We start from the raw sequence: 57,268 nt of genomic DNA on the forward strand, positions 1-57,268 counted from the left end.
GGCGCGCAAGCAGTCGACCGCGCGGTGCACGTGCTGAACTGCTTCCAGGGCAGCGATCCCGAACTGTCGCTCAGCGAACTCGCGCAGCGGGCGGGACTGCCCGTCAGCACCACCTTCCGGCTGGCCCAGGCCCTCGTCCGGGGCAGGCTGCTCGAACAGGACCCGGCCACCGATCGCTACCGGATCGGGCACGGGCTGGCCTGCCTGGCGCGCCCCGCGCTCTCCCGGCTCGGTCTCGACGCCGCCGCGCCCCATTTGTACGCGCTCGCCGCCGGGATCAAGATCACCGTCAGTCTGAGCGTGCCCGACGCGGAGGAGGCGCTGACCGTCTTCCAGGCGCGGCCACCGGTGTACTTCTGCCACAACCAGATTCCGCGGGAGCGCAGCCCGCTGTCCAGCAGCGCGGTCGGCCACGCGCTGCTCGCGCACACCCCGGCCAGGGGCGACGCCACCACCGGCGAATTGTTCGACACGGTGCGCAGGCGCGGGTTCGCGGTCGAGGAGATCGACAGCGACGAGCCGATCCGCGCGATCGCCGTCCCGGTGCTCGGACCCGACCGCCAGGTCTGGGGCGCGCTGGGTGTGCAGGCGCGTTCGGTCCGCCTCGACCGGGATCTCGTGCGAGCCGTCGTGCCCGCGATGCACCAGATCGCCGTGCGCATCGGACCGTATTTCCACGCGGGCGCCGCTGGTACGGGATTCGGCGCACCGTGATTTCCACGATGCGAAAACGGCATTGCCGCCCGGATACCGCCGGGCGCACTATGGAATCCGTTGCGGCGCAGCCCTCGCCGCACTCGTCACCGAAAGTCCCGTCATGATCGAATCCCCCGCGCTCGTCCGCCGCCGTACGGTGGACCTGATGCGCCTGTCGCCCGGATTCTGTCGCCGCTGACGCCGCGGCGGCTCCAGGTCCGCCGATTCTCCCCTCTCCTTCCCGGTAATCCGTTCGCGCGGATCGTCGCGGCGTGCGCCCGTGTGGCCCGCCGCGCGGTCACGCGTGCCGTCGAAAGCACCCCGAAACATGTTCTCCACCCTCTTCCGACGACGTCCGCTGCGGGCGCTCGCCGCCGCACTCGTCGTTCCCGCCGCCCTCGCGGTGGTCACCGCGTGCGGCGCCACCGACGCGCCGACGACCGCCGACGGCAAGACCGTCCTGCGCTACCAGGGCCAGACCGGCCTGGTCACGGCCTTCGAACTCGCCGACAGCCTCGGCTACTTCAGCACGATCAGCTTGCAGTGGGAGGGCGACACCACCAGCGGCCCGGCCAATATCCAGGCCGCCGCCACCAAGCAGATCGAATTCGGCAGCGCGTTCAACGGCGCGGTGGTCAAGCTCGCCGCCGGTGGCGCACCGGTGCAGGCTGTGCTGAGTTCCTACGGCTCCGACGCCAAGTCGTTCACCGGCTACTTCGTCCGCGACGACTCCGGCATCACCAGCGCCCGTGACCTGATCGGCAAGAAGGTCGGCGTCAACACCCTCGGCGCGCACCACGAGTTCGTCACCCGGGAATGGCTGCACCAGCAGGGTCTCAGCGAGGCCGAGATCAAGCAGGTCCAGCTGATCGTGGTGCCGCCGGTCAACACCGAGGAAGCGCTGCGCAGCGGCCAGATCGATGTGGCCGCGCTCGGCGGCGTGTACCGCGAGACCGCGGTGCCGCGCGGCGGCCTGCACCCGCTGTTCACCGACAAGGACATCTTCGGCGAATTCGACTACGGCACCTATGTTTTCCGCAAGGACTACATCGCCCAGAACGGTGCCGCGGTCAAGGACTTCGTGCAGGGCACCGCGCGGGCGACCCGCTGGCTGCAGATCACCCCGCGCGACGAGGTGGTGGCCAAGTTCACCGAGATCATCACCAAGCGTGGCCGCAACGAGAACCTCAAGCTGCTCGACTACTGGCGCAGCTCCGGCATCCCGGTCGCGGGTGCGGTGATCGCCGACCGCGAGATCCAGATCTGGATCGACTGGCTCGAGCGCAACGGTGAACTACCCAAGGGCAAGATCGCCGCCAAGGACCTGTTCACCAACCAGGACAACCCCTACGCCAACGGCACCTACCAGCCCGCCAGCGGCCCGACCGGCGAGGCGGTGGCCGCGAAATGAGTACCACCACAGCCAAACTCGCCCTGCGGGGCGTCGGTAAGCAGTTCGCCGTGCGCGGCGCGGCCGAGAAGTTCACCGCCATCGACGACATCAGCATCGACGTCGGCGCCGGGGAGTTCCTGGTCCTGGTCGGCCCCAGCGGTTCCGGCAAGTCCACCCTGCTGGACCTGCTCGGCGGCCTGAGCACCCCCAGCGCGGGCCAGATCCTGCTCGACGGTGCCCCGATCACCGGCCCCGGGCTCGACCGCGGCGTGGTGTTCCAGCAGTACGCGCTGCTGCCGTGGCGCACCGCCCGCGCCAACATCCAGTTCGGCCTCGAGGCCAAGGGCGTGGCGCGCAAGGAGCGCAGGGCGATCGCCGAGCACTACCTGGAACTGGTCGGCCTGGCCGGCTTCGGCGACCGCTACCCGCACGAACTCTCCGGCGGCATGAAGCAGCGGGTCGCCATCGCCCGCAGCCTGGCCTTCGACCCGGAGGTGCTGCTGATGGACGAACCGTTCGCCGCCCTCGACGCGCAGACCAGGGAGTCGCTGCAGGACGAACTGCTGCGGATCTGGCGCACCACGGGCAAGACCATCCTGTTCATCACCCACGGAATCGACGAGGCCGTGTACCTGGGCCAGCGCGTCGCCGTGCTCACCTCCCGGCCCGGCCGGATCAAGGCCGTGATCGACATCGATATCGACCGCACCGGCGACATCGACGTCCGCTCCAGCGAACAGTTCCGCGACTACCGCCACCGCATCTGGACCGAACTGCAGAGCGAGGTGAGCCGCGCACAGCGGCTCGAGCTCGCCACCGACGACCGCGCCGCGGCGGCGGTCGCGTCCACCGACAGGAGCCCCGCCCATGTCTAGCGCCGTCCCCGTCCTCGTCCGCCCCGCCGAAGTCGCCGCGGAACCGGCGGTCCCCTTGGCGATTCCGGTCCCCCGGCCCGCCGTGCCCGCCGGGCTGACCCGCGCCGCCCGCACGACCGCCGCGACACTGATCCGGATCACCAAGCCCCTGCTCGCCTTCGCGCTGCTGCTCGGCGCCTGGGAACTCGCGCCCCGGTTCGGCCTGGTCGACGAGGTGTTCCTGCCGCCGTTCTCGGTGGTGGTGCAGGCCTTCGCCGAGCTCGCCGCCAACGGGCAACTGGGCGAACACGTCTCGGCCAGCCTCACCCGGTCGATCACCGGCTTCTCGATCGCCCTGGTGATCGCGGTGCCGGTCGGGATCGCGATCGCCTGGTACAAGCCGGTCTCGGACTTCCTCAATCCGGTGCTCGAGCTGTTCCGCAACACCGCCGCCCTGGCGCTGCTGCCGGTGTTCGTGCTGATCCTCGGCATCGGCGAGACGTCGAAGATCGCGCTGATCGGCTACGCGACCTTCTTCCCGATCCTGCTCAACACCATCACCGGGGTGCGCACCGTCGATCCGCTGCTGGTGAAATCGGCGGTGTCGCTCGGCTTCTCGCCGCTGCGGCTGTTCCAGAAGGTGATCCTGCCCGCGGCCATCCCGTCGATCTTCACCGGCATCAGGATGGCGGCGGCGGGCTCGATCCTGGTTCTCATCGCCGCCGAGATGGTCGGTGCCAGGGCCGGTCTCGGCTATCTGATCACCGCCGCGCAGCAGAACTTCCAGATCCCGCAGATGTACGCGGGCATCGTGGCCATCTCGCTGATCGGCCTCGGTTTCAACTTCGCCCTCGTCGCGCTGGAACGCCGCCTCTCCCGCTGGCGCACCTCGCCGACCGACGCCTGACCAGGAGATCTCTTCCATGTCCCGCAAGACCTTTCACCTCAACGCCTTCCTGATGGGCGTCGGCCACCACGAGGCGGCCTGGCGCCACCCGCGGACCGACGCGCACCGGGTGCTCGACGTGCGGCACTTCCAGGAGCTGGCCCGCATCGCCGAGCGCGGCAAGCTCGACTCGGTGTTCTTCGCCGACACCCTCGCCGTCGGCCCGCGCATCGAACGCAACACCCTCGCGGTGTTCGAACCGGTGACGCTGCTGTCGGCGATCGCGACCGCCACCGAGCGGATCGGCCTCATCGCCACCGCCTCGACCAGCTACAACGAGCCGTTCAACCTGGCCCGCAAGTTCGCCTCGCTCGACCACATCAGCGCGGGGCGGGCCGGGTGGAACATCGTCACCTCGGGCAGTGTCGACGAGGCCTACAACTTCGGCCTCGACGCGATCCCCGAGCACGCCCGCCGCTACGAACGCGCCGAGGAGTTCGTCGACGTGGCGCTCGCGCTGTGGGACAGCTGGGAGTCCGAGGCGATCGTGCTCGACACCGAGGCGGGCGTGTTCGCCGACCCGACCCGGGTACACACCCTCGACTACGCCGGCGAGCGGTTCCGGGTGCGCGGCCCGCTCAACTCGCCGCGTGGCCCGCAGGGCAGGCCGCTGCTGGTGCAGGCGGGTTCCTCGGAGTCGGGCAAGGAGTTCGCGGCGCACCGGGCCGAGGCGGTGTTCACCGCGCAGCGCACCGTCGAGGAGGGCGTGCGGTTCTACCGCGATCTCAAGAGCAGGCTGGCGAAATACGGTCGCGCCGAACACGAGCTGAAGGTGCTGCCCGGCCTGGTGCCGTTCATCGCCGACACCGTCGAGGAGGCGAAGGCGCTCGAGCAGGAGTTCACCGACCTGATCTCGCCGGACTACGCGCTGCGTCAGCTCTCGTCCATGCTCGGTGTCGACCTCACCGCGCACGCGCTGGACGCGCCGCTGCCCCCGCTGCCCGCCGAGAGCGAGATCGAGGGCGGCAAGAGCCGGTTCACGCTGGTCAAGGAGCTGGCCGAGACCGAGGAGCTCACCGTGCGCCAGCTCATCGGCAAGCTGGGCGGCGGCCGCGGGCACCGGACCTTCGCCGGCACGCCCGAGCAGGTGGCCGACGAGCTGCAGACCTGGTTCGAGGCGGGAGCCGCCGACGGCTTCAACATCATGCCGCCGTACCTGCCCGGCGGGCTGGCCGACTTCGTCGACCGGGTGGTGCCGATCCTGCAGGAGCGCGGCCTGTTCCGCGCCGACTACGAATCCACCACGCTGCGTGGCCACTACGGCCTGGACCCGGTGGAAAGCCGGTTCGCCGAGCGGGATTCGCGGGTCAGCGCCTGATGCGGACCCGACGTCTCGACATCGACCTGATGCGGGTGGTGAGCAGTTCCTGTCCGGGCCGCTGAGCACCCCACTGCCCCAGCCCGGCATCCCCGAAGGACCGAGAACATGACCACCATCGAAACACCCCGCACCGCCACCGCACTGGAGATCACCCCGGTCGCCGGGCACATCGGCGCCGAGGTCGGCGGCGTCGACCTGCGCACCGAGCTCACCGACGCCCAGGTCGCGGAGCTCACCGCCGCCCTGCACCGGCACAAGGTGCTGTTCTTCCGCGATCAGGAGATCGGCCACGCCGAGCAGATCGCCTTCTCCCGCCGGTTCGGCGCCGTCACCCCGTCGCACCCCTACGACGACGACGCGCCCACCGAGCACCCGGAGATCCTGGCCGTCGACAGCCGCCTCTACGAGAAGCGGTTCGGCCGCAAGAAGTTCAGCTACACCAACCAGTGGCACACCGATGTCTCACCGCTGATCAACCCGCCCGCGGCGTCGATCCTGCGCGCCGAGATCGCCCCCGAGCGCGGCGGCGACACCCAGTGGACCAATCTGGCCGCCGCCTACGCCGGGCTGCCGGAGTCGCTGCGCACCTTCCTCGACGGCCTGCGCGCCGAGCACCGCTTCGGTGGCCGGATCCCGCCGTGGGAGGCCGACAGCGACTACGCCCGCAAGATCGCGGCCGCGCCGCTGGTCACCGAGCACCCGGTGGTGCGGGTGCACCCGGTGACCGGTGAGCGGGTGCTGTTCGTGAACCCGGGCTTCACCACCCGGATCATCGGCCTGACCCCGCCGCAGAGCGACGCCCTGCTGCAGCTGCTCTTCGACGAGATCGCCCACCCCGCCTACACCGTCCGGTTCCGGTGGGCGAAGGGCAGCATCGCGTTCTGGGACAACCGGGCCACCGCCCACCTGGCCCCGAGCGATCTCGACCACCTCGACGTCACCCGGGTGCTCTACCGCACCACCCTCGAGGGCGAGGTCCCGGTCGGTGTCGACGGCACGGCGTCCAGCTCGGTGGCCGGCGAGAAGTTCACCGGCGCCTGATTTCCCCTCCGGTGCCCGGCCGTCCCCGGCCGGGCACCGGCTTCTTCTCGACAGGAGCACGATCCATGAGCGAAACCTGGCACACCAGCACCGACGTCCTGGTGATCGGCGGCGGCCCCGCCGCGTCCTGGGCGGCGATCCACGCCAGGGAGGCGGGCGCCGAGGTGATCCTGGTCGACAAGGGCTACTGCGGCACCAGCGGCGCCACCGCGCCGTCGGGCACCGGGGTCTGGTACGTCGCGCCCGAGGCCACCGCCCGCGCGAACGCGAAGGCGTCGCGCGAGGCACTGGGCGGCCACCTCGCCGACCACTACTGGATGGACCGCGTCCTGGACCAGACCTATACGAACATGAACCGGCTCGCCGCCGAGGGCCGCTACCCCTTCCCGGTCGACCCGGCCACCGGCGAACCGCTGCGCACCGGCGTGCAGGGTCCCGAGTACATGCGCCGGATGCGCGCCTGGCTCCAGCGGATCGGTGTGCGGATCCACGACCACTCACCCGCGCTGGAACTGCTCGTCGACGACACCGGCGCGGTGCGCGGCGCGGCGGGTCATCAGCGCCAGCTCGACCGGGACTACCGGATCACCGCGGGTGCGGTGGTGCTGGCCTCCGGCGGTTGCGCCTTCCTGTCCGGGGCGCTGGGCACCAATGTCGACACCGGTGACGGCGCGCTGATGGCGGCCGAGGTGGGTGCGCGGTTCTCCGGCATGGAGTTCTCCAACGCCTACGCCATCGTGCCCAAGGGCTCGACCATCACCAAGACCGCCTACTACGGCTACGCCACCTTCTTCGGCGAGGACGGCCGGGTGCTCGAGGACGCCGGGTCCACCAGGGGCCGCTCGGTGATCGCGCGCACCCTGTCGCGGGAGAAGGTCTTCGCTCAGCTCGACCGGGCCGACGCGACCGTGCAGGCGCAGATGCGGCTGGGGCAGCCGAACTTCTTCCTGCAGTTCGACCGCCGCGGGATCGACCCGTTCACCCAGCGCTTCGAGATCGACCTGCTCGCCGAGGGCACCGTGCGCGGCACCGGCGGCATCGATGTGGTCGACGACGACTGCGCCACCACGATCCCCGGGCTCTTCGCCGCGGGCGACGCCGCCACCAGGGAGCGGATCTGCGGCGGCTTCACCGGCGGAGGCAGCCACAACGCGGCCTGGGCGATGTCGTCGGGCAGCTGGGCAGGCGCGGGCGCCGCGCGCTACGCCCGCACGGCGCGCACCGGCGGCGAGGTCGAGGGCGCGGGCCGGGTCGGCCTGCGCCCCACCGGTTCCGGCACTCTCGCCGCCGCCGAGGTGGTCGCGGCCGCCCAGGCGGAACTGATCCCGTTCGAGAAGAACTACCTGCGCCACGGCGACCGGCTGCGGCCCGCGCTCGCCCGCCTCGACGAGCTGTGGAACGCCGCCGCCGACGGGCTGGCGGGCACGAGCGGCGACGACCGGATCAGGGCCAGGCAGGCCGCGGCGATCACCGCGGTCGGCAGGTTGATGTACCGATCGACGTTGTCGCGCACCGAGACCAGGGGCATGAGCAAACGGGCCGATCATCCCACCATCGATCCGGCCCAGCATCACCACGTCGTCTCCGGTGGCCTCGACGCGCCGTGGACCGGCACCGCCGATGCCCGCAACTCCGGACTGGCGGTGGCGTCGTGATCGAATTGCTGCGCGCGCAGGATTGCATCGGCTGCGACAAATGCGTGCTCGCCTGCCCCACCAACGTGTTCGACCGCACCGAGGACGGCATTCCGGTCATCGCCAGGCAATCGGACTGCCAGACGTGCTTCATGTGCGAGGCGTACTGCCCCACCGACGCGCTCTACGTGTCCCCGGAGTCCACCGCGCTCCCCCGCGAGGCCACGCTGCCGACCGAGCACATCGGCCGGTACCGGGAGAAGCTCGGCTGGGGCAACGGCCGGACCGCGGGCGCCCGGGTGGCGGTCGGCCCGCGCCTGCCGCACGGCACCCCGCCGCCGCGGCTCACCCCCTGAGCAAGTCCGCCGGTCGTCGCAACGCGCCGAAGAGCGGATCGTCGTAGACGGTGGGTTCGACGACCGGATCGGGCACCCGGAGCAGATCGGCGGTGCTCACCTCGGACCAGTCGTATCGCTGGTTCTCGCACTGCAATTCGACCAGCGACACCGACGACACCGTGTCGTCGAGGCCGAAATCGGCGAAGCCGTCCTCGGCGAGCACCGTCCGGACGTGCTCGACCGGGGTCGGCCGGGTGGCGTAGGCCAGGGCCAGGTACGGCCGCAGCGGCTCGCCGAACTCGGGGATCCGTTCGCGGATCCACACGTCGGTCAGCGCGCGGGTGAGGTCGTCGCGGACCTCGACCAGATCGGCGGGCAAGGCGATCGGCAGCCGGATCGAATCGGCGGCGACCACGGGCGCGCCGAAGCCGATCTGGAACGGGGCGCGCTCGGCGAGGACGGTGCGCGAGCCGGCGACCAGCGCCGCGAGATGCACTCCCTTGACGCCGTCGACGAAGCCGATGCCCTGGACCCCGATCCGCAGCCGGCCCGCGTCGACCGGTTCGAAGCCGGGCAGCCTGGTCAGCGTTGGGCCGAAGATCTCCACCAGCTTGTCGGCGACCGGCTGGGTCGGCGTGACCTGCCAGTCGTAGAAGGACCGTCCCGGTGTCCACCCCGGCCGCCACCACCAGCGGCTGGCAACCGTCATCTCGCTCGCGCTCATCGACCCACCTCCCGACTCGACCGCTCGCGTCCAGCGACCACCCGGTCGACCGGCGGATCTGCTCACGAACGACAGATTCGGCCGGTTCACCCCGACGTACCGGACACGATCGGCAACCCCTCTGCGACGCCAGTTACCTGTCAGCGACGGTATTACCCGGCGTGGCGGACCCGCAACACGGCGAGACCGTTCCGTTGTACCTTCGCTCCCGACTCATCGCTTTCGGCCCCGGCCCGGCGGCTCGCACTACACTGACCGGCATGCCTGTTCGTCGGCTGATCACGCTGTGCGCGTTCGCCCTCCTGCTGCCCTTCGCCGCCTCCGCCTGCACCATGACGGGCCCCGGCACCACCACCGAGTGCAACGTGAGCGGGTGCACGGTCACCTTCGAGCGCGGGGTGAGCGCCAAGGCATCGGTGCTCGGCATCGACGCCGAGCTGGTCGCGGTGAACGGCGACATGGTGACACTGAGCATCGGCGGCCAGCAGGTGACGGTGCCGGTCGGCCAGTCGCAGGCGGCCAACGGGATGGATGTCCGGGTCAGCGAGGTCACCCAGGACAAGGTCGTCGTCGTCCTGTCGACCGGCTTGAACCAGAACTGATCGATCGGCTCGAGCCGCTGCGCTACACCGGTTCCGCGCTGCGATAACTGCGCGCGACCAACGCCGACCGCAGGCGCCACAGGCCGTGGCTGCGGGTCGCGTCGCAGCCGGTCAGGCGGGCGATCCGCTTGAGCCGGAAGTCGACGGTGTTGGGGTGCACATGCAGGGCACGCGCGGTGCGCTGCCGGTTCACGTCGTGCGCGATGTGGCACTGCAGGGTGGCGAACAGTTCGGGGTGCTCGTCGAGCGGATCCAGCAGCGCCGCAAGGAAATCCCGCCCGGGGCCGGGTCGGGTGAGCTGGTATTCCAGCGCCAGGTCGGCGAAGTGGTGCAGCCTGCCGTCGACGCCGAGCCGCTGCACCATGTCGAGCAGGCTGTGGGTCCGGTCCGCCCAGGTCGGCAGCGCGTCGCCGGCGCAGTGCGCGACCGCCACGGTGATCGGCACGCCCGCGGCGTCGGTGAGCGCGGCGAAGAGCGGCTCGAGTTCGTCGGCGTCGACATCGCCGGGAAGCAGCGCGGTGCCGCCGTCGCCGGTCAGCAGGGACAGCGCCGTGCCGTCCGACCAGCGGAACAACTCGGCGCGCACCTGCTCGAGCCGACGACGGGCCTGTGCCCGATCGGGACGCACCCGGGCGCCGGACGCGGGCGGATCGGTGACGGCCACCGCGAGCACCCAGTAGTGCGACGCGATCTCGACCCCGCACCGCCGGGCCATCGTCGCGGTCGCGCTCCCGTCGAGCAGCGCCGCCGTGATCAGGTGCACCGCACTGTGGTGTTCGCGCAGCACCGCGTAGCGCAGCACCGTCTCCAACGAGACGCCCTGGCGCACCCACGCCGCGACGACGTCCTCGATCTCGGCGGCGCCCACCGCGTCCTCGGTCTCGGTGAACGCGGCGACCAGGTGCCGTACCCGGCCCGCGTCGTCTCCGTGCTCGGCGAGCGGCATCGTCGTGCGCCACGCGCCGTCGGAGCCCGACGCCCGGGCGAGGACGGAATGCGACCTCGTCATGTACAGGCCTCCTCGATGTGCTGGTCCCGACCTGAGCACCACGCTACGGAGCAGGCGTTCCCCGCGATGTCCAACATTCTGGACACCGCCACCGCTCAGCCGAGCACGTTCGGCTGGTCCAGAATCCAGCGCCAGCTACCGTCCGGCTGCCTGCGCGCGACCTCGACGGTCGCCCCCGTGCCGCCGGGCAGCCGCGACGACGTGAGCGCCAGATCGCCCGCCCGCAGCGCGGGCGCCTGCGCGCCGAGCTGGAACACCGGCCGGTCCGCGACCAGGCGCGCGTAGGCGGCTCTGATCTCCGCGATGCCGGTCGCCACCACGCCGTCCGGCAGGGCCAGGACCGCCTCGGATTCGTACAACTCGACCAGGCCGTCCACGTCACCGGCGTTCAGCCGTTCGACCACCAGCCGGCTCAGATCCTCCGGACGCCGCGCTCGTTCCCGCACACCGTCGACACTGTCGGTCATCGTCACCCTCCTCGACATGGGCTGTGCGCCAACGGTAACGCCGGGGTACGACAGAACCGGACGAGCGTCTCAGTGCCCGTCGTGCACGTCGACCGAGTACCGGTACCAGTTCCCGTCGAACGGGGTGTAGACGGGCTGATAGGCGGTGGGGACGTGCACCGGCGGCCGGGCACCGGCGGGGAAGTAGGCCAGCCCGCCGAGTGAGTCACCGATCCCGAACAGGCAGCCGCCGTCGCGATCGGCGACCGAGGACACCCGGATCACCCCGATCCAGCCGGCGTCGGACTCGGCGCACCGCCCCCGCGCCACCTCGGTCAGCGCCGACTCCGACAGCCACCAGGCCACCCGGTCCGGAATCCCCGCCGCGACGGCGCCGATCCCGGCCAGGACCACCAGCGGCGCGACCAGCACGGTGCCGTAGCGCCGGTAGCGCGCGCACCCGATCGGCGCGCACACCAGCCAGACCACACCGGCGACCAGCAGCGCGAGCACCGCGGCGATCGTGATCAGCAGGTCGAAGGCGGTGGCGTCGTCGAGCAGCAGCGCGACGGTCGCGCCGACCGCCAGCACCGTCGACGCGCGCATCGCCGACACCCAGCGCCGAGTCGGTGGCACGGTCCCGGTCTCCACGGTCGTCATGGGCCCACCCTACGGATCCCGGCACCGGAAACGGCGAAACCCCGGAGGGCCGTTGGCCTTCCGGGGTTTCGCGCGCACAGATCACACCGTCACAGCGGCGGGAATCCCGCCGAGCCGGTCGCCATCCAGTTCCAGAATCCGGCGGCCCGGTTGACCAGCAGGGCAATGACGTCGAGAGCAGTGCTTCCCATCAAGTTTTCCTAACATTCGGACGAACGATTCGCTTGCCCACCATAGCAACTCGCCACCGCCGATCACGACACGATCTCGGCGCACTGGAGCATTACCAGTGAGCACCCGCGCGCATTCGTCTCGTCGACAACGAAATCGATGTTTCAGCAGGTGAGAGCGTTGCCGATGTGAAATCGCGCGGCGCTCGAATGCCGTGCGGCGCACAATTGCCGGACAGTTCGTCCGGTGCGGTGAATTCCCCGCCGGACAGATATTCGCCCGAGATCGAGACAGCGGGCGATCGGCACCGGGTCCCGACGACGACAGGCGTCGCACCTCCTCGCGGCCGTCGCGAACCGCGAATACAGTACTGGGGAAGCACACCTTTCCGACGTGAGACCGGTAGCGCCCGACGAACACGGTGAGGACGGATGGACAGCATCAGTCACGAGCTCCTGCACAGGCCCCTGTTCTCCCGTGTCCCCCTCGACCAGGGCAACGCGGCCAGCCGCATCAGCGCCTACATCTACGGGAACGTGCTGATCCTGGCCGCCCTGATCCCGGTCTCGCCGTCCGCCGAGAACGTCGGCATCCTGGTTGTGCTCGGGACCGCCGTGTCGACGTTCATCGCGCATTCCTTCGCCGAGAGCGTCGGCCGATCGGTGCGCGAGGGCGCGCCGCAAACCGCGGCGGATCGCTTGGCCGACCTACGTGATTCGCTGCCCATCCTCAGCTCGGCGGTGGTGCCCTGCGTCGTGCTCGCGGCCGCGGCCTTCGGGTGGCTGCAGCCGCGCACCGCGCAGGTGCTGGCCGAGGTAGTGATGCTGGTGCGGATCGCCGGCATCGTCTTCGTCATCCGGCGGCTGCAAGGCCGGCGCCCGGACCGATCGACGCTGATCGGGGCGGTGGCGCTGGGCTGCGCGGCCACCACGGTGGTCGCGGTCAAAGTCGTCCTGACCCACTGACCGCGAGGAGGACCACGTGTCGGTGCCACCGGTGAAGTCGAGTTCGCTCGTCCTGCTCGTGCTGGCCGCCGGCCAGTTCCTGATGACACTCGACAGTTCGGTGATGAACGTGTCGATGGCCACCGTCGCCCAGGACCTCGACACCACGATCACCGGGATCCAGACCGCCATCACGCTCTACACGCTGGTGATGGCTTCGCTGATGATCACCGGCGGCAAGGTGGGCGCCATCGTCGGCAGGCGCCGGGTGTTCGGGATCGGCCTGGTCATCTACGGCATCGGCTCGTTCGTCACCGGCCTGGCGCCGAATCTGACGATCCTGCTGCTGGGCTGGTCGCTGCTGGAGGGGATCGGCGCGGCCCTGATCATGCCCGCGATCGTCGCCCTGGTCGCGGGCAACTTCCCGCCCGCGCGCCGCTCGGCGGCCTACGGGATGGTGGCGGCGGCGGGCGCGGTCGCCGTCGCCGTCGGACCGCTGCTGGGTGGCGCGGTGACGACGTTCGCGTCGTGGCGCTACGTCTTCTTCGGCGAGGTGGTCATCGTGGTGGCGATCCTGCTGGTGCTGCGCCGCGTCGAGGACGCGCCCGCCGAGCAGGTCCGGCTCGATCTGGTCGGGTCCGTGCTGTCGGTCCTCGGCCTGGGCGCGATCGTGTTCGGCGTGCTGCGGTCGAGTGAATGGGGGTGGGTGCGACCGACCTCCGGCGCGCCCGCGCTGTTCGGGTTGTCGGCGGTCATCTGGCTGATACTCGGCGGCCTGTTCACCATGTATCTGTTCCTGCGCAGGCAGACCTACCTCGTCGACCGGGGCCGCGACCCGCTCGTCGATCCGGCCCTGCTGCGCAACCGGCAGCTCGTCGGCGGGTCGAGCATGTTCTTCGCGCAGTTCGCCGTGCAGGCCGGGGTGTTCTTCACCGTGCCGCTGTTCCTGTCGGTGGTGCTCGAGCTCAGCGCGGTCGAGACCGGGGTGCGCATCCTGCCGCTGTCGGTCGCGCTGGTGCTGGCCGCGATCGGGATCCCCCGCTTCCGGCCGCAGGCCGATCCACGCCGGGTCGTCCGGCTCGGCCTGGGCGTGATCATCGTCGGCGTGCTGATGCTCGCCGCGGGCATGGATCCCGGCGCCGACGCGGCCGTGGTGTCGATCCCGATGCTGCTGATGGGGCTGGGCCTGGGCGCGCTGGCCTCGCAGCTGGGCGCGGTCACGGTCTCGGCCGTGCCCGATTCGCGCAGCTCCGAGGTCGGCGGCATCCAGAACACCGCCACCCAGCTCGGCGCGTCCCTGGGGACCGCGCTGATCGGGTCGATCCTGATCGCGACGCTCACCTCGTCGGTGATCTCGGGCATCCAGCAGAACCCGGCCGTACCCGCCTCCGTGCAGCAACAGGCCACCACCGAGCTGTCGTCGGGCGTGCCCTTCCTGTCGGACCGCCAGCTGTCGGACGCGCTCGACACCGCCGGGATCGACGACGCCACCGCCGAGGCCATCCTGGCCGTCAACACCGATGCCCGCCTCGAAGCACTGCAGGTGGCGTTCGCGGTGACCGCGCTGCTGGCGATCCTGGCGCTGTTCGGCACCGGCCTGCTGCCCCGCCGTCCCGTCACGGGAATCACCCGTTCCGGGTGAGGACCGCGCCGCGGGCGGCTGGTTGGCTGACAGACAGCCGACCGCAGGGCCCGAGGCGAGGAGCGCTCGTGAACGCGTACCCACCCATCGACGAGCACGGCATCGTCGGCGACCTGCAGACCGCGGCGCTGGTGTCGTCCGCCGGAACCATCGACTGGTGGTGCGCGCCCCGCTTCGACTCGCCGAGCGTGTTCGCCTCGCTGCTGGACAGCGCGCGCGGCGGACACTGCTCGATCGCGGTCGACCCGGCCAGCGCGGGCACGGTCCGGCAGTTGTACCTCTCCGACACCGCCATCCTGGTCACCCGGTTCTCCGGACCCGACGGCGTCGGTGAGGTCGCCGATTTCATGGTCCCGATCCCCGGCACCGCGCCCACCGATCGGCATCGGCTCGTCCGCGTCGTGCGGGTGGTGCGCGGCAGCCTGACCTTCACCCTCGAGTGCCGGCCACGCTTCGACTACGCCCGCGCCACCCACACCCTCGAGCAGGTCGACGATCGCACCGCCGTCTTCCGTTCGCCCGCCGCCGATCTGCACCTGCAGGCCACCGAACCAATCGTGCTCGACCCCGACGGCGCGGACGTCACCGCGCGCTTCACCCTGTCCGCGGGGGAACGCGCGGCGGTCGTGCTGACCACCACCGCCCCGGGCGCGGCCGCCTCGGCGGCACCCGAATGGGCCGCCATCGCCACCGAATTCGACCACTGCCGCCACTTCTGGCAGACCTGGTTGCGCTCGTCGACCTATCGCGGCCGCTGGCGCAACATGGTCAACCGCTCGGCGATCACCCTCAAGCTGCTCACCTACGCGCCGACCGGCGCCCCCATCGCCGCGGCCACCATGGGACTCCCCGAGCAGATCGGCGGCGAGCGCAACTGGGACTACCGCTACACCTGGATCCGGGACGCCTCCCTCTCGGTCCGCGCGCTGATGGACCTCGGATTCACCGCGGAGGGCCTCGCTTTCCGGCGCTGGCTACGGGAACGGGTAGACGCGGGCGGCACCGCCTCCGGCGAGCCCCTGCAGATCATGTACCGCGTGGACGGCGATCCGAAGCTCGAGGAGCTGATCCTGCCCCACCTGGAGGGTTACGAGAAGTCGGCGCCGGTGCGGGTGGGCAACGGCGCGGCCGACCAGATCCAGCTCGACATCTACGGCGAGGCCGCCGACGCCCTGGCCCAGGCCACCGACATGGCCGCGATCGCCGGCTGGCGCACCTTCACCGGCCTGATCGACTGGCTCGCCGACCACTGGGACCGGCCCGACGAGGGAATCTGGGAAACCCGCGGTGGACGTCAGGATTTCACCTACAGCCGGCTGATGACCTGGGTGGCCTTCGATCGCAGTATCCGGCTGGCGACCGAGCACGCCCGACCCGCGGACCTGGCCCGCTGGACGGCCGAACGCGACGCGGTCTTCCGGCAGATCATCGAGCGCGGCTGGAGCGAGCGGCGCCAGGCCTTCGTCCAGCACTACGCCACCGATGTTCTCGACGCGTCGCTGCTGCTCATGCCCCGCATGGGATTCCTGTCACCGAACGACCCCATGTGGCTGAGCACCCTCGACGCGATGGACCACGAACTGGTCAGCGACAGCCTGGTCTACCGCTACGACCCCGAGGCCTCCCCCGACGGTCTGCGCGGGACCGAGGGCACCTTCAACCTGTGCAGCTTCCTGTACGTGGAGGCCCTGGCCCGGACCGGCCGCTTGCAGCAGGCCCGCTACGCCTTCGACAAGATGCTGACCTACGCCAATCACGTCGGGCTGTTCGCCGAGGAGATCGGGCCCTCCGGCGAACAACTGGGCAATTTCCCGCAGGCGTTCACGCATCTGGCCCTGATCACCGCCGCGCTCGCTCTCGACGAAGAACTCGACCGCGTCGAGGCGGCGCCCCCGTCGGCGGGCTGATCCCGTGACCACCCGATTCCTTGTTCGGAGGACACTATTTCGGTAAAATCAGTGCGTTCGCGCACCGAATACACACTGCTCGCCGACTTCGCTCTCGGACCGTCGGCGCAATTCTCGGCGATCCATTTCTCGACGGGCACTTTCTTTCCCTCAGCATCCCGAGGAGTCGAGCATGACCAGCAATACCTCGTCGGCGCACCGCGCGCCACCCGAGGAAGAACCCTTCCAGACGCAGGCCATCGCGGAGGGTATTTCCATCACGGCCGCGTGCATGCTGCTCATCTTGGCGGCGGTCTCGATCCTGCAGGGCATTGCCGCGCTGCTGGACGACGAAATATATGTCGCCGGAGTCGAATACGTGTACAAGTTCGACACGACGACCTGGGGATGGATTCATGTCGTGCTCGGGGTGCTGGCGCTGATCGTCGGCGTCGGTCTGGTCCTCGGCGCCACCTGGGGACGGTACAGCGCGCTCGCCGTCGCCGCGCTGGTGATCGTCGCGAACTTCCTGTCCCTGCCCTACTATCCGGCCTGGTCGTTCATCATCATCGGGCTCAGCCTGGTGATCGTCTGGGCGATCTCCACCTGGAGACCACAGCACTGACTCCGCCGGCGCTACCGACATCGCCCCGGCCCGACATGCGGCGGGCCGGGCGATGAGCGCCGACTCCGGTGCGCGGATCCGGATCTGGTCGGCCCGGGCCGCCCTTCTTCTGGCCGCGCTGACCGCGGTGATCCCGGTGCTGTTCGCGGGAGTGGTGGGGACTCTCGGCGTGCTGATCGTGGGCACCGGCGGCGTGGTCGTCACGTTGGCCGCCCTGTACTGGTTCCTGACCAGGTACGGACTGCTGCGCTGGGTGTCGCTGGCGATCGCGGTGCTCTCGCCGATCATCGTCGTCGTGGCCTTCGTGCGGGCCCGGCTGCTGTGGGTGGTGCTGCTCACCGTGGCGGTGGCCCTGCTGGCGCTGCTGTGCGCGCGCGTCGCGCTGCGCACCAGGACCCATCACGCGCCAGCGCCCGACCGGCCCGCCCCGGTGGCCCAGCGCCCGTTCCTCATCATGAACCCGCGCTCCGGGGGCGGGAAGGTGGAGAAGTTCGATCTGCGCCGCCGTGCCGAGGAACTCGGCGCGGAAGTCGCCCTGCTCGAAGGCGATGTCGACGTCGAGACGCTGGCCAGAGACGCCGTCGCCCGGGGCGCGGATCTGCTCGGGGTAGCGGGCGGCGACGGGACCCAGGCGCTGGTGGCGGGCATCGCGGCCGAGCACGACCTGCCGTTCCTGGTGATCAGTGCGGGGACCCGCAATCACTTCGCGATGGACCTCGGCCTGGATCGCGCCGATCCCGCCGCCGGGCTCGATGCCCTCCGCGACGGTGTGGAGCTGCGGGTGGACCTGGGCCGGATCAACGGCCTGCCGTTCGTCAACAACGCCTCGTTCGGCGTCTACGCCGAGATCGTGCGCAGTCCCGCCTATCGCGACGACAAGACCGCGACGGTGCTGCGCCTGCTGCCCGACCTGCTCGCCGGGCACACCGGCAACCGGCTCGTCGCCCGCATCGACGGCACGACGGTCGACGGCCCGCAAGCGATCCTGGTGAGCAACAATCCCTACGGCACCAGCGACCTCGCCGGGCTGAGCCGCCGCGAACGCCTCGATCGCGGCACGCTCGGCGCGGTCACCGTCTCGGTCGCCAACACCCGCGACGCGGTCGGGCTGATCCGCCGCACACGCAGCCGCGGCCTGACCCAGCACACCACCCCGGAAGTCGCCGTCGACACCGACGCGCCACAGATCCCGGTCGGTGTCGACGGCGAGTCCCGCCAGCTCGACACCCCGGTGCGCTGCGTCATCGAACCGGGCGCGCTGCGCGTATGGGTACCGCGCCACCGGCCGGGAACGCCGCCGGCCCCACCCACGATCGATTGGCTCCGGCTGCGCGACTTGGCCATTCGCGGCGACGCCGCGGCACCGCGCTGAACGCCGTCACCGGTTCCGGGTTTACACCCACTGCCATCATGCGTCAGGTGAACGACGGGGAAACAGCACCGGACAACGGACGCCCCGGGCTGTGATGACGCCGACACCGTCGACCGGCCCGGGTGAACAAAAGCATCGGCGGACACCACTGTGCGCAGGTAATTCCATTCCGAAATATTCTGTGCGCCAGCCGTAATCCGCCGACCGCTCGGCACAAAGTGCTGACCGACGAGTTTTGTTCAGCGAAATCGTGATCGCCGTCACAGGAATGAATTCCGCCGTTCCGGCTATACCATCAGATCCGCCGAGGCTTCCCGGGAATATCCGCCGTCGAAGTTCCAGAGCACCAGTGGTGACACATCGACGTGCCCCTTTTTCGAATCCGTCTTCCGCCGCTTCGGCATGTATTCGTCGCGAGGTGAACCCGGTCATGGAATACACCCACCTGTCCGAATTCCAGATCCGTCCCGGCACGTTGTCGATCTGGACGCCCGAACTCCCCCCGGCCGCCTGGCAGCCCGACGACCGTCCGCTGACCAGCGTGCACGCCGGCTACTGCGCCGGGGTCGACCCCGCCGATCCGCGACCGGGCCGTGGGCGCTGGATCGGCACCGTCTTCGAGATGGACGCGCGCCTCGAGCCCGCCGCCTGGCGCGAGACGCTGCGTCGCTGGCATGCCCGACACGAGGGGTTGCGCACCACGGTGCGCGTCGACGCCGTGGGCGAACCGCGCAGACTGCTCGCCCCCGCCACGGCGGTCGGCATCGCCGAGCACCGGGTGGACGGACTCACCGACGGCACCCGAATCAACGAATTCCTGTGCGGCGCACTGGAACTGCGCCTGTCCCCGCTGGTCTGGCCGCATCTGCTCGCCGCGACGGTCGAGCATGCCGCGACCGCGGACTTCACCGTGCTGGTGGCCGCCGATCACTCGGTCATGGACGCCTACTCCCAGGCCATTCTCATTCTCGAGCTGCGCACCCTGTACCGCGAGGTGCTGGCGGGCGAGCAGGCCCGCGAGTCGGCCACCTTCGGTAGTGCCGCCGACTTCGCGGTGGTCGAGCGAGCGGCCGCCGCCGAGCTCGACGCCGACTCGCCCGCGGTAACGACCTGGCGGGAGTTCCTCGCCGGTGGCGACGGCACCATGCCGCGGTTCGCCCCGCACGCGCACCGGCCGGCACCGGCCGACCTGGCGCAGCCGAGTGTGTCGCGCCGGGTGCTCGAGCTCGACCAGCTCGAACGGGTCGAGGCGGTCCTCGACCAGGTGCGGCACCGGATGTCGGTGGCGGTGTTCGCCGCGCTGGCGGTGGCCCATCAGCGCCGGTTCGGCGCGGAGCGGATGCGCACCATCATGCCGATCGCGACCCGGCCCGATCTGCGCTGGCTGGAGTCGATGGGCTGGTTCGTCAATGTCGTCCCGGTCGACATCCGGGTGGAGCCCGAGGCGGGGATGGCCGCCGCCCTGGAGACCGCGCGCACGGCGCTGCGCCGGTCGCGGACCGCGAACGACGCGTCCTGGTCCCGGGTACTGGAGGTCCTCGGGGTCGCGGAGACGCCCCGGTTCGGCATCTCCTTCCTCGATATCCGGGTGCTGCCCGGCTACGAGCTCGTCGCCGACCTGCGTGGCCGGACCCTGCGGGCGGAGTCGTACTCCACCGACGAGGTATTCCTGTGGGTCGTGCGGGCCGCCGACGGCCTCTACGTATCCACCCGGTATCCGGCGGGCCTGCCCGCCGAGGTGATGGACGAGTTCCTCACCGCGTTCGGCGCGGCGCTCGCGGAGGTCACCGCTGCGGTCCACCTCGACGCGCCCGCGCCCGCCGCGGCGCCGGTCGTCGCGCAGGCGGTGTGAGCCGATGCGGGCACTGCTGGCCTTCACCGGCAGCCGGGGCGACGCCCAGCCCGGCATCCTGCTGGCGCGCGCGCTGATCGCCCGGGGCCACGAGGTGACCCTCGCGCTCGCCCCCAACCTCGTCGGGTTCGCGACCGAGCACGGGGTCCCCGCCGTCGGGTTCGGCTGCGACAGCGCCGCGCTCTTGCGTGCCCAGCGCACCGACCCCCGATTCGGCGCCCGGAATCCGTGGGCACGGGTGCGGGCGGTGCTCGACCTGCAGCGACGTGGCGTGCCGGAGATGCTCACCGACCTGCGCGAGCTGGTGCCGGGTCACGACGTGGTGGTGGCGGGCATGGCGGGTGAGGAGGCCGCCGCCGTGGTGGCGCGCGAGGCCGGGCTGCCGTTCGCGGCGATGCACTTCTTCCCGATCCAGGCCACAACCGTCGTCCCGGTGGTTCCGGCGCGGTGGGCGGAGCGGATTCCGGGTGTCGTGCACCGCTGGGGCTGGTCGGTGCTCGCCCGCGCCAGGGCCGCCGCGCTGGCGCCGGTGCTGCCCGCGGGCGAACCGCCGGCCCGGGTGCGTATCCAGGCCTACGATCCCGCGCTGTTCCCCGGTCTGCGCGACGAACTGCCCGGACCGTTCACCGGCTTTCCGGTCGACGTCGACGGTGTGCTCACCACACCGCCGACAGCCGATCACCGCTGCGACGGCCTCCGGATCGACGGGCCTCGCGGTTCGGCGGAGGGTTCGTTCCCGTCGAACGAAACCCTCAGGGCTGCCGGTGATTCCCCCTCCGACACCACGATCGCGGTTCGCCGGTGGCTGGCGGCTGGCCCCGCACCGATCTATGTGGGCTTCGGCTCGATGGATGTCGGGGATCCCGTCGCGTTCGTCGCCATGCTGCGTGCGGTCTGCGCGCGGCGGGGCCGGCGGCTGTTGCTGGCCTCGGGGTGGGCCGCGATCACGCCCTCCCTCGATGCCCAGGTGGCCGTCGTCGATCAGGTCGACCACGCCGAGGTGCTGCCGCAGTGCGTGGCGGCCGTGCACCACGGCGGCGCGGGCACCACCGCGGCCGCGTTGAGAGCCGGTGTGCCGCAGGTCATCTGCTCCGTCCAGGCCGACCAGCCCTACTGGGGGCAGGCACTCCAGCGACTCGGTCTGGCGGCGACCGCGCCCGCGCGCACGCTCACCGCCGCGCGCCTCGGCGCACTGCTCGACCGGATCTCGACCCCCGACGTCCGTCGCGGGGTCACCGATTACGCCGCGACGTTCACCACCGACGGGGTCGCGCGCGCCGCCGACACCGTCGAGGCGCTCGCCCCGCTCACCTCCGAATTCGTCCACGCCGCAGGGAGACTGCCATGAACCCCGAGATCGCCATCCGGATCACCGGACTCGGCAAGTCCTACGGCGACTTCACCGCCGTCGGTGCCGTCGACCTCACCGTCACCGCGGGCACGGTCTTCGCCCTGCTCGGCCCCAACGGCGCGGGCAAGACCACCACCGTGCGAATGCTCGCGACCCTGGTGCGCCCCGATCGCGGCAGCGCCGAGATCTTCGGCTACGACATCGTGCGCGAGGCCACCGCGGTGCGCTCGATGATCGGGCTCACCGGCCAGTACGCCTCCGTCGACGAAACCCTCACCGCCGGTGAGAATCTGCGGCTGTTCGGGCGCTTGCTGGGGCTCTCGCGTCGCGAGGCCGCCGCCCGCAGCGCCGAACTGCTCGAGGAGTTCGAGCTGAGCGCGGTCACCGATCGTCCGGTCGGCCAGTTCTCCGGCGGGATGCGGCGGCGCCTCGACCTGGCCGCCACCCTGATCACCGATCCCCCGCTGATCTTCCTCGACGAACCGACCACCGGCCTGGACCCGCACACCCGCGACCGCATGTGGGGCATCATCCGCAAGCTCGTGGCACGCGGCGCGACCGTGCTGCTCACCACCCAGTACCTCGAGGAAGCCGACGCGCTGGCCGACCGGATCGCCGTCATCGATCGGGGCGCCATCGTCGCCGAGGGCACCGCCGCCGAACTCAAAGCCTCCATCGGCGATCAGGTGCTGCGCCTGGAACTCGCCGATGTGGCTCAGTCCGCGCACGCGGAGGCCATCGTCGCCGACCTCACGGGCGAGGTGCCGGAGGGATCCTCGGCCGGGATCCTCACCGTCGCGCTCGCGGACGCGGGCACTGCCGCCGACATCGTCGCCGCCTGCCGGGCCGCTGGCATCGCGCTGCGCGGCTTCGCCGTCGACCGACCCGACCTGAACGAGGTGTTCCTCGCTCTCACCGGCACGGCCCGCGCCGCCGCCTGATCACGGAGACCACCATGACCGTCACCATCGCCGAGATCGCCGCCCCCGCGACGATCGATCGCCGCCCCCGGGTCACCCACGTGAGCCTGCGCGCCGCGCTGTTCCAGTCCCTGCTGATGGCCTGGCGTGGCCTGCTCACCTTCCGGCACAGCCCCCAGCTGCTCTACGACGCCCTGCTGCTGCCGATCGTCGGACCGCTGCTGTTCGGCAGCATCTTCGGCACCGCCATCGCGGGCAGCATGGAGGCCTACCTGCCGATTCTGATCCCGGGCGTGCTGGTGCAGATCGTGCTCACCTCCTCGGTCGCCACCGGCGTGCAGCTGTCCGAGGACATCAGGTCGGGGGTGTTCGACCGGTTCGTCGCCATGCCGATCGCCAGGTCGGCCCCCGTCGCCGGTGCGTTGCTCGCCGGCGCGACCCGGTATGTGATCGCCGCGACCACGGTGGTGATCGTCGGCTTCGCCATGGGCTACCGGCCCGCGCATCCGCTCGGATTCCTCGCCGGCGCGGTGCTGGTCGTGCTGGCGACCACGGCGATCAGCTGGCTGTTCGCGTTCATCGGGGTCACCGTGTCGCGGCCCGCCGCCGTGCAGGGCATGTCGATGCTGGTGCTGACGTTCCTGAGTTTCGCCTCCAACGCCTTGGTGCCGGAGGAGTCGATGCCCACCTGGCTCGCCTACGTCTCCGACTACAACCCCGTGTCGTATCTGGTGTCGGCGGTGCGCACGCTCGCCGAGGACGGCGCGATCGGCGCCGACGCCTGCTGGTCGGTGGTGGCCTCGCTCGTCGTCGTCGCCGTGTTCGCGCCCCTGACCGTCCGCACACTGCGCGCCCGCTGAGAGGAGCCACCATGACACTCACCGCCCCCGCGATCACCCCCGCGGCCGCCGTCAACCGGCTCACCGCCGACGACGACCTGTTCCTGAAACTGCACAGCCTCTACGGCAACGCGCTGGTCAACCAGCTCGCCTGGCGATTCGACGAACCGCTGAGCCGGGAGCTGCTCGAGCGCTTCCACGCCCAGCTCGCCCACGGCTTCCTGGCCCGCCGGGTCCAGGGCACCCGGGTGCCCTTCGCCCGCCCGTACTGGATGCCTGCCGCCGCCTCGATCCCGCTCGGCTGGGACACGGTGCCGGTCACCGAAGACGAGGTCCTGGACTGGTACTTCGCCCAGAGCCGAGTCGATTTCGACCCCACGGCCGGGTCGGTGTGGCGGTTGTCCGCCGCGCCGACCACCACGGGCGGCACCTTGGTGTCGCTGGTGACCTCGCATGTGGCCTCCGACGGCGGCGCGGTGCTGTTCGCCGTCGGTGACGCGCTGGCCCGCCTGGCCGAAGAGCCCGATCGGACCGTGAGCTCCGGGAGCCTCGTAGGCCGGGCACCCCGGAATACGGTCGGCGCGAACATCTCCGACGCCGTGTTCCAGCTCCGGGCCGTCGCGCGGGGAATCCGGGCCGCTCTCGCGGCGCGCGCCGTCACCGAGCCCGGCCGTACTCCCCGACCGGCGGACCCCGAGCTGCCGCTGCCGGATCGCTGGTCGCCCGCCGATGCCGTCGTGCAGCTGTCCCTTGACCAGTGGAACTCCATCGCCGCCACGCATTCCGGCACCACCAACGGACTCCTGATCGCCCTCGGCGCGGGCCTGCTCGGCCGCAGCGGGCGCGTCGGCGACGCCGCCGACATCCGCGTCGACATCCCCCATTCGATGCGCACCGCCGACGACCCGCGCGCGAATGCCACCACCGGCCTGCCGATCTCGGTCCGCTACCGTGCCACCGACCGCATCGACCTCGGCGCGGTCAGGACGGCGGTCAAGCGAGCCGCGACCGCCTACCGCGACCCGGCCACCACCCCCGCCCTCCAGCATCTGCAACCGCTCCAGATGATCCTGCCCCGCTTCGTCCTGCGTCACTTCGCCCGGACCGCCACCGCACCGGAGTGCCTGTGCACCAATCTCGGCGAGACCGCCCAGGGTGTCGCCGACTTCGCCGGTCACCGGGCCGCCGCCGTCCTCATGCGCCCGGTCGTGTGCACCAACGATCCCGCCATGTTCCGCCGAGTGGAGGTCGGCGTGAACCTCTCCTTCTCCACCGACGGCCGCACCGTGACCCTCGCCGTCACCGGCGCCGACCCCGACCGCTTCCCGACCCGCCACGCGCTGCGGGCCCTCCTCACCGCCGAATTCGACTTCTGGGGATTGACACCGCACTACTGGTGATCCGAGCGCGGTGCAGTGCTTCGACTAGAATTCGTGGCGTGTCAGGCTGTCACCGGATGCCCTCGGAGACCTCGTGAAAGCCGTCGTCTACGACCGCTACGGCGGTCCGGAAGTGCTGTCTCTCACCGACGTTCCCGTACCCGAGCCCGCCGCGGACCAGGTACTCATCCGCGTGCGCGCGACCGCGCTGAACCTCTCGGACTGGGAGAGTCTGCGTGGGACGCCGTTCTATTCGCGGATCGGCGGCTTGCGGGCACCGCGCCGAGGCATTCTCGGCTCCGATATCGCGGGCGTGATCGAGGCCGTCGGGTCGTCGGTGGCCGGGTTCGCGCCGGGTGACGCGGTGTACAGCGACAATCTCGTGCACAAGGGCGGATTCGCCGAATACGCCGTCGCGCCCGCGTCCACGGTGGCCCACAAGCCGCCGGAACTGGGTTTCGCCGAGGCCGCCGCACTGCCGCAGTCAGGGGCGATCGCGCTCCAGGGCACCGCGGGCATCACCTCGGGGATGTCGGTGCTGATCAACGGCGCGGGCGGCGGGACGGGCGCGTTCGCGATCCAGCTGGCCAGGCGAGCGGGCGCCCGGGTGACCGGCGTCGACAACGCCGGCAAACTCGATTTCCTGCGCGCGCTCGGCGCCGACGAGGTCCTCGACTACCGCGTCACGGACTTCACCCGCACCGGCCCCTACGACCGGATACTCGACCTCGTCGCCCTCCGATCGGTCTTCGCCTACCGGCGTGCGCTGGCGCGCGGCGGTAGGTACCGCTGCGTCGGCGGGACCACCCGGGCTGTGCTGCGCACCGCGACCGCGGGCGCGCTCCTCGGCCTGGTCACCGGACGTTCGCTCGGCGTACTCGTCGTCAAGGAGGGGCCTGCGCATTTCGAGCCGCTGGCGCGCATGTGCGTCGCGGGCAAGATCGACATCCACCTCGACCGCACCTTCCCGCTCGAGGAGGCGCCGCTCGCCTTGGCCTACGTCGGCGCGGGCCGCGCACTCGGGAAAGTGGTGGTCGAAATCGACTGAGCGCTTTACTCGCCGAGGAGGTCGCCCGCGGTGCGGAGGGTGCCCTTGAAGTGCTCGAGGTAGAGCTGGATCGCGGTGTCGGCATCGCGGTCGAGGTAGGCGTGCAGCAGCGCGCGATGTTCGGCTTCGGCTTCCGGTCGGCGGGCGACCTGCTCACCGAGCGAGAGCCGGATGTAGAGCATCGCGATGTCGTCGAGTCGGTGCAGGATGCCGGTCAGGTGCTGAGTGCGGCTGGCGCCGTCGAGCGCGCGATGGAAGCTGCGATTGAGCAGACTCCATTCGGAGTCGTCGGCGGTGGCCTCCATCTGGTTCAGGATCAGTTCGCAGGCGCTGAGTTCGCGCGCGGTGATCGACCGCACCCCCAGCTCCGTAGCCATCGGAATGAGCCGTTGCCGGATCGCGAAGACCTCGCGGAGTTCCTCGGCGGTCGGGGTGTGCACGATCGCGCCGCGAAACCTGTCGACATCGACGAGCCCCTCGGTGGCCAGTTCTCGCAATGCCTCGCGCACCGGAGTGATGCTCACCTTCATCGCCGCGGCGATCTCGGATTGCGCCAGCCGGCTGCCGGGCTCGCATCGGCCCGACAAGATATCCCTGCGCAATCTTTCCGCGACAGCTTCTTGCGCGGTTCTCGGTGTGACATCTTCCAGACCACGCATTCGTGATCAACCCCTCCGGTCTCTGTGTCGGTGCCCGGCGGGTTCGGCCGGTGCGGGCACGCACCGGCCGAACATTACCGGTTCGAGTAGGTATCTCCTGTCAGCGTATTCGCGCGCCGAACGACCTCGCCTGTCCGACGCCGAGGCGGGTCACGCCGGCGCCAGCCACGACTCGACCCGGGTGGTCGCCACGACGCGGCCGCCGTGCAGGACCCATCGTGGAGCCGGGGTCAGGCGCAACGATTCCGCCGCGGTCGCGGTGGGCAGCACGACCAGGTCCGCGCGGTCACCGACCTCGAGACCGTAGCCGTCGAGCCGGACCGCGGCCGCGGCGTCGGTGGTGACCATGTCCAGGGTCCTGGCGATGCCCGCGGGGTGGGACAGGTGGGCGACGTGGGCGACATACTTGGCGACTTCGAGCTGGCTGGGTATCCCGAAGGGATAGTAGGGGTCGTCCACGTCGTCCTGGGCGGCGATGACCCGCACGCCCGCGGCGAGGAGCTCGCCGACCCGGGTGGCTCCGCGCCGGACCAGCCCGCGATCCTCCCGGCCCTGCAGAACGAGGCTGATGTGCGGGTTGGTGCAGATGGTCAGCCCGGCGTCGGCGCACAGTGCGATCACCTTGCGCGCGTAGGTGTGGTCGTAGGCGCCGAGCGCGCCCACATGGCCGACGATGACCCGGGGCCCCCATCCGGTCTCGCCGGCGATCGTGGCGATCTGTTCGAGGCTGCGCGCGCTCGGGTCGTCGGTGTCGTCGGCGAGGAAGTGGACGTCGAGGTCGTTGTCGATGGCCAGCTGGTAGCAGGTCTCGACATGTTTGCGGCTCAGCGCCTCGTCCTTCTCCATCTGTGGACAGCCGGCGACCACGTCGATTCCGGCGGCCACGGCGTCCTGGAGCAGGCTCAGCGAACCCCGCGCGCCGAAGATGCCTTCCTGGGTGAAGCCGGTGACCTGGATGCGGACGCGATCACTGTAGGTCTTGCGCAGTCCGAGGAGGGCTTCGACGCCGGCCGACCCGCCGAGTGAATCGACGTCGGTCATGGCACGGATGAAGCCGGCGCCGTGGACGACAGCATTGTCGAGCACTTCGCTCGCGCGGCGGGTGATGTCGGCGACGGAATAGTTGCGCTTGAGCGGCCAGGTCGCGGCCAGCCCCTCCTGGATGGTGCCGGTGATGTCGGCGGGGAGCTGGTCGCCGAGGCGGGTCTTGTCCAGGTGGAGGTGGGTGTTGACGAACGAGGGCAGGACCAGCCCGCCCCCCGCGTCGAGTTCGGTGCCGGTCGTCGCCGGCGCCTCACCGGCCCGGTGGCGTCCGGTGATTCGGTCGCCGGTGACGGTGAGGTCGACGAGGTCGCCGGAGCGCGTGCGCGCCGAGCGGATGCGGACCTCGGACGGTGGGGCCGTGGTGTGCACGGGTTCTCCTTGCGGGTGTACGGGCAGATTGTGGTGTGCGGCCGGTCATTCCGACCATCGGGTCAGCCAGGCGACGCCGGCGCGAGCCGCGACGAAGCTGCCTGCCGAGAGCACACCGACGACGATCGCGACCACGGCGAGCGTGGAGGTGCGGGTGAAGTACTGGGCCATGTAGGCGACCTGGCCCAATCCGTCGACCTGGCCGTTGAACTCGGCCGAGATCGCCGCGCTCCAGCCCAGGGCCAGCGAGATGGACAGCCCGGCACCGAGCGCGGGAGTCGCCGCGGGCAGGACCACGGCCACGTAGGTGCGGATCCGGCCCGCACCCAGTGACCGCGCGGCGTGTTCGTAGTATTCCGGGACCGCGGCGACGGCGTTGATGCCGAAGGCGAACACCTGCACGAACACGGTGAACGCGACGAACACCACCACCCCGGTGGCGGAGTTCCCGAACCACAGCCCGAACAGGGGAACCAGCCCGAGCAGCGGCAGCATCCGCGAGATGTGCGCGGGCACATACACGACCTGCCGCACCCGGCGACTCCACGACACCGCGGCGGCGAGCACGATGCCCGCGAGCGCACCGGCGACGAATCCCGACAGCATCCGGGCACCGGTGATCGCGGAGTGATAACCGATGGCCAGCAAGGCCGCTGTCCACGTCGGTTCGGTGCCTTCGTCGGTGCGCCCGATCCCCCAGCCGCCCGGCCACTCCGACGCGAAACCCTTGGTGGCGTGGTAGATATCGGCGATGCCGGGCACCATCGACTCCCCCGCCGCATTGGTGCCCGCGGCGACATGCGCGATCATCCAGCCGCCGACGACGGCCGCCAGCACGGCGGCGGCCGCCCACCGCGTCGACCGGCGCCCTGTTCCGGGCGCGGTCACGCTTCGTCCTGGATCTGGGCCGCGTCCAAGCGGGCGATGACCGCGGCCTTGAGCTCCTGGGCGCGCGGTGAGGTGATCTCCCGGCCCGTCCGCGGGCGCGGCAGATCGATCGGTTCGTCCAAGGCGATCTCGCCACCGACCATGACCAGCATCCGGTCCCCGAGCACCAGCGCCTCGTCGATCTCGTGGGTGATGAACAGCACCGTGCAGTTCGATTGCGCCCGCAGGGTTCCCAGCACCTCGTAGAGGTCGGCGCGACGCGCGTAGTCGAGACCGACGAACGGTTCGTCCATCAGCAGGATGCCGGGTTCGTTGGCGAACACGGTCGCGATGGCGACGCGACGGCGCATGCCACCCGAGAGCTGCTTGGGCCAGGCCCGGCCGTAGCGCTCCAGACCGGTCAGCCGCAGGTAGCGATCGACGACGCGCTTGCGTTCGGCGGCGGGGACGCCCCGCGCTGCCAGGCCGAACCCGACATTGTCGGCGACCCGCCGCCACAGGAACAGGGTGTCGCGCTGGAACACCACGCCCCGGTCCGGACCCGGCCCGGTGACCTGCTTGCCGTTGGCCAGGATCTGTCCCTGGCTGAGCGGGGTGAACCCGGCCAGCATGTTCAGCAGGGTCGACTTCCCGTGGCCGGAAGGACCGACGAGACAGACGAATTGGCCCTGCGGGATGGTCAGCGAAAGATCGTTGACCGCGGTGACGGTCCGTCCCGACGCCAGCTGGAACTGCTTGGTGACATTGCGCAGTTCGACGGCAGGCCGCTCACGACCTGCGGGCACGGTGGTGTCCAGCGCCTGAGTCGAGGTGTTCATGTTCATTCCTTCCACCGCACGGCGTACGCGCCGGCGCGGGCGATGACGAGATCGACCAGCAAGGCCAGGACCGCGAGCGCGAGGACCGCGGCCACGACGTCGGCAGTCCGCTGCAGCTGCGACATCGCCTGCAGCAGTTTGCCGGTGCCTTCCTGACTGCCGAGAAGTTCGGAGACGGTCGCGAAACTCCAGCCGAGCGCGAACGACACCCGGACCGCACCCAGCACGGCCGGCGCGGCGGCGGGTAGCGACACACTCCAGAACAACCGGGGCCTGCTCGCGCCCAGACACGCCCCGAAATCGAGGTAGTGCCTGCTGACTCCGGCCACGGCCAGTTGCGTTGCCGCGGCGACGGTGACGAAGGTGAACAAGACGACCAGTACCGGCTGCGCCCATCCGCTGGTGCCGAACCAGATCAGCACGAACGGCACCACGATCAGCACCGGCGTCGCGCCGATCACCACCAGCGGCGGCCCGAGCACCGCGGACGCGGTGCGGGAAGCGCCGATCGCGGCACCGACGAGCACCCCGAGCACCGAACCCACACCCGCGCCGACGAAGACGATGCCCGCGGTATGCAGCAACGCCGCCGAGAAGCCACCGGTCTGCACGCCGACGTATTCGAGCGCCGCGATCCCGGACCAGCCGTCGCGCAACGCCGTCCACACCGCACCGGGTGCGGGAAGCTGCACCGGGTCGAGCTGTCGGGAGAGCAGCCACCACACGGTCACTGTCGCCACCACCCCCAGCCCGACGTAGAACGTCGGGCCGGAAGCCGCAGCGATTCTGCGGACGGTGATCATGGCGCCAGCGCCGTCTTCAGGATCCGGTAGGCGTCGAGGTAGTTTCGCCATTGGTACTGCTGCGCGGCCTGGGCCGCCAGTTCGGCGGGCTTGCCGGTCAGCGTCGCGGCCTGGCCGACGAGCTTGTCGTAGTCGGCCTTGAGCGTCATCAGGACTTCATAGAACTTGCCACCGACGAAGTGCTGGGCCAGTTCGAAGGCCTGCTCGGGCAGAATGCCGCCCTTCTTCGCCGCCGCGACCTGCTCGGTGTAGACGACCTGGTAGTTCTTCGGATCGCGGCTGCCCTCGTCCCAGAACTTCGACTGGCCTTCGAACGGCACGACCGGGTCGATCACGTCATAGATCTTCTGCAACCCCGCGACCTGCAGATTCAGGCCGCTGCGTTCGTTGAGGTAGGGCAGCTGCGCCGCCAGGGAAGCGTCGGGCTTGCCGAGGATGTCGTCGATGATGCGGAACATCACCGACAGGAACCGCATCGCCGTCTCGGGGTTCTGCTCCAGGTAGCCGTCCAGCGCGGCCGGGCCCTCATGGCCGAGCGAGGCGGCCACGACCGCCTCATTGCCCGCCACCTTCGCCAGGTCGTTCACCGAAACCAGCGGATACCAACCGTTTTCGAGCAGCTGGACGTTCTGCCCCGCACCGTCCGGGGTGGCGAAGTCGATCTTGCCGCCGGTGGCCAGCGCGACGATCTTGGCGTCGTCGGTGACGTTGAGCCGCACATCGTCGAAGGTCATCCCGCCGGCGGTGAACACCGAGTTGAGGAACACCCGCTGGGAACCGCTGCTGTTGATCGCGACCTCACGGCCACGCACCGATTGCATCGCCTCGCGGATCGCCGCCGCCGGTTCCTGTCCTGCCGCAATGCGTTCCGAGGCCGACGTGATCCCCGACTTCGGCGAAGCGAGCAGGTAGGTGGCTTCGTAGGTGTCGGAGAAGCCGAACATGCGCAGGTCCGGAACCTGCGAGAGCACCTGGATCGCCGCGGGCCCATACATCGTGGCGATGTCGATCGAGCCGTTGCGCAGCAGCGATACCACGTTGTCGGGGGTGACGGCGGTGCCGTAGGGCTGGGGCTGGATGTCGATTCCGACATCCTTGAAGTACCCGTTCTTGAGCCCGATGCTGTAGAGCGTCGAGTTCGGGAACGGCTTCATCCCGAATTTCACCGGCACGGTGGGAATCTCGGCCCCCGCGCTCGGCACGAACGCGCTCAAGTCGACCCCGTCGGCCCGCGTGCCCGTGGTTCCCCCTGCCGCGCAGCCGGAGACCAGTACCGCCGCGGTGATGCCCGCGAGGAGCGGCGTCCGCACCCTCCGCCACACTCCCCACTTCGACCCGTTGCGCATAGTGACCTCCAGCGATTGCTAGGAATGGATGATGCATTCATTAACATCCCCGGGCGTGTCGCAGCGGCGACGGCGATGTTTCGATGCCGTTAGGCGGACAGCGGCGGTGTTGCGAGCGCATTTCGCGCCGCGTGGCGGCGCACGAGCGTGGCCGCGGCGGGGTCGGCGCGACGGCGGGAATCCCGGTGATAGGTTGCGTGCATGTCAGCCTCCGACATACCCGAATCCACCGAAACCCCTGCCCCGCCGCGCCGTACCGCCAAGCGCGTGCTCGGCGGTATCGCGCTGATCCTCGGTGCGATAGTTCTGCTGATCACCGGAATCCAGGCGATCGTCGATCCCGCCGCGGTGGTCGCCGGATCCTCCGGCTCCGCGCGCAGTCCCGACACCGACGCCGAGGCGAAGATCGGCGGGTTGCTGCTGTGCTTCTTCGCGATCACGGTGTTCGGCTTCGGCATCGGCCTGGTCACCAGCAAGACGGCGCCGAAGGGTGACAGGGCCGGCTCACCCCGCTGAGCAGGCATCAGCACGCCGGAGCCGATGCGACCCTACTGTCTCACCAGCGGTGGTCGTTGGGCCGCGGGGCTGGGCGAGGCGGAGGAAGACGTTGGGGCCGGCCCTGCGGCCGAGACGGCAGCAGAGCAGGCGCCGGGCCCGCGGGCGGAAGGTTCAGGCTGTAGGCGGACTCGGCATGTTCGGATTCGTCGATGCCCTCGGCCTCGGATTCGGAGCCCACTCGCAGGCCGATGAGCCGGTCGACGATCCACGCCAGCAGCAACGTCGCCAGGAAGGAATAGGCCATGACGGCCACCGAAGCGATGGCCTGGCGCTGCAACTGGACGAACCCGCCACCGTAGAGCAGGCCGTTGCCACCCGCGGGGTTGACCGAGACGTCGGCGAACACGCCGACCAACAGGGTGCCGACCACTCCACCGACCAGGTGAACTCCGACCACGTCGAGCGAATCGTCGTAGCCGAAGGTGTATTTCAGGCTCACGGCGAGCGCGCAACAGATACCCGCGGCCACACCGATACACAAGGCGCCGACGACGCCGACGAAACCGCACGCCGGGGTGACAGCGACCAGCCCCGCGACCGCGCCCGAGGACGCCCCGATGGTGGTGGGTCTCCCGTCCCGGAGTTGTTCGACGACGATCCACGCGAACGACGCGGCGCCTGCCGCGATGGTGGTGTTGGTGAACGCCAGGGCGGCGAGATCGCCTGCGGTCAGCGCGGATCCGGCATTGAAGCCGTACCAGCCGAACCACAGCAGCGACGCGCCGAGCAAGGTGAACGGCACATTGTGTGGCCGGGCGATGCTGCGCGGCCACCCGTGGCGTTTGCCGAGCACCAGCGCCAACGCCAGCGCCGCCGCGCCCGCGTTGATGTGCACCGCGGTGCCACCCGCGAAATCGAACGCGCGAAGCTGGTTCGCGATCCATCCGCCGACATCGGCGGAGGCGCCGGAGGAATCGGTGTCGGTGAAACCGGTGACGTGGAAAACCCAATGCGCGACCGGGAAATAGACGACGGTGACCCACAGTGCCGCGAACACTATCCACGACCAGAAACGTGTCCGCCCGGCGATCGCACCGGTGATCAACGCCGTGGTGATGACCGCGAACATCAACTGGAACATGACGAACGCCATGGTCGGGATCTGGTGCCCCACCGGCCCGGACAACGTCCCGTGGGTCGTGCGCAGCAGCGCGTGCGACATGTCCCCCACGAGCCCGTAATAGACGTCGTCACCGAATGTTTCGCTATAGCCGTAGAGCACCCAGAGTGTCGACACCACGCCCAGACAGACGAAGTTCATCATCAACATGTTGAGCACACTCTTGCTGCCCACCATGCCCCCGTAGAAGAACGCCAGTCCCGGTGTCATCAACATGACCAGCGCGGCGCAGGCCAGCACCCACGCGGTATCTCCCGAATTCACATTCGTACCTCTTGTCCGACAGGATTCCGGCACAGCATCGAGAAGCGCTGTTTCCCCGAACAACCCGCGGTGTTTCGAGCCGATGAATTCGACGACAGGCGCGCCAGCCCGCAGCATGTCCTCGCCGTCCTCGACGAGGTCGAATCCATCCTCACCGCCGCCATCGCCATCGAACCCGGCGACCGCCGCACCCCACTTCTATTTTTGAGTGAAGCGTGCGGCTTGAGCAGCAGCATCAACCAGGGGCAGCTCACGCCCAGGTTCCTGTCGGCTGCGTCTTCGCGCCGGCCTGCGATATCCGCCTGGCAGCAGCGCAGGGCGACCACGTCATCGGGCTGCCGCAAAGCGCGGTGGCGATGCGCGGCGGCGCCGGTGATACTGAGTCGATGCCGACCCGGATATGGCAGTCGACCCCTCGACAAAGCATCGAGCGCGAGTGCCGGCGCCGTGGGCGACCCGCCTTCGTCGAGGGCTGCAGCCGGATGCTGGACGGCGACGACTCCGACATCGGTCTCGTTGTCGCACTTGGCGGTCCCCTGGGGCAGGACTTGATCGACCGCGGCATGCCGGCCCACCAACGGTACTGGCTACGTGTCTGGGCCGGCCGTGGCTTGTTCTGGGTATGGGGAGACGAGGCATTTCCGTACTTGGCCGAGGCCGCAGAAGACGAGCAGTGGCGGGTTCGCGAATGGGTGGCCAAGGTGATCGGTAAGCACGGCCTCACTGAAGCAAAGCCAGTTCTGCGTCGTTTGATCGAGGACTCGACGCCCCGGGTGAGTACCGCCGCGCGTCGGGCGCTCTGTGCACTCGACGATCTTCCAGAGCCACCCAACTAGGCCGATCGGCCCCGCTCGGCAGGATTCACAGTCGCCTAGTGAGGCTGCGCCATCGGCTGGGCACGCAGTGAAGACGTCGACAGTGGGCCACGACACACACGCATGGGTCGGGCATGAACGGGTGCGGCCTAGACTACTGCCGATGAGCTGGTGGGATTTCCGGGCTTCTCCCAGACGGCGCGAGCGACAGTCGGCAACGCGGCGGGGACCGAGGGTGGGGCGATGACGGGCGGCGACATGCTGCGCGCCTGGTGGAAGGACCCGGTCGACTACCGATGGCTGGTCTGCACCCTGGCGGCCCGCTCGGCTCTGGGGCCGCTCAAAGTGCTGATCGGCGGGGCTGGAGCGGCAATCGCGGTGATGGGCGCGGTGATCGCGGGAACCCCGGTAGGTCCGCCCGGCGATCCCGGTATCGCCTCGACGATCGGCGTGCTGTCCGGGACGCTGTGGGCGGTGCGCTGGTGGCTGCTGCCGTGGCCGAACCGGACCGAGTCGCTGTTGTTGATGGCCTGTGCCGACGTGCTGTTCACGGTCGAATTCCTGCAGTTGCAGGATCGGCTGTTCGGGGCGATGGGCACGGTTCTGCTCCTGGTCACCGGCAGCTACCTGAGCTTCTTCCACAGTGCGCGGGCACTGGCCGTGCACTCGGCCTGGTCGGTGCTGTCGGTACTGGTGTTGTCGGTGCGCATCGCCACCGGCGGCGGCGATGTCCACCTGGCGGTCGCGGTCGCACTCCTCCTCGCGTCGGTGGCCGGCGCGATGCCCGCATACCAGCTCCTCTACTGGCTACTACGCTCCGAGTCGCTGTCGGACCCACTGACCGAACTGCTCAACCGCCGAGGTCTGGAGAACCGGCTGCCGCAACTGATGGACCGCAATCCCGCGATCTGTGTCATCTGTTTCGACCTCGACCGGTTCAAGAACGTCAACGACACCTGGGGACACGGCATCGGCGACACCGTCCTGGAACGAACCGCGCGCCGCTTGCGCGACGCCGCCGGTGCGCTGGCGGTGGTGGCACGCACCGGCGGAGAGGAATTCGTAGTGGCCGCCCCGATCGCCGCAGCGGCCGCTCGAATCGAGGCCGAGCGGTTGTGCCGAGTGGTCGCCGAACCGCCGGCGGCCGGTGTGGTGGTCACCGCGAGCGTCGGCGTGGCCGTCTTCGACGCGACGCTGTGCGCACAGTGCCCGAGCCCGACTCCGGACCGACTGCTGCAATCCGCTGACGCGGCGATGTACCGGGCCAAACGATCCGGCGGGAATCTGGTGGTGGTCGACGATCTCACGCCGCCGCCGAACCACCGCCACGCGACCCCGGATCACCACGAGTAGCGATCACCGCCCGCCCGGCCTGGACCGGAAACCTCGTCATCCGATGTTCTAAATGCAATACTGGAAGCGATACAGTATGACCCACCGCAGCGTCTCCGACGGTCTGCCACGAGGCCTCGACGGCGGTATCCGCAACGAAGGGACAGGGAATGACAACGCTGGACTATCTGGCCATCGACGTCGACAACCACTACTACGAATCATTGGACGCGTTCACCCGCCACCTGCCCAAGGAATTCCGGCAGCGCGGAGTGCAGATGGTCCAGGACGGCAAGCGCACCCTCGCGATCATGGGCGGGAAGGTCAATCACTTCGTCCCCAACCCGACGTTCGACCCCATCATCGAACCCGGCTGCCTCGATCTGCTGTTCCGCGGTGAGATCCCGGACGGCGTCGATCCCGCCTCGTTGATGAAAGTCGATCGCCTGGCCGACCACCCGGAATACCAGCAGCGCGACGCGCGTGTACCGGTTCTGGACAGGCAGAAGCTCGAAACCGTTTTCATGCTGCCCACCTTCGCCTGCGGGGTCGAGGAAGCCCTCAAGCACGACATCCCCGCGACGATGGCCTCCCTGCACGCCTTCAATCTGTGGCTCGACGAGGACTGGGGATTCGACCGGCCCGACCATCGGATCATCGCCGCGCCGATCATTTCGCTCGCCGATCCGGTAGCCGCGGTCGAAGAGGTCGAGTTCGTGCTGAGCCGGGGTGCCAAGATGGTCCTGGTCCGCCCGGCACCGGTGCCCGGCGTCACGCACCCCCGATCGCTGGGCGACCCGCTGCACGACGCGGTGTGGGCCCGCTTGGCCGAGGCCGGGGTGCCTGTCGGCTTCCATCTGTCCGACAGTGGGTACCTCGCGATCAACGCGCTGTGGGGTGGCAAGGCCCAATTCGAGGGGTTCGGCAAGAAGGATCCGCTGGATCAGATCCTCCTGGACGACCGGGCCATCCACGACACCATCGCCTCGATGATCGTCCACCAGGTCTTCACCCGGCACCCGAAGCTGAAGGTCGCGAGCATCGAGAACGGCTCGTATTTCGTCCATCGCCTGATCAAGCGCCTCAAGAAGGCGGCGAACACCGCGCCGTACCACTTCACGGAGGACCCGGTCGAGCAGCTGAAGAACCATGTCTGGATCGCCCCCTACTACGAGGACGACGTGAAGCTGCTGGCCGAGACGATCGGCGTCGACAAGATCCTGTTCGGCTCCGACTGGCCGCACGGCGAGGGTCTCGCCGATCCGACCACCTTCACCGCCGACATCCCGCAGTTCCCGGAGTCCTCCTATGAGGACACCCGAAAGGTGATGCGGGACAACGCTCTCGAGCTGATCGGCGCGAAAGTCACGCTGGACTGACCCAGCGGACCCACCGCATCGGCGCCGCCCGTCCCAGCACCGCAACGACAGTGCTGGGACGGGCGGCCGTGCTATTTGGCCACGAACCTGGTGACGTCGAGAATCAGCACGACACGGTCGTAGACGTCGTCGGGCAGTCCGCCGCCGGCGTCACCGTAGAGTTCGTTCAGCTCCTGGTAGAACTCGCCCTTCTCGTCCCCGAGCACCGTGACCAGCCACCCCCGGGTTTCCAGGCATCGCGACGGAGCATCCGGATCCGTGATCAGGAACGAGTAGTTCGGATTCGCTTGCAGGCTGGTGAACTTACGACGCGGAATGGTGTGGCTCATCCGCAGATGCGCACCGTCCCATTTGAACCGCATCGGCGACAGATCCGGAGCACCGTGCGGCGCGACCGTTCCGAGAACACCGACGATCGGCCGCCGGAGAAGGTCCGCGAGATCGGCTGGCACCTGTGCGGTCATGACACACTCCATCTTCGGTTCGCTGTGACGATTTCCATGGCGCGTCTAGCGCGCGATCACCGAGTCCGCGAACGCCCGGATCGACCGGGCCGCGGCATCGGGACTCGTGCTGTCGGCATGCACGACGGCCCAGGTGGCGCCGCGCTTCCCGAGGTCCTCCAGGACGTCTATCGCGGTCCGCACCGAGGAGCCGTCGGCGAAATCGATCACCGGGCAGACGATCTGGATGTCGACGGAGTCCGGATCACGTCCGGCGGCGGCCAGTTCGCGACGCACACCGTCGACGCCCTCGCTGAACTCCTCGGCATTCTCGATCGCGGTCGTGCGCATCGCCGCGGCCATCCCTCGATCCGCGATGATGGGCATCCACCCGGCACCGTGCCGGATGACCCTGCGCCGGGCGGCGACCCCGTTGCCCCCGATCCACAGTGGTGGATGGGGCCGCTGGACCGGACGCTGGAGCCACACCGGTCCCGGCGCGCCGAAACCTTCTCCGGCGACCGGAGATCCGGGGTCGGACCAGATCCGGCACATCGCCTCGAGCGACTCGTCGAGCAGGCGGCCCCGCTGTGCGTGATCAATGCCGAGCGCGGCGAACTCCGCGCGCAGGTATCCGGCTCCGACACCGGCGATCAGCCGGCCGCCCGAGACGATGTCCAGGCTTCCCAGCGCCTTGGCCGCGAGATACGGGTTGCGGAAAGGGAGCACGTACAGGTTGGTGAGCAGCCGGATCCGCGAGGTCACGCCGGCGATGTAGCTCAGCGCCGCGATCGGGTCCAGCGTGTTGTGCCCACCGCTGTGCCGCCATTTCAGTGACGGCGCGGGGTGCTCGCTCATCGCCACCGCGGCGAATCCGCATTCCTCGGCCGCGACCGCGAGTTCGCGAATCACCGCGGGATGCAGAAATTCCTCCGCGGCGCCGGGACGCTCACCGGGGTACTCCAGAACATATTTCATCACTGACAACTTCTGCCTCACCGATCCTCGCGCCGCCGTGACGGCTACCAGACAGACTGTAGCCTGTGCAGTTCCTTCTACTGTATATATTACAGTAGACACCTTCGCGGCCGATGTCACCGGCCCATCGACGCAAACGAGGTCAGCTGTGCAGATTTCCGACGAGGCAGGACCGCAAGGACCGCTGTCCGGGCTCACCGTGGTCGCGCTGGAACAGGCGGTGTCGGCGCCGATGTGCACGCGCGTCCTCGCCGACTTCGGCGCCCAGGTGATCAAGATCGAGAATCCGGCCGGCGGCGACTTCGCCCGGCACTACGACGATGTCGTCCACGGCCTCGCCGCGCACTTCGTCTGGGCGAATCGGGGCAAGGAATCCGTCGCGCTGGATCTCAAGGATCCCGACGGCCGCGCGATCCTGCGGCGGATCCTCGGGACCGCCGATGTCTTCGTGTCCAACCTGGCGCCGGGCGCGGCGGCCGCCCTCGGGTTGTCGGCCGAGCAGCTGACGGCGGAGTTCCCGGAACTCGTGGTGATGGAGATCGACGGCTACGGCGCGGGCGGCCCGCTGTCGCACAAACGGGCCTACGACCTGCTCATCCAGGCCGAGTCGGGCACCTGCGCGGTCACCGGCACAGCGGACGCGCCGGCGAAGCCCGGACCACCCATCGCCGATGTGAGTTCCGGCCTGTACGCGGCGCTGACGATCCTGGCGCTCCTCTGCGCCAAACGTGCTCCCGCCGGACGATCCGCCGTGCCCGCCAGCGCGTCGGTGAGCCTGTTCGACACCGCGGCCGAGCTGATGGGCTACCACCTCACCTACACCCGCCACACCGGGGTCGACCAGCAGCCGTTGGGCATGAGTTCGCCCGCGGTCGCCCCCTACGGCGCGTACTGCACCGCCGACGGCGCGACAGTCGTCCTCGGCACCACCAACGACCGCGAATGGCAGCGCCTGTCCCGCGACCTGATCGACCGTCCGGACCTCGCCGCCGACCCCCGGTACGCCACCAATGCCGACCGGGTGCGGCTGCGCGACGAACTCGACCGGGAGATCGCCCGCTGGTGCGGCCGCCACGAGGCCGACGCCGTGCAGGAGCAGGCGGATGCGGCCGGTATCGGCAATTCCCGGTTCCGAACGCCCGGCGAGGTCCTCACGCATCCGCACCTGGCCGCACGCCGACGCTGGCGCGCCATCCCGACCCCGGCGGGTCCGGTGACCGCACTGCTGCCACCACCGGTCATCACCGGCTTCGAGCCGCCGATGGGCGCGGTACCCGCACTGGGTGAGCACACCGAATCCGTGCTGGTAAGAGCGGGTTTCACGCCGGACGAGATCGAGGAGTTCCGCCGCCGGGGCGCGCTCGGGCCCGCCGGGAACAACGACGAAAGGACGATCCAGTGACCGCAGAACCCACCTTGCTCATCGAACAGACCGACGGGGTGTGCACTCTGACGCTGAACCGCCCGCACCGCAAGAACGCGATCAGCTTCCCGCTGTGGCACGCGCTGCGGGCAGCACTGAGCGACATCGCCGGAGACGAGACGGTCCGCGCCGTGGTCCTCACCGGCTCCGGCGAAACATTCTGTGCCGGTGCCGATATCGCCGATGCCGAGGGCATGGACGAATTCCCCGATCCCCGCACGGAACTCGCGACCATCAACGACACCGTGCGCCTGCTGCACGAACTGCCGGTGCCGACCCTGGCCAAGGTTCGCGGCGTCGCCGTCGGCGCCGGCTGGAACCTCGCGCTGGCCTGCGATCTCGTGATCGCGACACCGGAGACGCGGTTCTGCCAGATCTTCGCCCGCCGGGCGCTGTCGCTGGACTGCGGTGGCTCCTGGCTGCTGCCTCGACTGGTCGGCCTCCAGCAGGCCAAACGCCTCGCCTTGCTGGCGGAGATGATCGACGGAACGCAAGCCCTCGAACTGGGCTTGGTCACCTGGCTGCACACCGCCGACACGATCGACGGCGTCGCGACCGAGCTTGCCCAGCGCCTCGCCTCCGGTCCGCCGTTGGCGCTCCGGCAGACCAAGGACCTGCTCAACACGGGTACCGGTCGAACCCTCATGGAAGCCCTCGACGCCGAAGCGTCGGCGGCGAGCGCCAATCTCGCGGGACCGGACGTGCTCGAGGCCTTCGCCGCCTACGCGGAGAAGCGCGAACCGCGCTACACCCGCGCCCCGGAAGTCACCGCGTGAGCGGCCGTCAGGGAAGCGCACCGCGACGCAGGCGCGAACGTGGCTCCCTCAATCCGGAGGACATCATCGACGGCGCGTTCGAACTGGCCGAGCAGGTCACCGTCGACGGCCTGAGCATGCCGCTGCTGGGCAAACACCTCGACGTCGGGGTGACCAGCATCTACTGGTACTTCCGCAAGAAGGACGATCTGCTCAACGCGATGACCGACCGCGCGCTGCGCCGCTACCTGTACGCGGTGCCCTTTCCCTCGGTCGAGCCGCACAATTGGCGGGATTCGCTGGCCCGGCACGCGCGGATCATGCGCCGCACCTTCCTCGACAACCCGATCCTGTGCGACCTGGTCCTGATCCGCTCGGCGCTGAGCCAGCACGCGGCGCGACTCGGCGCCGAACAGGTGGAGCGGACCGTGGCGAACCTGGTCAGCGCCGGGTTGTCGCTCGACGACGCGTTCACCGTCTATTCGGCGGTCAACCTGCACGTGCAGGGATCGGTGGTGCTCCAGCGCCTGCACGACAAGAACCAGGAGCTGGGCAGCGAGGCCGCCGCGTACTACGACGTGATCCGGATCGAGCCCGAAACGACACCGCTGCTCGCCGCGGCCATGGCGGAAGGGCGCCGCTCCGGCGCACCCGACGACCACAACTTCGAGTGGGGTCTGGCCTCGGTGCTCGACCGCGCCCAGCAGGCCATCGCGATGCGCAGCAGCCCTTAGCCGCGGATGGCCATGCGTGACAGGAGAACCCGGATGGAAGGCGGTACCGAGGTGGAGCCGACACGGCGCGCACCCGGCGCAGAACCCACGACCCTGGGCGGGGTGCTGCGCGCGCACGCGCGAGCGTTCCCGGACCGGCCGCTGCTCGATCGGGGAGGCGAACAGCTGACCTTCGGTGCCGCCGAGCATCGTTCGGCGCTGCTCGCCCGCGGTCTCGCCGGACTCGGCGCCGGCAAGGGCGTGCATATCGGGCTGCTGTACCCCGACGGGGCGGAATTCGTTGTCGCGCTGCTCGCCGCCGCGCGCATCGGAGCCGTCGCCGTCCCGCTGCCCGCCTCCGCGGGCCCCGTCGAGATCCGGAATCTGCTGGCCCACAGTGATGCCCGGATCCTCCTGCGGGCGCGGGAGGATCACCTGCCGAGTGCGGCCAGGGTGGTCTCGGAGGCCCTGCGCGGCGCGGAATTCGACGCCGAGGGGAGGTGGTATTGCACGGCGGCACCACAGTTGCGCCACGTGATCACCGACAGCACGACACCGGCGCGGTACGCCCCGGACGTCCACCGATGGGCCGACGCCGTCGACGGCGAACACCTGGCCGCGCTCGAAGACGATGTCCATGCCGCGGATCCGCTGTGCCTGCTCTATCCGTCTTCCACCGACTCGCTCACCGGTGCCGTGCATACCCACGGCTCGCTGCTCGATGGTCATCGCGTGCGCAACCGGACGCGTGGGCTGACCGCGCAGGCCGTGTTGCGTTCCGATCACCCGCTCCCCTCCCCCACCGGAATCCTGTCCGGGTTGCTACCCGCCGTGCTCGCCGGGGCGACGCTGCAAGGCCGCGACGACATGCAGGCCACTGCCCGCCGCTCCGAGGGGCCGGGCTTGATCGAAGCGGGCGGTTCGGTTCTGTGGCACAGGGACGAGCGCCGAGCCGGCGGAATGCCGATGCCGGGCTTCGAGACAGCGGTCTTCGACCCCGAGACCGGCGCCGAGGTCGCTCCAGGAGTGGTCGGCGAGTTCTGTTTCCGCGGACCGTTCGTCATGCAGAACTACCATCGGCGAAGCCGTGAGGAGTGCTTCGATCCCGACCAGTGGTTCCACACAGGCGAACTCGTCCATCGCGACGATGACGGCGTGATCCACCCGGTGGGTCGCGGTATCGAGCCGTCACCGCGGGCGCACCCGGGCGAGCATCCCGCCACGACCATGGACCGGCTCGTCCGCGATCGGGCCGAGAGGTTCGGCGGTGTTCCGGCGGTGATCGAACCCGTTGGCCGGCTCACCTACGGCGAGCTCGACTCGGCGACAAGGGAACTCGCCGCCGTGCTCGTCGATTCCGGTGTCGGCAAGGGAACCAGGGTGGGGCTGCTGCTGCCCAACGGCATCGACTGGGTACGGATCGCTGTGGCGCTCACCAGGATCGGTGCGACCCTGGTCCCGTTGAGCACGCTGCTGCGTCCGCCGGAGTTGCGTGCCCAGCTGCGAGTCGCCGCGGTCCGGATCGTGGTGACGGTGCCGGAGTTCCGCGGCCGGAACTATCTCGTGGATCTCCCACCCGCTGACCCGGACGGCACGGTCGCAGCCGATTCGTCGCTCCCGGCGCTCAGGCAGATCTGGACCGCGGATCGGCTCCTGACCGCGAAGCCGACCAGCCGGGCGGTCCGAATCTCCACAGCCCTGGCCGAATCCGTGTCGGCTGCCGACACCTTCGCCGTCCTTTTCACGTCGGGAAGCCGAGGCATGCCCAAGGGAGTCCTGCACTCCCACGGCAGTGCTTTCGGCGCTGTCCGGGCCGGCTTGTCCGCCCGCGCCATCGACGCGAACACTCGCCTCTACCTGCCGATGCCGTTCTTCTGGGTCGGTGGCCTCGGCGGCGGAGTGCTCTCGACACTGCTCGCCGGTGCCACGCTCGTCACCGAAGCCGTCCCCCACCCGCCGGCTACCCTCGAGCTGTTGCGCAGGGAACGGGTGACGCTGTTCCGTGGCTGGCCCGAGCAGGCCGAGGCCCTTGCCCGGGTGGCCACGACCGACAGTGTCGCCGTGCCGACACTGCTGCCCGGCAGCCTGGACGCGTTGCTGCCCACCGAGCTACGGCCCAGACCCGGTGCACGCGCCAACCTGTTCGGCATGACCGAATCGTTCGGCCCGTACAGCGGGTATCCCGCGCACACCGACATGCCGGCGTCGGCCTGGGGCAGCTGCGGTCAGCCGTTCGCCGGGACGCAGCTCCGGATCACCGACCAGGACACCGGATCCGCGGTGCCCACCGGCGACGTGGGGGTCATCGAACTGCGCGGACCTCACCTGCTGCGCGGGATGTGCCTGCGCGAGCGCACCGCGTTCATGACACCGGACGGCTTCTACCGCACCGGTGACCTCGGCCGTGTCGACGACCGGGGCTTCCTCTTCTATCACGGCCGTGCCGACGACATGTTCAAGGTCAGCGGCGCGACGGTGTATCCCAGCGAGGTGGAGCGGGCGCTGCGCGGTCTCGACGGCGTCATCGATGCGTGCGTGACCGATGTCGCGGGCGAACAGGGCGCACGCGTGGGCGCGCTCGTGGTCTGCGACAGCTCGGCCACGCCGGACGGGCTGCGCGCCCAGGTCCGGGAGTCGTTGAGCGCCTTCAAGATACCCACGGTGTGGGTGCTGACGGATTCGCCCGAGCGGATACCGCGCGGCGCGACCGGCAAGGTCGACATCCGTGGTCTGCGCACCCTGCTGCAGTCCCCCCAGCCGGAAGGAGCTGGTCGGTGAGCGAGGATCAGCAGTCCGCGACACAGCCCTTGGCCGGGGTCCGGGTCGTCGAGATCTCCAGCTTCGTGGCCGCACCGCTGGCCGGGATGACCCTGAGTCAGCTCGGCGCCGAGGTCATCCGGGTCGACCCGCTCGGCGGTGCCGCCGATGTCCACCGGTGGCCGTTGACCGATGACGGCGCCAGCATCTACTGGACGGGCCTGAACAAGGGCAAACAGTCGGTCACCGCAGATCTCCGATCGCCGGAGGGACAGCAGCTGATCAGTCGGCTGATCACGGCCGGTGGCCCCGCGGGCGGAATCCTGCTGACCAATGTGTCCGGCCGCGACTGGCACAGCCATGCCGCTCTGTCCGCCCTGCGGCCGGATCTGATCCATCTCGAAATCCTCGGCCGTGCGGACGGGTCGACCGCCGTCGACTACACCGTGAACGCGGCCACCGGCTTCCCCCTCGTCACCGGACCGGCCGACCACGCCGAACCGGTGAATCATGTGGTGCCCGTGTGGGACCTGCTCTGCGGCCTGTACGCGGCGCTCGCGATCACCGCCGCGGTCCGGCACCGCGACGCCACCGGGGAGGGCAGCCGGATCTCGCTGCCACTGGAGGACGTCGCGCTGGCCACCGCGGGCAACCTCGGGTTCCTCACCGAGGCCATGGTGTGCGAGCGCACCCGTCCCCGGCTCGGCAATGCCGTCTACGGCCAGTTCGGCGGGCATTTCACCGGAGCCGACGGCGCGACCTTCATGGTGGTGGCTCTGACCGCCCGGCACTTCCGGGATCTCACCGAGCTCACCGGAACCGGCCACGTCGTCGACGCGCTCGCCGACGCGCTCGCGGCCAACTTCGCCGACGAAGGAGATCGCTACCGTCATCGCGAAGCACTCACCGGTCTCTTCACCCCGTGGTTCCGTACCCACACCGGCGCGCAGATCGCCGCCGGACTGGCGGGGACATCCGTGCTGTGGGAGCGTTACCGGACCTTCGGTGAAGTCGCCGCCGACCCGAAAGTCACTGCCAATCCCCTGTTCTCGCCCCTGGATCAGCCCGGCATCGGCACCTATCTCGCGCCCGGCGCACCGGTGTCGATCAACGGGACGCACCTGCCCGCCCGGATCGCTCCGGCGCTGGGTCAGCACACCACCGCGGTCCTGCTCGACCTGATCGGGCTCTCCACCCCGTCCATCACGGAATCGCGGAAGGCGGCGGCCGATATCTGATCCGCGCGCCCGAGCCGACGACCCGGTCAGCTCAGGCGTCGCCGCGAGAGCAGCGCCTGGGCCCGGGCGAGGTGCGGCCGGTCGAGCAGGGCACCGCGATGGCCGATCGCCCCGGTCGCGGGGTCGGCGGCGAACAGATCCACGATCTCCTGGGCGGCGGCCAGTTCGGCCTCGGTCGGCGCGAACGCGTCGTTGATGATCTCGACCTGGTCCGGATGGATGGCCAGCATGCCCCCGAAACCGTCCTGCCTCGCACGGAGGCAGCGCGCCCGCAGCCCGGCGGAGTCGCGGTAGTCGGCGTGGATGGTGTCGACGGCGACCGCGCCGGCGGCAGCGGCGCCGAACATGCACAGGCTGCGCGCCGTCTCGAGGACCGGACCGAACCGTCCGTCGGCGCCGCTCACCGCCGCCGCGCCGATCTCGGCCGCGAGATCGGCGACACCCCAGGTGACTGCGGCCAACCGGGGCGCATCTCGATAGGTCCCCATGGTGTGCACCGATTCGGCGGTCTCCGGGGCCAGCGCGATGACCGCGGTGTGTCCGGCCGGTGTTCCACCCGCCACTTCCAGAGCGGAGAGATAGTTGTCCAGCGTCCGCAGGTCCTGGCCGCCGCGGGCTTTGGGCAGCATGATGCCGCCGGGCCGGGCGGGCAGCACCGCCGCCAGGTCGGTCAGGGTGTGCGGGCTGTCGAAGGGGTTCACCCGGACCCACAGCCGACGCCGGTCCGCAGAGGGGCAGTCGGCCAGGAATTCCGCGCACAGGGCGCGAGCGTGGGCTTTGCGATCCTGGGCCACCGCGTCCTCGAGGTCGAGGATCACGATGTCGGCCGCGCTCGCAGCGGCTTTCGTCGTCTTCCGCTCGCTGTCGGCGGGAGCGAACAACCACGATCTCCGTCCGAGGTCGGCACCTGCGCCGCGCGCTCCACTGAATATCATCCCGTGAATGTTACTGTATTTGTTTCTGGTGATCACCTGCGCGGGTCACGCGCCCGCGTGCCGGGCAGCGGAAACTCCATCGGTAATGGTTACTGTGGTAAATAACAAAGGCCGCGCACCGATATAGCCCCCACACCAAAGACTCCACGAAGGTGGCCACAGATGACGAAACGAGCAACCACGGACAGGCGCCCCCGGCGCGAGCGGGGTTCCCTGAACCCCGAGGACATCCTCGACCGCGCTTTCGAGCTCGCCGAGGAGATCTCGCTGGACAACCTGAGCATGCCGCTGCTCGGCAAGCACCTCGGCGTCGGTGTCACCAGCATCTACTGGTACTTCCGCAAGAAGGACGAACTCCTCAACGCGATGACCGACCGAGCGTTGCAGCAGTACGAGAATGCCGCGCCGTTCATCGAGACCGACGACTGGCAAGACACCCTGCGCAACCACGCGCGCACCATGCGCAAGACGTTCCTGAGCAACCCGATCCTGTGCGATCTGATCCTCATCCGTGGCGCGCTGAGTCCTCGTGCGGCACAGGTCGGCGCCGTGATGACCGAGAAGGTCGTCGCCAGCCTGGTCGACGCGGGGATGTCGGTCGATGACGCGGTGGACACCTATTCCGCGGTCCAGCTGCACACGCGCGGCTCGGTGGTTCTGCAGCGGCTCTACGACAAGAACAAGGAGTCCGGCGACGAACCGGGTGCGTACTACGAACACCTGCAGATCGCACCGGACACCACCCCGCTGCTGGCCGAAGCGAGCGCCAGGGGCCACCACAGCGGTGCTCCGGACGATCACAACTTCGAATACGGGCTCGACTGCATTCTCGAACGAGCGGTGCGCCTGATCGGCGCGCCCCCGAAGAAGGCCGCGGCCAAGAAAGCCGCAGCGAAGAAGACCCCGGCAAAGAAGGCGGCCGCGCAACCCGCCGCGAAGGCCACCGCGGCGAAGAAGACCACGACGGCCCGGAAGACGGCCGCCCCTCGCCGTACCCGCGCGGCGGCGGGCACCGAGTAGCCACCCGACCGCTACGCCAGCTCGTCGAGCCGACGGACATTCCATCGGCCGGTGAAGGCCGTCTCCCGTTTCTGCGCGAACGCCGCGTAGGCCTCGGGCAGATCCTCGACGGCGAAATTGACCGCCTGCGCGCGCGACTCGCCGGCCAGGGCCTCACGCAGGGATCGGTCCACGCCCTCGTTGAGCAACGCCTTGGTCTGCGAGATCGCGATCGGCGGGCCCGCGGCGAGCCGCTGCGCGATCCCGTCGACGAACTCGTCGATCTCCGCCTCGGGCTTGATCCAGGTGAGCAGGCCGAGTTCGCGCGCTTCGGCCGCGTCGATCGTCTCCGCGAGCAGCGCGAGCCGCTTGGCCTGCTGGACGCCGACGAGCTTGGGCAACAGCCACGAGCCACCGCAGTCGATCGAGAGCCCACGCCGGGTGAACACCTGGGAGAACGTCGCGTCCGGTGTGGCGACGACCAGGTCGCAGCCCAGAGCCAGGTTCCAGCCTGCGCCGACCGCGACCCCGCGTACCTTCGCGACGGTAGGTACCGGCAGATCGTGCAGGAATTGGGCGACATCGGCGATCGCCCGCAGCTTCCGGAACGGCGCGGCATAGGGATCGCTGTCGACGACGTCCGCGCCCGAGCAGAAGGCACCGCCCGCCCCGGTGACGACGACGGCACCCACGCCGGGTTCGTGGGCGATCGCGTCCAGCGCACCGCGCAGCGCGTCCCACAGTTCGAGGGTGATCGCGTTCTTGCGGCTGGGCCGATTGAGCGTGAGCGTCACAACGCGGTCGTTGCGCTCACGGCGCAGAATGTCGGTCACGGGGATCGGGTCCTTCCGTTCTGCCGGCGTCACCCGGTGCGCGATGACAGAAACAGGTCGGTGTCGAGCGGAGCCAATCCTGGCACCGCCCGGTATCGGCCGAAGTCGGTGACGCCGTGCGCAGCCAGCACATCCTCGTCGACGAGGAACCGGCCCGAGACCTCGCCCGGCGAGGTGAACACCAGATAGGCGGCGTCGGCGCAGATCTGCGGGATCCGCGCGGTGGCCACGCGCTGCGCACCACCGGGCCGGTTGCGGATCGCCGCGGTCGCGATCGTCGTGCGCGGCCACAGGGAGTCGACCTTGATGCCGCTGCCGCGCAGTTCCTCGGCGAGCCCCAGCGTGACCAGCGACATACCGTACTTGGCGATGGTGTAACCGAGATGAGCTCCGGCCCAGCGCGGTTCGAGGTTCAGCGGTGGCGACATCGTCAGGATGTGCGGATTACGGCCCGTCTCAGCCGATTTCCGCAGGAACGGCAGCGCCGTCTTGGCGAGCAGGAAACTGCCACGACAGTTGATGTCCTGCATCAGGTCGTAGGCCTTCATCGACAGGTCCTCGGTGCGCGAGAGGTCGATCGCGGACGCGTTGTTGACCACGATGTCGATCCCGCCGAACCGCTCGGCGGTCTGCTCGACCGCCGCCGCGACGACCTCGTCCCGGCGGACGTCGCCGATCACCTTCAGCACAGTGCCACCCGCCAGCTCGAGCTCCTCGGCGGCGGTGTGGATGGTGCCGGGCAAACTCGGGTGCGGGCGATCGGTTTTGGCGATCAGGGTGATGTTGGCGCCGTCCGCGGCCGCCCGCCGGGCGATCTCGAGTCCGATCCCCCGGCTGCCGCCGGACATGATCATCGTTCGCCCCGCGAGGGCTCTGTCACCGTCGGGCATTCGACCGGTCTCCGATCCGCTCGACCCGACGGCAAGGCCGGCGGGTAATCATACTGTTGTTATTACAGTACATACCTCTGGAGCTAACGTCCAATGTCACTTACTGTAATACGGACAGTATTCTCTGGCCGATTCCGGCCCGCGCGCTCGCCCGTCGACGACGGCTCACCACCACCCTGCCCCCGAGGAGCGGAACACCATGGCCTACGTCATCACCCAGCGCTGCTGCAACGATGCGAGTTGCGTCGCCGACTGCCCCGTCGACTGCATCCGGCCCCGTCCGGACGAACCCGGGTTCGCGTCCGCCGAGATGCTCTACATCGATCCCGACACCTGTATCGATTGCGGCGCCTGCGTCGACGCGTGCCCGGTGGACGCCGTCTTCGCCGAGGACGACCTGCCCGACGTGCTGACCGGATTCGCCGACATCAACGCCGCGTACTTCCGGCAGCATCCGCTGCTGCCCGCGCCCGACCCCGTCGCACCCCTGCGGTTACCGAAGAACCTCGGCCCGCTGCGGGTGGCTATCGTCGGCGCCGGCCCCGCGGCCTGCTACGCCGCCGAGGAACTGCTGCGGCGCAGCGCCGCCGAGATCGAGATCTTCGACCGCCTCCCCACCCCGTGGGGCCTGCTCCGTTCCGGAGTCGCGCCGGATCATCGGAGCACCAAGGCGATGACCACCCGATTCGAGCCGGTCCTCGACCGCGAGGCCGTCGGACTCCACTTGAATGTCGAAGTGGGCGTGCATATCTCGCACGACGAGCTGCTCACCGACCACCACGCGGTGCTGTACGCGGTCGGCGCTTCCGGTGACCGCGCCCTGGATATCCCGGGCGAGGACCTGCCCGGCTCGCACTCCGCCACGGAGTTCGTCGCCTGGTACAACGGTCACCCCGACTATGCCGACCGGGTGTTCGACCTGTCGGGCCCGCGCGCGGTGATCATCGGCAACGGCAATGTCGCCCTGGATGTGGCCCGGGTCCTGACGATGCCACCGGATGTGCTCGAGGGCCGGACCGATATCGCCGAGCACGCACTCACGGCTCTGCGGGCGAGCCGTATCACCGAGGTCGTCCTGATCGGGCGGCGCGGTCCGCTACAGGCGGCCTACACCGGTCCGGAGTTCCTCGCGCTGGGCCATCTCGATGGTGTCGACGTCGTCGTCGAGTCGACCGACCTCGACCTGGACCCCGGGAGCCGCGCCCTGCTCGACGATCCCGCCGCCGAACCATCACTGCGACTGAAGTATTCGGTGGCACAGCAGTATTCGACGTCGGCGGGCACACCGGGACACCGCCGCATCGTCTTCCGCTATCTCGCCTCGCCGACCGCACTGACCGGTGACGGCAAGGTCGAGTCCGTCGAGCTGGTCCACAACGAACTCACCGCGCGGGACGGTAGCCTCCATGCCGAGCCCACCGACCGCACCGAAACCCTCATGGCCGGGCTGGTACTGCGCGCGGTCGGCTATCGGGGCACTGCGCAACCCGGACTGCCCTTCGATCCCGCGCGTGGGGTGATCCCCAACGAGCACGGCCGGGTCGTCGGATCGGACGGCGCACCGGTGGACCGGGTCTATGTGACCGGCTGGATCAAGCGAGGCCCGCAGGGCGTCATCGGGACCAACCGGGTCGACGCGCAGGAGACGGTCGAGGCCATCCTGTCCGACTTCGCCGCGGGGCGCCTGTCGTCCCCGAGCGGCGACCGGGCCGCACTCACCGAGTTGCTCGACCGCAGGCAGCCCGACCGCGTCGGCCGGGACGGCTGGGCGGCCATCGATCGCGCCGAACTGGCCGCGGGCGCCGCCGCAGGCAGGCCGCGCGTCAAACTGGCCACCCGGGCCGCCCTGCTCGCTGCGGCCTGCGCACCACAGCAGTCCTGAAAGCGCCACCGCCGCTCCGGATCACGGAGCGGCGGTGGCGGTTTCGGGTGGCCGTGGTGACGGCACGACTCACTTCGGCTGGAAGCGCTGACCGCCGTCGATCCGCACCACTTCCCCATTGATGTACGGGTTCTCGAGCAGGTGCTGGGCCAGCAACGCGTATTCCGCCGGTGCGCCCAGCCGCTTCGGGAACGGCACGGACGCGGCGAACTGCGCGAGCTTCTCCTCACCGAGGAAATCCATGATCGGGGTGTGCATGGTGCCCGGCGCGATGCTGTTGACCCGGATCCCCACCGCGCTCAGATCGCGAGCGGCGACCAGCGTCAGGCCGATCACGCCGCCCTTGGCCGCCGCGTAGGCGGACTGGCCGATCTGGCCCTCGTAGCCGGCGATCGAGCTCGTCATCACCACGGAACCGCGTTCACCGTTGGCCTTGGGCTCGAGCTTGGCCATCGCGGCCGCCGCGAGTCGCAGCACGTTGTAGGTGCCAGTCAGGTAGAGCGCGATCGTGTCGGTGAAACCCTTCAGGGTGTGCGGGGATCCGTCCCGGTTGACCACCTTCTCCAGCACGCCGAAGCCACCATGGGCGATCACCGCGTAGCGCAGCGTGCCCAGTTCGGCGGCCGCGGCGATCGCGTTCTCCACCGAGTCCTCGTCGAGCACGTCGGTCCGCACGTAGACGGCCTTGTTGCCCAGCTCGGTCGCCAGGGCGTTGCCCTTCTCGTCATTCAGGTCGGCGATCACCACGGCCGCACCCTCGGCGTGCACCTTGCGCACCGTCGCGGCACCGAGGCCACCGGCACCGCCGGTCACCAACACCACTTCACCTTCGAACGACATTGTTTCTCCTCACTTCTCGGTTCGACGGCGGGCACGGAGGCCGTGCGGCCTCACTTGCCCGTCCACTGGGGGGTTCGCTTCTCGGCGAAGGCTTTCGCGCCTTCCTGCGCGTCCGCGGTGGCGAAGACCGGCCCGATGAGCGCCATCTGCTTCTGCCACATCTCGTCGGGGTGCCACGCGGCCGCCTCGACGATGACCTGCTTGGTCACCGCGACGGCGACCGGCCCGTTGGCGGTGATCCGCTCGGCCAGGGCCAGTGCCCGGTCCAGGGCTTCGCCCGGCTCGGCCAGCTCGTTGACCAGACCCCACGACGCGGCGTCCGCGGCGGTGAAGGTGTCGCCGGTCAGGGACAGTTCCAGCGCCTTCTGGTACGGGATCCGCCGGGGCAGCCGCAGCAGTGCGCCGCCACCGGCGACCAGGCCGCGCTTGACCTCGGGGACACCGAACTGCGCGGTACGCGAGGCCACGACCAGGTCGGTCGCCAGCACCAGTTCGGTGCCGCCGGCCAGGGCGTACCCCTCGACCGCGGCGATGATCGGCTTCCGCGGCGGCTTCTCGGTGAAGCCGAGACCCCGACCGGCGACGTAGGGGTACTCCCCCGCCGCGAACGCCTTCAGATCCATTCCGGCACTGAAGTTTCCGCCACTGCCGGTCAGCACCGCGACCGACAGTCCAGCGTCGCCGTCGAGTTCGTCCATGGCGTCGGCCAGCCCCTGACTGACCGCGAGATTCACCGCATTGCGTGCCTGCGGCCGATTGATCGTGACGACCAGTGTCCGGCCGCGTCGTTCGACCTGTACTTCATCCGACACAGGGACCTCCTTGTTCCTTCGCTGATTGCCGGGTGCTCAGACTTCGATGACCAGGGCGCCGCCCATACCGCCACCGGCGCACATGGCGCTGACACCGATCCCGCCGCCGCGACGGCGCAGCTCGTAGATCAGCGTCGCCACCTGGCGGGCGCCGGAGGCCGAGATCGGGTGGCCGAGGCTGCAACCGCTGCCGGAGAAGTTCACCGTCGACTCGTCGATGCTGTGCTTGCGGCAGGCGGCGATCGGGACCGAAGCGAAGGCCTCGTTGATCTCCCACAGCGCCACATCGGCGACGCTCAGCCCGGCGCGATCGAGCACCTTGCCGACCACCTCGACCGCGGCGAGCCCGTTGTCCGCCGGTGTCACCGCGACATTGGCCCAGGTCCGGACCGTGGCCAGCACCTCGAGGCCGGCACCTGCGGCATAGTCGTCGGCGGTGACGGTGACCGCGGCGGCGGCGTCGTTGATGCCGCTGCTGTTGCCCGCGGTGATGGAGAAGCCCTCGATCCCGGGGTGCAGCACCGGCAGCGAGGCCAGCCGCTCGAGGGTCGTGTCGCGGCGGGGATGCTCGTCGACCGCGAAATCGAGCACCGAGCCGTCGGCCTGGGCCACCTTCAACGGCAGAATCTCCTCGGCGAACCGGCCCTCATCGATCGCGGCGATCGCGCGCTGGTGGGAACGCAGCGCCCACTCGTCCATCTCCTGGCGGCTGATGCCGACCTTCTTGGCGGTGTTCCAGCCGACCGTGATCGACATGTCGGTCGCCGGGGCGTCGGGGGTCTCCGGATGCGATGGCGGGATCCAGGGCTCGCGGAACTCGAGATCGGGGCCGACGCCGGGTACCCGCCACTTCATGAGCGGTGCCGTGGACAGCGACTGCACACCACCGGCGACGATGACGCGTTCCACACCCGCGCTGATGTGCGCGGCCGCGTTGGCGATCGAGGTCAGGCTGCCCGCGCAGTGCCGGTTCACGGCCTGGCCGGGAACGCCGGTCATCCCGGCGGCCACCGCGGCGTGCCGGGCGAGATCGCCGCCACCGTAGTTCAATTCGGCGAGGATGACATCGTCCACCTCGGCGGGGTCGATACCGGAGCGGCGGACCGCCTCGGTGAGGATCTCCGTGGCGAGGGTCTCCGATGCCACATTGACGAGCGCGCCCTTGAAGGACCGCCCGATCGCGGTCCGTACCGCGCTGACGATGACCGGTTTGGCCATATCTCTCAACCTTCGTCTCTCTGGGCCGCACCGGGCGGTGCGGCGTTGATCTGTTCGGTGACAGCAGTGGGGTTGCGGGGCATCACGACGCCGCCGGTGCGCCGGTGGAACGGAGCGTCGCCGCTGCCGCCACCAGATCGAGGTCGTCGGCGCCGAGCAGGTCGCGCGGAAGCGGGGCACCGTCCCCGATCAGCTCCTGTGCGGCGCGGACGTCTTTGGGCCTGCCGACTCCGAGAGCACCGATCAGCCGGTCCTGCGCCAGGGACAGCGCGAGGAAGGCGCCGCCGTCGAGGTCGCCGAGGACGACGAGTTCGTCACCGCGAGTGGGCCATCCGGCGATCTGCAGGGTGCGGCCGAATTGGCTGGTCCAGCACCACGGGACGTCGCGGTAGGGCGATCCGTGACCGAGCACGCTGCGTGCCGCGGCACTGCCGTGCGCCTGGGCGTGGTTCCAGTGCTCGACCCGTTCGGTCCCGCCCAGGATCTCGTTGGGGAACCGGGCGACATCGCCGGCGGCGAACACCGCGGGCGAAGAGGCCGCGCAGTACTCGTCGACGAGCACGCCGTCGGCGACCGTGAGCCCGGCGGCCTCGGCCAGGCCGGTCTCCGGTGTCATCCCCACCGCGACGATCACGACATCGCCGCGCCAGGACCGGCCGTCCTCGGCGGACACCGTAGTCACCGAGTCCCTGGTCTCCGCCGCGACGAGCCGCACTCCGGTGTGCACGCCGACCCCGCGATCACGGTGCAGGCGTTCGTAACTCGCCGAGATCGCGCTGGGCAGCACACGCTCGAGCACCTGGTCGGCAGCCTCCAGCACGGTGACCTCGGCCCCGCTGCCGCGCACGGCCGCGGCCACCTCCATCCCGATCAACCCGCCGCCGATGACCAGCACCGACAGTGTCTCGCCGACCTTTCCGGCCGCGCCGAGCATTGGTCGTAGCGCATCGAGGTCGGCCAGCTGCCGCACCGTGTACGCCTCGGGGACGAGGTGGTCCAGCCGTTTCGCGCGGCCTCCGGTGGCCAGCACCACAGCGTCGTACGCCAGGTCGGATCCGTCCCCGAATTCGACACGGGCGGCATCGGTATCGAGGCGGGTGGCGATCGTGGCAGTGCGCAGCTCGATGCTCATGTCCGCCCAGAAGGCCGGCTGTTCGAGCCGGGCCCGCTCCGCGCCGGCCGTGCCGGACAGCAGTTCCTTGGACACCATCGGCCGCCGGTAGGGCTGCGCCCGTTCGGCACCGGCCAGCACGATCGACCCCGTGAACCCCTCCCTGCGCAGGGTTTTGGCGGCGCCGACTCCGGCGATACCGGAGCCGACGATCACGATCTGCCCGCGGCGCGGAACCGTCACCGCGCGACCTCGATCATCTCGAAGTCGGACTTCTCCGCACCGCAGTCCGGGCAGGTCCAGTCGTCGGGGATGTCGTCCCACCGGGTGCCGGGGGCGATGCCGTCGTCGGGCCAGCCCAGTTCCTCGTCGTACTCCCAGCCGCAGATGACGCAGCGGAAGAGCTTACTGGCCGTGGTCGTTTCGGTCATGGTTCACTTCCCCCAGGGCACGGCCTTGACGAATCCGCCTGCGTCCACGCGGATCTGGCTGCCCGTCACGAACCGGGCGGCGTCGGAGGCCAGGAACACGACCATGTTCGAGACGTCCTGCGGCTGGATGTAGGGCACGGGCATGGCCTGCATGGCCGGGAACGCCTGCTCCGCGTCGGCGCGGGTCGGGGCGTCCTTGTCGGGGCGGAAGATCTTGTACATGCCGTCGTTGTGCAGCATGTCGGTGTCCACGTTGGTCGGGTGGACCGCGTTGACCCGGATCGATTGCTTGGCCAGCTGGATCGACAGATCGTTGACGTAGTGCGCGACGACCTGCTTGGCGAAGCTGTAGGCCGAGCCGCCGGGCCCCTGCTTGGTGGAGCTGCCCAGCTGCGCGGCCAGCGAACCGGTCGCGATGATCGAGGCGCCCGCGCCCAGGTGCGGCAGACTGGCCTGTACCACGTTGAACACCCCGACCAGATCGGTGTCGATGGTGTCCGACCACGATCGCATGCTCTGCCCGCTGCCCAGCGGCGCGATGCCCGCGTTGGCGACCACGATGTCGAGGCGGCCCAGCGCTTCCGCGCCTGCGGCAACCGCGGCCCAGACCGCGGTGCGGTCGCGCACGTCGACGATCGCCGGGTGACAGCGCCTGCCCTCCTTCTCGACCAGCCGGGCGGTCTCCTCGAGATCCTCGGGCCGGGCCAGGGGGTAGGTGTTCCCCTCGAGGTCCGCGCAGATGTCGAGGGCGATGATGTCGGCGCCCGCGGCGGCCAGGTTGACCGCGTGCGAGCGTCCCTGTCCGCGGGCCGCGCCCGAGATGACGGCGACCTTGTCGTCCAAACTTCCCACTGATGGCAACCTTTCAGTACTTCTACGGTGGTCGGGGGTGCTCGCGGGCTCAGTGCTGTCGCGGGAGCCGGGAGCCGATGGTCTTGGTCTCGAGGTACTGCTGGAAGCCCTCGATGCCGCACTGGCGGCCGACTCCGCTGTTCTTGTAGCCGCCGAACGGCGCGTCCGCGCCGTAGAACATGCCGCCGTTGACGCCGACCGCGCCGGTGCGCAGGCGACGCGCGATCGCCATCCCGCGGTCGTCGCTGCGCGAGAGCACGGCGCCGGCCAGACCGAACGCGGTGCTGTCGGCGATGCGGACCGCCTCGTCGTCGTCGGCGAACGGGATGACGACGAGCACGGGCCCGAACACCTCCTCCTGGGCGATCGCCAGTCCGGGGTCCTCGGTGGCGAAGACGGTCGGCGAGAAGAAGTGCCCACCGGCCAGGTGTGCGGGCAGATCGGCGGGTATCGCGCCGCCGGTGACCAGGCGCGCGCCGTCGCGCTGCGCCCGTGCGCACGCGGCGCGGACCCGATCTTGCTGTGCGGCACTGATCAACGGGCCGACGAGGGTTTCCGGCAGTGCCGGATCGCCGACCGGGACCGCGGCGAAAGCCGCCGCGACGGCCTCGACCATGTCGTCGTAGAGAGAGCGGTGCACCAGCATCCGGCTCGTCGCCGCGCAGGCCTGACCCGCGTGCACGCAGACCCCGATGGCGCTGCGCAGAGCGAGCTCCGGTTTCGCGTCGTCGAGCACGATCAGCGCGGATTTCCCGCCGAGCTCGAGGAACGTCCGCTTCATCGACGCCGAGCCCTGACGCAAGAGCAGGCGCCCCACCTCGGTCGACCCGGTGAACGACACCAGATCCACGCGCGGATCGGTGGACAGCAATCCGGCCACGTCGTTCGACGGCGTGGTCACGATATTCACCACACCCGGCGGGAAATCGGTGTGCTCGGCGATCAGCCTGCCGAGCCGGGTGGCGTTCCACGGCGTGTGCGGATCCGGTTTCAGGACAACGGTATTGCCCGCGGCCAGGGCGGGGCCGAGCTTGTTGAACACGACCTCGACAGGGAAGTTCGACGGGCAG

The 57,268-nt window shown here is 69.8% G+C and carries 54 protein-coding genes and 1 pseudogene (2 of these 55 running past the window's edge); 32 read left to right on the top strand and 23 right to left on the bottom strand.

Features of this window, described 5'->3' with window-relative positions; all coding sequences use genetic code 11:
* From ACFVW6_RS27735 to ACFVW6_RS27770, 8 genes are all read left to right on the top strand, one after another.
* Nucleotides 1–714, top strand: partial view of an IclR family transcriptional regulator gene (locus tag ACFVW6_RS27735; protein ID WP_378826158.1) — the 3' portion only. It extends 27 nt beyond the left edge of the window; only the last 714 of its 741 coding nucleotides appear in the window; the start codon falls outside the window, past its left edge; its stop codon occupies nt 712–714.
* Nucleotides 715–1,024: 310 nt separating this feature from the next.
* On the top strand, nt 1,025–2,107 hold the full coding sequence (locus ACFVW6_RS27740) for an ABC transporter substrate-binding protein (protein WP_378826160.1): 1,083 nt from the start codon (nt 1,025–1,027) through the stop codon (nt 2,105–2,107).
* Nucleotides 2,104–2,964 (top strand): ABC transporter ATP-binding protein, encoded by an 861-nt coding sequence (locus ACFVW6_RS27745; RefSeq protein ID WP_357347377.1) that lies wholly within the window; start codon nt 2,104–2,106, stop codon nt 2,962–2,964. The genes ACFVW6_RS27740 and ACFVW6_RS27745 overlap by 4 nt, the downstream gene beginning before the upstream one ends.
* Entirely contained in the window at nt 2,957–3,850 is an 894-nt protein-coding gene (locus ACFVW6_RS27750; protein ID WP_378826163.1) for an ABC transporter permease, read from the top strand. The genes ACFVW6_RS27745 and ACFVW6_RS27750 overlap by 8 nt, the downstream gene beginning before the upstream one ends.
* A 16-nt stretch (nt 3,851–3,866) precedes the next feature.
* Entirely contained in the window at nt 3,867–5,207 is a 1,341-nt protein-coding gene (locus ACFVW6_RS27755) for an LLM class flavin-dependent oxidoreductase (RefSeq protein WP_378826165.1), read from the top strand.
* Nucleotides 5,208–5,315: 108 nt separating this feature from the next.
* A complete protein-coding gene (locus tag ACFVW6_RS27760) occupies nt 5,316–6,251 on the top strand; it encodes a TauD/TfdA dioxygenase family protein (RefSeq protein ID WP_378826168.1) in 936 nt (311 codons plus the stop codon).
* A 65-nt stretch (nt 6,252–6,316) separates the two neighbouring features.
* A complete protein-coding gene (locus tag ACFVW6_RS27765; RefSeq protein WP_378826170.1) occupies nt 6,317–7,906 on the top strand; it encodes an FAD-dependent oxidoreductase in 1,590 nt (529 codons plus the stop codon).
* Nucleotides 7,903–8,241, top strand: coding sequence for a 4Fe-4S dicluster domain-containing protein (locus ACFVW6_RS27770; RefSeq protein ID WP_378826171.1), 339 nt, complete (start codon nt 7,903–7,905; stop codon nt 8,239–8,241). Before ACFVW6_RS27765 ends, ACFVW6_RS27770 begins: the two co-directional genes overlap by 4 nt.
* On the opposite strand, the gene ACFVW6_RS27775 is transcribed toward ACFVW6_RS27770, so the two are convergent.
* Nucleotides 8,231–8,947, bottom strand: a complete 717-nt coding sequence (locus ACFVW6_RS27775; protein WP_378826173.1) for a hypothetical protein — start codon at nt 8,945–8,947, stop codon at nt 8,231–8,233. The genes ACFVW6_RS27770 and ACFVW6_RS27775 overlap by 11 nt on opposite strands.
* Before the next feature lie 260 nt (nt 8,948–9,207).
* Between ACFVW6_RS27775 and ACFVW6_RS27780 the strand changes: the two genes are divergently transcribed.
* Nucleotides 9,208–9,549 carry a hypothetical protein gene (locus tag ACFVW6_RS27780; protein ID WP_355271779.1) on the top strand — a complete coding sequence of 114 codons (342 nt, stop codon included), beginning with the start codon at nt 9,208–9,210 and terminating at the stop codon, nt 9,547–9,549.
* Between the two features lie 22 nt (nt 9,550–9,571).
* Here the strand turns inward: ACFVW6_RS27780 and ACFVW6_RS27785 are convergent, their stop codons facing one another.
* The 3 genes from ACFVW6_RS27785 to ACFVW6_RS27795 form a co-directional block, all read right to left on the bottom strand.
* A complete protein-coding gene (locus tag ACFVW6_RS27785) occupies nt 9,572–10,558 on the bottom strand; it encodes a PucR family transcriptional regulator (protein WP_378826175.1) in 987 nt (328 codons plus the stop codon).
* A 95-nt stretch (nt 10,559–10,653) separates the two neighbouring features.
* Nucleotides 10,654–11,025: a nuclear transport factor 2 family protein gene (locus tag ACFVW6_RS27790; RefSeq protein ID WP_355271776.1), complete on the bottom strand. Its 372-nt coding sequence runs from the start codon at nt 11,023–11,025 to the stop codon at nt 10,654–10,656.
* Between the two features lie 69 nt (nt 11,026–11,094).
* Nucleotides 11,095–11,664: a hypothetical protein gene (locus ACFVW6_RS27795; RefSeq protein ID WP_378826177.1), complete on the bottom strand. Its 570-nt coding sequence runs from the start codon at nt 11,662–11,664 to the stop codon at nt 11,095–11,097.
* A gap of 602 nt (nt 11,665–12,266) precedes the next feature.
* Here ACFVW6_RS27795 and ACFVW6_RS27800 point away from each other — a divergent pair.
* From ACFVW6_RS27800 to ACFVW6_RS27850, 11 genes are all read left to right on the top strand, one after another.
* On the top strand, nt 12,267–12,800 hold the full coding sequence (locus ACFVW6_RS27800) for a hypothetical protein (RefSeq protein ID WP_378826179.1): 534 nt from the start codon (nt 12,267–12,269) through the stop codon (nt 12,798–12,800).
* 16 nt (nt 12,801–12,816) lie between these two features.
* Nucleotides 12,817–14,421 (top strand): MFS transporter, encoded by a 1,605-nt coding sequence (locus ACFVW6_RS27805; protein WP_378826181.1) that lies wholly within the window; start codon nt 12,817–12,819, stop codon nt 14,419–14,421.
* Between the two features lie 68 nt (nt 14,422–14,489).
* The gene (locus tag ACFVW6_RS27810; RefSeq protein ID WP_378826183.1) at nt 14,490–16,328 is read left to right on the top strand and encodes a glycoside hydrolase family 15 protein; all 1,839 of its coding nucleotides are present in this window, start codon (nt 14,490–14,492) and stop codon (nt 16,326–16,328) included.
* Between the two features lie 172 nt (nt 16,329–16,500).
* Nucleotides 16,501–16,932, top strand: coding sequence for an acetyltransferase (locus ACFVW6_RS27815; RefSeq protein ID WP_355271768.1), 432 nt, complete (start codon nt 16,501–16,503; stop codon nt 16,930–16,932).
* Between the two features lie 52 nt (nt 16,933–16,984).
* Nucleotides 16,985–18,304: a diacylglycerol/lipid kinase family protein gene (locus ACFVW6_RS27820; RefSeq protein ID WP_378826187.1), complete on the top strand. Its 1,320-nt coding sequence runs from the start codon at nt 16,985–16,987 to the stop codon at nt 18,302–18,304.
* 430 nt (nt 18,305–18,734) lie between these two features.
* On the top strand, nt 18,735–20,156 hold the full coding sequence (locus ACFVW6_RS27825) for a condensation domain-containing protein (protein WP_378826189.1): 1,422 nt from the start codon (nt 18,735–18,737) through the stop codon (nt 20,154–20,156).
* A gap of 4 nt (nt 20,157–20,160) precedes the next feature.
* A complete protein-coding gene (locus tag ACFVW6_RS27830) occupies nt 20,161–21,504 on the top strand; it encodes a glycosyltransferase (protein WP_378826191.1) in 1,344 nt (447 codons plus the stop codon).
* Nucleotides 21,501–22,448 carry an ATP-binding cassette domain-containing protein gene (locus ACFVW6_RS27835; protein WP_378826193.1) on the top strand — a complete coding sequence of 316 codons (948 nt, stop codon included), beginning with the start codon at nt 21,501–21,503 and terminating at the stop codon, nt 22,446–22,448. The genes ACFVW6_RS27830 and ACFVW6_RS27835 overlap by 4 nt, the downstream gene beginning before the upstream one ends.
* Before the next feature lie 14 nt (nt 22,449–22,462).
* Complete coding sequence (locus tag ACFVW6_RS27840) at nt 22,463–23,287, top strand: ABC transporter permease (protein ID WP_378826195.1); 825 nt, start codon at nt 22,463–22,465, stop codon at nt 23,285–23,287.
* 11 nt (nt 23,288–23,298) lie between these two features.
* On the top strand, nt 23,299–24,666 hold the full coding sequence (locus tag ACFVW6_RS27845) for a hypothetical protein (protein ID WP_378826197.1): 1,368 nt from the start codon (nt 23,299–23,301) through the stop codon (nt 24,664–24,666).
* Nucleotides 24,667–24,739: 73 nt separating this feature from the next.
* Nucleotides 24,740–25,693, top strand: a complete 954-nt coding sequence (locus tag ACFVW6_RS27850) for an NAD(P)-dependent alcohol dehydrogenase (protein WP_378826199.1) — start codon at nt 24,740–24,742, stop codon at nt 25,691–25,693.
* A 5-nt stretch (nt 25,694–25,698) separates the two neighbouring features.
* Here the strand turns inward: ACFVW6_RS27850 and ACFVW6_RS27855 are convergent, their stop codons facing one another.
* The 6 genes from ACFVW6_RS27855 to ACFVW6_RS27880 form a co-directional block, all read right to left on the bottom strand.
* On the bottom strand, nt 25,699–26,352 hold the full coding sequence (locus tag ACFVW6_RS27855) for a GntR family transcriptional regulator (protein ID WP_378826201.1): 654 nt from the start codon (nt 26,350–26,352) through the stop codon (nt 25,699–25,701).
* A 150-nt stretch (nt 26,353–26,502) separates the two neighbouring features.
* Nucleotides 26,503–27,765: an amidohydrolase family protein gene (locus ACFVW6_RS27860; RefSeq protein WP_378826204.1), complete on the bottom strand. Its 1,263-nt coding sequence runs from the start codon at nt 27,763–27,765 to the stop codon at nt 26,503–26,505.
* A 45-nt stretch (nt 27,766–27,810) separates the two neighbouring features.
* Nucleotides 27,811–28,653 carry an ABC transporter permease gene (locus ACFVW6_RS27865; RefSeq protein WP_378826206.1) on the bottom strand — a complete coding sequence of 281 codons (843 nt, stop codon included), beginning with the start codon at nt 28,651–28,653 and terminating at the stop codon, nt 27,811–27,813.
* Nucleotides 28,650–29,471, bottom strand: coding sequence for an ABC transporter ATP-binding protein (locus ACFVW6_RS27870; protein ID WP_378826208.1), 822 nt, complete (start codon nt 29,469–29,471; stop codon nt 28,650–28,652). The genes ACFVW6_RS27865 and ACFVW6_RS27870 overlap by 4 nt, the downstream gene beginning before the upstream one ends.
* 2 nt (nt 29,472–29,473) lie before the next feature.
* Nucleotides 29,474–30,211, bottom strand: a complete 738-nt coding sequence (locus ACFVW6_RS27875; RefSeq protein WP_378826210.1) for an ABC transporter permease — start codon at nt 30,209–30,211, stop codon at nt 29,474–29,476.
* 59 nt (nt 30,212–30,270) lie between these two features.
* Nucleotides 30,271–31,584 (bottom strand): ABC transporter substrate-binding protein, encoded by a 1,314-nt coding sequence (locus tag ACFVW6_RS27880; RefSeq protein WP_378826212.1) that lies wholly within the window; start codon nt 31,582–31,584, stop codon nt 30,271–30,273.
* A gap of 237 nt (nt 31,585–31,821) precedes the next feature.
* On the opposite strand from ACFVW6_RS27880, the gene ACFVW6_RS27885 reads away from it, so the two are divergent.
* On the top strand, nt 31,822–32,136 hold the full coding sequence (locus ACFVW6_RS27885; RefSeq protein WP_378826214.1) for a hypothetical protein: 315 nt from the start codon (nt 31,822–31,824) through the stop codon (nt 32,134–32,136).
* A gap of 40 nt (nt 32,137–32,176) precedes the next feature.
* Here ACFVW6_RS27885 and ACFVW6_RS27890 read toward each other — a convergent pair whose 3' ends face one another.
* Nucleotides 32,177–33,562, bottom strand: a complete 1,386-nt coding sequence (locus ACFVW6_RS27890; RefSeq protein WP_378826216.1) for an ammonium transporter — start codon at nt 33,560–33,562, stop codon at nt 32,177–32,179.
* A 215-nt stretch (nt 33,563–33,777) separates the two neighbouring features.
* On the opposite strand from ACFVW6_RS27890, the gene ACFVW6_RS27895 reads away from it, so the two are divergent.
* The 3 genes from ACFVW6_RS27895 (at nt 33,778) to ACFVW6_RS27905 (ending at nt 37,088) form a co-directional block, all read left to right on the top strand.
* Nucleotides 33,778–34,398: a HEAT repeat domain-containing protein gene (locus tag ACFVW6_RS27895; protein WP_378826218.1), complete on the top strand. Its 621-nt coding sequence runs from the start codon at nt 33,778–33,780 to the stop codon at nt 34,396–34,398.
* Nucleotides 34,399–34,620: 222 nt separating this feature from the next.
* Nucleotides 34,621–35,730: a GGDEF domain-containing protein gene (locus ACFVW6_RS27900; protein WP_378826220.1), complete on the top strand. Its 1,110-nt coding sequence runs from the start codon at nt 34,621–34,623 to the stop codon at nt 35,728–35,730.
* 149 nt (nt 35,731–35,879) lie between these two features.
* The gene (locus tag ACFVW6_RS27905) at nt 35,880–37,088 is read left to right on the top strand and encodes an amidohydrolase family protein (protein ID WP_378826222.1); all 1,209 of its coding nucleotides are present in this window, start codon (nt 35,880–35,882) and stop codon (nt 37,086–37,088) included.
* Between the two features lie 71 nt (nt 37,089–37,159).
* Here ACFVW6_RS27905 and ACFVW6_RS27910 read toward each other — a convergent pair whose 3' ends face one another.
* Nucleotides 37,160–37,552 (bottom strand): pyridoxamine 5'-phosphate oxidase family protein, encoded by a 393-nt coding sequence (locus tag ACFVW6_RS27910; protein WP_378826225.1) that lies wholly within the window; start codon nt 37,550–37,552, stop codon nt 37,160–37,162.
* Nucleotides 37,553–37,597: 45 nt separating this feature from the next.
* On the bottom strand, nt 37,598–38,509 hold the full coding sequence (locus tag ACFVW6_RS27915) for a TIGR03619 family F420-dependent LLM class oxidoreductase (protein WP_378826227.1): 912 nt from the start codon (nt 38,507–38,509) through the stop codon (nt 37,598–37,600).
* A gap of 148 nt (nt 38,510–38,657) precedes the next feature.
* On the opposite strand from ACFVW6_RS27915, the gene ACFVW6_RS27920 reads away from it, so the two are divergent.
* From ACFVW6_RS27920 to ACFVW6_RS27945, 6 genes and pseudogenes are all read left to right on the top strand, one after another.
* Nucleotides 38,658–39,911 carry a CaiB/BaiF CoA transferase family protein gene (locus ACFVW6_RS27920; RefSeq protein WP_378826229.1) on the top strand — a complete coding sequence of 418 codons (1,254 nt, stop codon included), beginning with the start codon at nt 38,658–38,660 and terminating at the stop codon, nt 39,909–39,911.
* Nucleotides 39,908–40,708, top strand: coding sequence for an enoyl-CoA hydratase/isomerase family protein (locus ACFVW6_RS27925; protein ID WP_378826231.1), 801 nt, complete (start codon nt 39,908–39,910; stop codon nt 40,706–40,708). Before ACFVW6_RS27920 ends, ACFVW6_RS27925 begins: the two co-directional genes overlap by 4 nt.
* On the top strand, nt 40,705–41,421 hold the full coding sequence (locus ACFVW6_RS27930; RefSeq protein WP_378826233.1) for a TetR/AcrR family transcriptional regulator C-terminal domain-containing protein: 717 nt from the start codon (nt 40,705–40,707) through the stop codon (nt 41,419–41,421). The genes ACFVW6_RS27925 and ACFVW6_RS27930 overlap by 4 nt, the downstream gene beginning before the upstream one ends.
* A 33-nt stretch (nt 41,422–41,454) precedes the next feature.
* Nucleotides 41,455–42,465: pseudogene (locus ACFVW6_RS27935) on the top strand (AMP-binding protein); the annotation flags it as partial.
* Between the two features lie 162 nt (nt 42,466–42,627).
* On the top strand, nt 42,628–44,178 hold the full coding sequence (locus ACFVW6_RS27940; RefSeq protein ID WP_378827016.1) for an AMP-binding protein: 1,551 nt from the start codon (nt 42,628–42,630) through the stop codon (nt 44,176–44,178).
* Nucleotides 44,175–45,395 (top strand): CoA transferase, encoded by a 1,221-nt coding sequence (locus ACFVW6_RS27945; protein WP_378826235.1) that lies wholly within the window; start codon nt 44,175–44,177, stop codon nt 45,393–45,395. Before ACFVW6_RS27940 ends, ACFVW6_RS27945 begins: the two co-directional genes overlap by 4 nt.
* Nucleotides 45,396–45,421: 26 nt before the next feature.
* Here the strand turns inward: ACFVW6_RS27945 and ACFVW6_RS27950 are convergent, their stop codons facing one another.
* Entirely contained in the window at nt 45,422–46,276 is an 855-nt protein-coding gene (locus ACFVW6_RS27950) for an HpcH/HpaI aldolase/citrate lyase family protein (protein WP_378826237.1), read from the bottom strand.
* Between the two features lie 216 nt (nt 46,277–46,492).
* Between ACFVW6_RS27950 and ACFVW6_RS27955 the strand changes: the two genes are divergently transcribed.
* Nucleotides 46,493–47,350: a TetR/AcrR family transcriptional regulator C-terminal domain-containing protein gene (locus tag ACFVW6_RS27955; RefSeq protein ID WP_378826239.1), complete on the top strand. Its 858-nt coding sequence runs from the start codon at nt 46,493–46,495 to the stop codon at nt 47,348–47,350.
* 11 nt (nt 47,351–47,361) lie between these two features.
* Here ACFVW6_RS27955 and ACFVW6_RS27960 read toward each other — a convergent pair whose 3' ends face one another.
* Both ACFVW6_RS27960 and ACFVW6_RS27965 read right to left on the bottom strand, forming a co-directional pair.
* The gene (locus ACFVW6_RS27960; RefSeq protein WP_355278258.1) at nt 47,362–48,162 is read right to left on the bottom strand and encodes an enoyl-CoA hydratase-related protein; all 801 of its coding nucleotides are present in this window, start codon (nt 48,160–48,162) and stop codon (nt 47,362–47,364) included.
* A 29-nt stretch (nt 48,163–48,191) separates the two neighbouring features.
* Entirely contained in the window at nt 48,192–49,052 is an 861-nt protein-coding gene (locus tag ACFVW6_RS27965) for an SDR family oxidoreductase (RefSeq protein ID WP_378826242.1), read from the bottom strand.
* Between the two features lie 199 nt (nt 49,053–49,251).
* On the opposite strand from ACFVW6_RS27965, the gene ACFVW6_RS27970 reads away from it, so the two are divergent.
* A complete protein-coding gene (locus ACFVW6_RS27970; RefSeq protein WP_378826244.1) occupies nt 49,252–50,934 on the top strand; it encodes an FAD-dependent oxidoreductase in 1,683 nt (560 codons plus the stop codon).
* Nucleotides 50,935–51,003: 69 nt separating this feature from the next.
* On the opposite strand, the gene ACFVW6_RS27975 is transcribed toward ACFVW6_RS27970, so the two are convergent.
* From ACFVW6_RS27975 to ACFVW6_RS28005, 7 genes are all read right to left on the bottom strand, one after another.
* Entirely contained in the window at nt 51,004–51,774 is a 771-nt protein-coding gene (locus ACFVW6_RS27975; RefSeq protein WP_378826247.1) for an SDR family NAD(P)-dependent oxidoreductase, read from the bottom strand.
* A 50-nt stretch (nt 51,775–51,824) separates the two neighbouring features.
* A complete protein-coding gene (locus ACFVW6_RS27980; protein WP_378826249.1) occupies nt 51,825–52,586 on the bottom strand; it encodes a crotonase/enoyl-CoA hydratase family protein in 762 nt (253 codons plus the stop codon).
* 36 nt (nt 52,587–52,622) lie between these two features.
* The gene (locus tag ACFVW6_RS27985; RefSeq protein ID WP_378826251.1) at nt 52,623–53,804 is read right to left on the bottom strand and encodes a thiolase family protein; all 1,182 of its coding nucleotides are present in this window, start codon (nt 53,802–53,804) and stop codon (nt 52,623–52,625) included.
* An 82-nt stretch (nt 53,805–53,886) separates the two neighbouring features.
* On the bottom strand, nt 53,887–55,158 hold the full coding sequence (locus ACFVW6_RS27990; RefSeq protein ID WP_378826253.1) for an NAD(P)/FAD-dependent oxidoreductase: 1,272 nt from the start codon (nt 55,156–55,158) through the stop codon (nt 53,887–53,889).
* Nucleotides 55,155–55,346, bottom strand: a complete 192-nt coding sequence (locus tag ACFVW6_RS27995) for a rubredoxin (RefSeq protein ID WP_355278275.1) — start codon at nt 55,344–55,346, stop codon at nt 55,155–55,157. The genes ACFVW6_RS27990 and ACFVW6_RS27995 overlap by 4 nt, the downstream gene beginning before the upstream one ends.
* 3 nt (nt 55,347–55,349) lie before the next feature.
* Nucleotides 55,350–56,198, bottom strand: coding sequence for a mycofactocin-coupled SDR family oxidoreductase (locus ACFVW6_RS28000; RefSeq protein ID WP_357347458.1), 849 nt, complete (start codon nt 56,196–56,198; stop codon nt 55,350–55,352).
* A 49-nt stretch (nt 56,199–56,247) separates the two neighbouring features.
* Nucleotides 56,248–57,268 carry the 3' portion of an aldehyde dehydrogenase family protein gene (locus tag ACFVW6_RS28005; protein ID WP_378827018.1) on the bottom strand. It continues 443 nt past the right edge of the window, so only the last 1,021 of its 1,464 coding nucleotides appear in the window; its start codon lies beyond the right edge, outside the window; it ends in the stop codon at nt 56,248–56,250.

Source organism: Nocardia sp. NPDC058244 (genome assembly GCF_042882065.1).
Taxonomy (GTDB): domain Bacteria; phylum Actinomycetota; class Actinomycetes; order Mycobacteriales; family Mycobacteriaceae; genus Nocardia.

Bases quoted from the DNA above. Each gene is read 5' to 3' on its own strand.
- ACFVW6_RS27740 (WP_378826160.1), top strand. From the start codon at position 1,025: ATGTTCTCCACCCTCTTCCGACGACGTCCGCTGCGGGCGCTCGCCGCC.
- ACFVW6_RS27745 (WP_357347377.1), top strand. From the start codon at position 2,104: ATGAGTACCACCACAGCCAAACTCGCCCTGCGGGGCGTCGGTAAGCAG.
- ACFVW6_RS27750 (WP_378826163.1), top strand. From the start codon at position 2,957: ATGTCTAGCGCCGTCCCCGTCCTCGTCCGCCCCGCCGAAGTCGCCGCG.
- ACFVW6_RS27755 (WP_378826165.1), top strand. From the start codon at position 3,867: ATGTCCCGCAAGACCTTTCACCTCAACGCCTTCCTGATGGGCGTCGGC.
- ACFVW6_RS27760 (WP_378826168.1), top strand. From the start codon at position 5,316: ATGACCACCATCGAAACACCCCGCACCGCCACCGCACTGGAGATCACC.
- ACFVW6_RS27765 (WP_378826170.1), top strand. From the start codon at position 6,317: ATGAGCGAAACCTGGCACACCAGCACCGACGTCCTGGTGATCGGCGGC.
- ACFVW6_RS27775 (WP_378826173.1), bottom strand. From the start codon at position 8,947: ATGAGCGCGAGCGAGATGACGGTTGCCAGCCGCTGGTGGTGGCGGCCG.
- ACFVW6_RS27780 (WP_355271779.1), top strand. From the start codon at position 9,208: ATGCCTGTTCGTCGGCTGATCACGCTGTGCGCGTTCGCCCTCCTGCTG.
- ACFVW6_RS27785 (WP_378826175.1), bottom strand. From the start codon at position 10,558: ATGACGAGGTCGCATTCCGTCCTCGCCCGGGCGTCGGGCTCCGACGGC.
- ACFVW6_RS27790 (WP_355271776.1), bottom strand. From the start codon at position 11,025: ATGACCGACAGTGTCGACGGTGTGCGGGAACGAGCGCGGCGTCCGGAG.
- ACFVW6_RS27795 (WP_378826177.1), bottom strand. From the start codon at position 11,664: ATGACGACCGTGGAGACCGGGACCGTGCCACCGACTCGGCGCTGGGTG.
- ACFVW6_RS27800 (WP_378826179.1), top strand. From the start codon at position 12,267: ATGGACAGCATCAGTCACGAGCTCCTGCACAGGCCCCTGTTCTCCCGT.
- ACFVW6_RS27815 (WP_355271768.1), top strand. From the start codon at position 16,501: ATGACCAGCAATACCTCGTCGGCGCACCGCGCGCCACCCGAGGAAGAA.
- ACFVW6_RS27820 (WP_378826187.1), top strand. From the start codon at position 16,985: ATGAGCGCCGACTCCGGTGCGCGGATCCGGATCTGGTCGGCCCGGGCC.
- ACFVW6_RS27825 (WP_378826189.1), top strand. From the start codon at position 18,735: ATGGAATACACCCACCTGTCCGAATTCCAGATCCGTCCCGGCACGTTG.
- ACFVW6_RS27830 (WP_378826191.1), top strand. From the start codon at position 20,161: ATGCGGGCACTGCTGGCCTTCACCGGCAGCCGGGGCGACGCCCAGCCC.
- ACFVW6_RS27835 (WP_378826193.1), top strand. From the start codon at position 21,501: ATGAACCCCGAGATCGCCATCCGGATCACCGGACTCGGCAAGTCCTAC.
- ACFVW6_RS27840 (WP_378826195.1), top strand. From the start codon at position 22,463: ATGACCGTCACCATCGCCGAGATCGCCGCCCCCGCGACGATCGATCGC.
- ACFVW6_RS27845 (WP_378826197.1), top strand. From the start codon at position 23,299: ATGACACTCACCGCCCCCGCGATCACCCCCGCGGCCGCCGTCAACCGG.
- ACFVW6_RS27855 (WP_378826201.1), bottom strand. From the start codon at position 26,352: ATGCGTGGTCTGGAAGATGTCACACCGAGAACCGCGCAAGAAGCTGTC.
- ACFVW6_RS27870 (WP_378826208.1), bottom strand. From the start codon at position 29,471: ATGAACACCTCGACTCAGGCGCTGGACACCACCGTGCCCGCAGGTCGT.
- ACFVW6_RS27885 (WP_378826214.1), top strand. From the start codon at position 31,822: ATGTCAGCCTCCGACATACCCGAATCCACCGAAACCCCTGCCCCGCCG.
- ACFVW6_RS27900 (WP_378826220.1), top strand. From the start codon at position 34,621: ATGACGGGCGGCGACATGCTGCGCGCCTGGTGGAAGGACCCGGTCGAC.
- ACFVW6_RS27905 (WP_378826222.1), top strand. From the start codon at position 35,880: ATGACAACGCTGGACTATCTGGCCATCGACGTCGACAACCACTACTAC.
- ACFVW6_RS27910 (WP_378826225.1), bottom strand. From the start codon at position 37,552: ATGACCGCACAGGTGCCAGCCGATCTCGCGGACCTTCTCCGGCGGCCG.
- ACFVW6_RS27915 (WP_378826227.1), bottom strand. From the start codon at position 38,509: ATGAAATATGTTCTGGAGTACCCCGGTGAGCGTCCCGGCGCCGCGGAG.
- ACFVW6_RS27940 (WP_378827016.1), top strand. From the start codon at position 42,628: ATGGACCGGCTCGTCCGCGATCGGGCCGAGAGGTTCGGCGGTGTTCCG.
- ACFVW6_RS27955 (WP_378826239.1), top strand. From the start codon at position 46,493: ATGACGAAACGAGCAACCACGGACAGGCGCCCCCGGCGCGAGCGGGGT.
- ACFVW6_RS27965 (WP_378826242.1), bottom strand. From the start codon at position 49,052: ATGCCCGACGGTGACAGAGCCCTCGCGGGGCGAACGATGATCATGTCC.
- ACFVW6_RS27970 (WP_378826244.1), top strand. From the start codon at position 49,252: ATGGCCTACGTCATCACCCAGCGCTGCTGCAACGATGCGAGTTGCGTC.
- ACFVW6_RS27975 (WP_378826247.1), bottom strand. From the start codon at position 51,774: ATGTCGTTCGAAGGTGAAGTGGTGTTGGTGACCGGCGGTGCCGGTGGC.
- ACFVW6_RS27985 (WP_378826251.1), bottom strand. From the start codon at position 53,804: ATGGCCAAACCGGTCATCGTCAGCGCGGTACGGACCGCGATCGGGCGG.
- ACFVW6_RS27995 (WP_355278275.1), bottom strand. From the start codon at position 55,346: ATGACCGAAACGACCACGGCCAGTAAGCTCTTCCGCTGCGTCATCTGC.